At 39.8% G+C, this 57671-nt stretch carries 50 protein-coding genes (2 of these 50 only partly in view); 25 read left to right on the top strand and 25 right to left on the bottom strand.

The genetic code is table 11. From position 1 onward, the window contains the following. The 4 genes in view from cysE to A6A20_RS07995 are tightly spaced (at most 60 nt apart) and all read right to left on the bottom strand, a layout consistent with a single transcriptional unit that may run on beyond the window. Positions 1-550, bottom strand: the 5' portion of a protein-coding gene (gene cysE, locus A6A20_RS08010; RefSeq protein ID WP_279572935.1) for a serine O-acetyltransferase. It extends 260 nt beyond the left edge of the window; 550 of the gene's 810 nt are visible here — the first part of the coding sequence; it begins with the start codon at positions 548-550; its stop codon lies beyond the left edge, outside the window. A gap of 4 nt (positions 551-554) precedes the next feature. Continuing rightward, positions 555-1571 carry an NAD(P)H-dependent glycerol-3-phosphate dehydrogenase gene (gene gpsA, locus A6A20_RS08005; RefSeq protein ID WP_279572934.1) on the bottom strand — a complete coding sequence of 339 codons (1017 nt, stop codon included), beginning with the start codon at positions 1569-1571 and terminating at the stop codon, positions 555-557. 60 nt (positions 1572-1631) lie between these two features. Continuing rightward, on the bottom strand, positions 1632-2138 hold the full coding sequence (secB, locus tag A6A20_RS08000) for a protein-export chaperone SecB (protein ID WP_279572933.1): 507 nt from the start codon (positions 2136-2138) through the stop codon (positions 1632-1634). Positions 2139-2176: 38 nt separating this feature from the next. Beyond that, positions 2177-2620, bottom strand: coding sequence for a rhodanese-like domain-containing protein (locus A6A20_RS07995; protein ID WP_279572932.1), 444 nt, complete (start codon positions 2618-2620; stop codon positions 2177-2179). A gap of 392 nt (positions 2621-3012) precedes the next feature. Here A6A20_RS07995 and A6A20_RS07990 point away from each other — a divergent pair, with 392 nt between their 5' ends. The 4 genes from A6A20_RS07990 (at position 3013) to A6A20_RS07975 (ending at position 6546) form a co-directional block, all read left to right on the top strand. Next, on the top strand, positions 3013-4422 hold the full coding sequence (locus A6A20_RS07990) for a DHA2 family efflux MFS transporter permease subunit (RefSeq protein WP_279572931.1): 1410 nt from the start codon (positions 3013-3015) through the stop codon (positions 4420-4422). Between the two features lie 9 nt (positions 4423-4431). Next, positions 4432-4887: a MarR family winged helix-turn-helix transcriptional regulator gene (locus A6A20_RS07985; protein ID WP_279572930.1), complete on the top strand. Its 456-nt coding sequence runs from the start codon at positions 4432-4434 to the stop codon at positions 4885-4887. A gap of 171 nt (positions 4888-5058) precedes the next feature. After that, complete coding sequence (locus A6A20_RS07980; protein ID WP_279572929.1) at positions 5059-5739, top strand: ABC transporter ATP-binding protein; 681 nt, start codon at positions 5059-5061, stop codon at positions 5737-5739. A gap of 15 nt (positions 5740-5754) precedes the next feature. Next, positions 5755-6546 carry an ABC transporter permease gene (locus A6A20_RS07975; RefSeq protein WP_279572928.1) on the top strand — a complete coding sequence of 264 codons (792 nt, stop codon included), beginning with the start codon at positions 5755-5757 and terminating at the stop codon, positions 6544-6546. Between the two features lie 59 nt (positions 6547-6605). Here the strand turns inward: A6A20_RS07975 and A6A20_RS07970 are convergent, their stop codons facing one another. Continuing rightward, the gene (locus A6A20_RS07970; protein WP_279572927.1) at positions 6606-6992 is read right to left on the bottom strand and encodes a MerR family DNA-binding protein; all 387 of its coding nucleotides are present in this window, start codon (positions 6990-6992) and stop codon (positions 6606-6608) included. An 80-nt stretch (positions 6993-7072) separates the two neighbouring features. Between A6A20_RS07970 and A6A20_RS07965 the strand changes: the two genes are divergently transcribed. Next, the gene (locus A6A20_RS07965; RefSeq protein WP_279572926.1) at positions 7073-7690 is read left to right on the top strand and encodes a cation efflux transmembrane domain-containing protein; all 618 of its coding nucleotides are present in this window, start codon (positions 7073-7075) and stop codon (positions 7688-7690) included. Positions 7691-7719: 29 nt separating this feature from the next. Here A6A20_RS07965 and A6A20_RS07960 read toward each other — a convergent pair whose 3' ends face one another. Beyond that, the gene (locus A6A20_RS07960) at positions 7720-8139 is read right to left on the bottom strand and encodes a winged helix-turn-helix transcriptional regulator (protein WP_279572925.1); all 420 of its coding nucleotides are present in this window, start codon (positions 8137-8139) and stop codon (positions 7720-7722) included. Between the two features lie 95 nt (positions 8140-8234). Here A6A20_RS07960 and A6A20_RS07955 point away from each other — a divergent pair, with 95 nt between their 5' ends. After that, positions 8235-9470, top strand: a complete 1236-nt coding sequence (locus A6A20_RS07955) for an NADH:flavin oxidoreductase/NADH oxidase family protein (RefSeq protein ID WP_279572924.1) — start codon at positions 8235-8237, stop codon at positions 9468-9470. A 114-nt stretch (positions 9471-9584) separates the two neighbouring features. Here A6A20_RS07955 and A6A20_RS07950 read toward each other — a convergent pair whose 3' ends face one another. The 4 genes from A6A20_RS07950 to A6A20_RS07935 all read right to left on the bottom strand — a co-directional run bounded on the left by A6A20_RS07950 (position 9585) and on the right by A6A20_RS07935 (position 12440). Further along, positions 9585-9968, bottom strand: a complete 384-nt coding sequence (locus A6A20_RS07950; protein ID WP_279572923.1) for a VOC family protein — start codon at positions 9966-9968, stop codon at positions 9585-9587. Between the two features lie 306 nt (positions 9969-10274). Beyond that, positions 10275-11420 (bottom strand): MFS transporter, encoded by a 1146-nt coding sequence (locus A6A20_RS07945; RefSeq protein ID WP_279572922.1) that lies wholly within the window; start codon positions 11418-11420, stop codon positions 10275-10277. A gap of 141 nt (positions 11421-11561) precedes the next feature. Continuing rightward, positions 11562-12044: a LysR substrate-binding domain-containing protein gene (locus tag A6A20_RS07940; RefSeq protein ID WP_279573770.1), complete on the bottom strand. Its 483-nt coding sequence runs from the start codon at positions 12042-12044 to the stop codon at positions 11562-11564. A 45-nt stretch (positions 12045-12089) separates the two neighbouring features. Beyond that, positions 12090-12440, bottom strand: coding sequence for a LysR family transcriptional regulator (locus A6A20_RS07935; RefSeq protein WP_279572921.1), 351 nt, complete (start codon positions 12438-12440; stop codon positions 12090-12092). 113 nt (positions 12441-12553) lie between these two features. Between A6A20_RS07935 and A6A20_RS07930 the strand changes: the two genes are divergently transcribed. From A6A20_RS07930 to mscL, 13 genes are all read left to right on the top strand, one after another. Then, entirely contained in the window at positions 12554-13246 is a 693-nt protein-coding gene (locus tag A6A20_RS07930) for a pirin family protein (RefSeq protein ID WP_279572920.1), read from the top strand. Positions 13247-13450: 204 nt separating this feature from the next. Further along, entirely contained in the window at positions 13451-15289 is a 1839-nt protein-coding gene (locus A6A20_RS07925) for an ABC transporter ATP-binding protein (protein ID WP_279572919.1), read from the top strand. Between the two features lie 9 nt (positions 15290-15298). Beyond that, positions 15299-17485 (top strand): primosomal protein N', encoded by a 2187-nt coding sequence (priA, locus tag A6A20_RS07920; protein WP_279572918.1) that lies wholly within the window; start codon positions 15299-15301, stop codon positions 17483-17485. Between the two features lie 331 nt (positions 17486-17816). Continuing rightward, positions 17817-18947 (top strand): glutamine-hydrolyzing carbamoyl-phosphate synthase small subunit, encoded by a 1131-nt coding sequence (carA, locus tag A6A20_RS07915; protein ID WP_279572917.1) that lies wholly within the window; start codon positions 17817-17819, stop codon positions 18945-18947. A gap of 14 nt (positions 18948-18961) precedes the next feature. After that, on the top strand, positions 18962-22156 hold the full coding sequence (gene carB, locus A6A20_RS07910) for a carbamoyl-phosphate synthase large subunit (RefSeq protein WP_279572916.1): 3195 nt from the start codon (positions 18962-18964) through the stop codon (positions 22154-22156). A 115-nt stretch (positions 22157-22271) separates the two neighbouring features. Further along, entirely contained in the window at positions 22272-23273 is a 1002-nt protein-coding gene (gene argF / locus A6A20_RS07905) for an ornithine carbamoyltransferase (RefSeq protein ID WP_279572915.1), read from the top strand. A gap of 78 nt (positions 23274-23351) precedes the next feature. After that, a complete protein-coding gene (locus tag A6A20_RS07900) occupies positions 23352-24140 on the top strand; it encodes a threonine/serine exporter family protein (RefSeq protein ID WP_279572914.1) in 789 nt (262 codons plus the stop codon). Next, positions 24140-24601, top strand: coding sequence for a threonine/serine exporter family protein (locus tag A6A20_RS07895; RefSeq protein ID WP_279572913.1), 462 nt, complete (start codon positions 24140-24142; stop codon positions 24599-24601). Before A6A20_RS07900 ends, A6A20_RS07895 begins: the two co-directional genes overlap by 1 nt. A 133-nt stretch (positions 24602-24734) precedes the next feature. Further along, entirely contained in the window at positions 24735-25253 is a 519-nt protein-coding gene (locus tag A6A20_RS07890) for a hypothetical protein (protein WP_279572912.1), read from the top strand. A gap of 202 nt (positions 25254-25455) precedes the next feature. Then, a complete protein-coding gene (gene fruB / locus A6A20_RS07885; RefSeq protein WP_279572911.1) occupies positions 25456-26988 on the top strand; it encodes a fused PTS fructose transporter subunit IIA/HPr protein in 1533 nt (510 codons plus the stop codon). A 1-nt stretch (position 26989) separates the two neighbouring features. Further along, positions 26990-27931 carry a 1-phosphofructokinase gene (fruK, locus tag A6A20_RS07880; protein WP_279572910.1) on the top strand — a complete coding sequence of 314 codons (942 nt, stop codon included), beginning with the start codon at positions 26990-26992 and terminating at the stop codon, positions 27929-27931. 6 nt (positions 27932-27937) lie between these two features. Next, positions 27938-29611 (top strand): fructose-specific PTS transporter subunit EIIC, encoded by a 1674-nt coding sequence (locus A6A20_RS07875; protein WP_279572909.1) that lies wholly within the window; start codon positions 27938-27940, stop codon positions 29609-29611. Between the two features lie 633 nt (positions 29612-30244). Further along, on the top strand, positions 30245-30652 hold the full coding sequence (gene mscL, locus A6A20_RS07870; protein WP_279572908.1) for a large-conductance mechanosensitive channel protein MscL: 408 nt from the start codon (positions 30245-30247) through the stop codon (positions 30650-30652). An 83-nt stretch (positions 30653-30735) separates the two neighbouring features. Here mscL and pckA read toward each other — a convergent pair whose 3' ends face one another. Continuing rightward, on the bottom strand, positions 30736-32346 hold the full coding sequence (gene pckA, locus A6A20_RS07865) for a phosphoenolpyruvate carboxykinase (ATP) (protein WP_279572907.1): 1611 nt from the start codon (positions 32344-32346) through the stop codon (positions 30736-30738). A 225-nt stretch (positions 32347-32571) separates the two neighbouring features. Further along, positions 32572-33786 carry an aromatic amino acid transport family protein gene (locus A6A20_RS07860; protein WP_279572906.1) on the bottom strand — a complete coding sequence of 405 codons (1215 nt, stop codon included), beginning with the start codon at positions 33784-33786 and terminating at the stop codon, positions 32572-32574. Positions 33787-34064: 278 nt separating this feature from the next. Between A6A20_RS07860 and A6A20_RS07855 the strand changes: the two genes are divergently transcribed. Continuing rightward, positions 34065-37103, top strand: coding sequence for a glycoside hydrolase family 2 TIM barrel-domain containing protein (locus A6A20_RS07855; protein ID WP_279572905.1), 3039 nt, complete (start codon positions 34065-34067; stop codon positions 37101-37103). Positions 37104-37278: 175 nt separating this feature from the next. On the opposite strand, the gene A6A20_RS07850 is transcribed toward A6A20_RS07855, so the two are convergent. The 5 genes from A6A20_RS07850 to recO form a co-directional block, all read right to left on the bottom strand. Then, a complete protein-coding gene (locus tag A6A20_RS07850; protein WP_279572904.1) occupies positions 37279-37725 on the bottom strand; it encodes a hypothetical protein in 447 nt (148 codons plus the stop codon). 338 nt (positions 37726-38063) lie between these two features. Then, positions 38064-38417: a diacylglycerol kinase gene (locus A6A20_RS07845; RefSeq protein ID WP_279572903.1), complete on the bottom strand. Its 354-nt coding sequence runs from the start codon at positions 38415-38417 to the stop codon at positions 38064-38066. A gap of 8 nt (positions 38418-38425) precedes the next feature. Further along, positions 38426-40651 carry a GTP diphosphokinase gene (relA, locus tag A6A20_RS07840; protein ID WP_279572902.1) on the bottom strand — a complete coding sequence of 742 codons (2226 nt, stop codon included), beginning with the start codon at positions 40649-40651 and terminating at the stop codon, positions 38426-38428. Positions 40652-40660: 9 nt separating this feature from the next. Then, complete coding sequence (gene rlmD / locus A6A20_RS07835) at positions 40661-41971, bottom strand: 23S rRNA (uracil(1939)-C(5))-methyltransferase RlmD (RefSeq protein ID WP_279572901.1); 1311 nt, start codon at positions 41969-41971, stop codon at positions 40661-40663. Positions 41972-41977: 6 nt separating this feature from the next. Then, positions 41978-42688 (bottom strand): DNA repair protein RecO, encoded by a 711-nt coding sequence (recO, locus tag A6A20_RS07830; RefSeq protein WP_279573769.1) that lies wholly within the window; start codon positions 42686-42688, stop codon positions 41978-41980. Between the two features lie 960 nt (positions 42689-43648). On the opposite strand from recO, the gene A6A20_RS07825 reads away from it, so the two are divergent. Next, entirely contained in the window at positions 43649-43978 is a 330-nt protein-coding gene (locus A6A20_RS07825; protein ID WP_279572900.1) for a DMT family transporter, read from the top strand. 109 nt (positions 43979-44087) lie between these two features. Beyond that, positions 44088-44849: a cell division protein FtsN gene (ftsN, locus tag A6A20_RS07820; protein ID WP_279572899.1), complete on the top strand. Its 762-nt coding sequence runs from the start codon at positions 44088-44090 to the stop codon at positions 44847-44849. Positions 44850-44959: 110 nt separating this feature from the next. Here ftsN and A6A20_RS07815 read toward each other — a convergent pair whose 3' ends face one another. Continuing rightward, positions 44960-46201, bottom strand: a complete 1242-nt coding sequence (locus tag A6A20_RS07815) for an NRAMP family divalent metal transporter (protein WP_279572898.1) — start codon at positions 46199-46201, stop codon at positions 44960-44962. Between the two features lie 450 nt (positions 46202-46651). On the opposite strand from A6A20_RS07815, the gene corA reads away from it, so the two are divergent. Then, a complete protein-coding gene (gene corA / locus A6A20_RS07810) occupies positions 46652-47599 on the top strand; it encodes a magnesium/cobalt transporter CorA (RefSeq protein ID WP_279572897.1) in 948 nt (315 codons plus the stop codon). Between the two features lie 100 nt (positions 47600-47699). On the opposite strand, the gene A6A20_RS07805 is transcribed toward corA, so the two are convergent. Both A6A20_RS07805 and A6A20_RS07800 read right to left on the bottom strand, forming a co-directional pair. Further along, entirely contained in the window at positions 47700-48383 is a 684-nt protein-coding gene (locus A6A20_RS07805) for a 2,3-diphosphoglycerate-dependent phosphoglycerate mutase (protein ID WP_279572896.1), read from the bottom strand. Between the two features lie 145 nt (positions 48384-48528). After that, on the bottom strand, positions 48529-49785 hold the full coding sequence (locus A6A20_RS07800) for a mechanosensitive ion channel family protein (RefSeq protein ID WP_279572895.1): 1257 nt from the start codon (positions 49783-49785) through the stop codon (positions 48529-48531). Between the two features lie 211 nt (positions 49786-49996). Between A6A20_RS07800 and A6A20_RS07795 the strand changes: the two genes are divergently transcribed. After that, entirely contained in the window at positions 49997-50989 is a 993-nt protein-coding gene (locus A6A20_RS07795) for a 2-hydroxyacid dehydrogenase (protein WP_279572894.1), read from the top strand. Positions 50990-51120: 131 nt separating this feature from the next. Here the strand turns inward: A6A20_RS07795 and A6A20_RS07790 are convergent, their stop codons facing one another. Genes A6A20_RS07790 through A6A20_RS07770 form a run of 5 tightly spaced genes read right to left on the bottom strand, consistent with a single transcriptional unit; the run spans position 51121 to position 56591 of the window. Then, on the bottom strand, positions 51121-51957 hold the full coding sequence (locus A6A20_RS07790; protein WP_279572893.1) for a peptide ABC transporter ATP-binding protein: 837 nt from the start codon (positions 51955-51957) through the stop codon (positions 51121-51123). A 39-nt stretch (positions 51958-51996) separates the two neighbouring features. After that, positions 51997-53025 carry a peptide ABC transporter ATP-binding protein gene (locus A6A20_RS07785; RefSeq protein WP_279572892.1) on the bottom strand — a complete coding sequence of 343 codons (1029 nt, stop codon included), beginning with the start codon at positions 53023-53025 and terminating at the stop codon, positions 51997-51999. An 8-nt stretch (positions 53026-53033) separates the two neighbouring features. Beyond that, positions 53034-53921: an ABC transporter permease subunit gene (locus tag A6A20_RS07780; RefSeq protein ID WP_279572891.1), complete on the bottom strand. Its 888-nt coding sequence runs from the start codon at positions 53919-53921 to the stop codon at positions 53034-53036. Further along, positions 53911-54876, bottom strand: coding sequence for an ABC transporter permease (locus tag A6A20_RS07775; RefSeq protein ID WP_279572890.1), 966 nt, complete (start codon positions 54874-54876; stop codon positions 53911-53913). The genes A6A20_RS07780 and A6A20_RS07775 overlap by 11 nt, the downstream gene beginning before the upstream one ends. Continuing rightward, positions 54873-56591, bottom strand: a complete 1719-nt coding sequence (locus tag A6A20_RS07770; protein WP_279572889.1) for an ABC transporter substrate-binding protein — start codon at positions 56589-56591, stop codon at positions 54873-54875. The genes A6A20_RS07775 and A6A20_RS07770 overlap by 4 nt, the downstream gene beginning before the upstream one ends. A 168-nt stretch (positions 56592-56759) precedes the next feature. Between A6A20_RS07770 and A6A20_RS07765 the strand changes: the two genes are divergently transcribed. Beyond that, positions 56760-57671 carry the 5' portion of a YcjX family GTP-binding protein gene (locus tag A6A20_RS07765; protein ID WP_279572888.1) on the top strand. 498 nt of this gene lie beyond the right edge of the window, so only the first 912 of its 1410 coding nucleotides appear in the window; it begins with the start codon at positions 56760-56762; its stop codon lies off the right edge, out of view.

The following is a 57671-nucleotide window of genomic DNA, read 5'->3' as shown; positions in this document are numbered from 1 at the left end:
CGCCGAGAGTAACGCCTTGTAAAATAGACACATCATTTTCAATCACTGAAGTTTCGCCAACCACAATGCCAGTGGCATGATCAAACATAATCCCATGCCCAATTTGTGCCGCGGGGTGAATATCCACATCAAATGCCACGGAAATTTCATTTTGTAAATAAAGGGCAAGGGCTTTACGCCCTTGTTTCCATAAATAATGGGTAACACGATAGCTTTGTAAAGCATGAAAGCCTTTTAAGTAAAGCAAAGGCGTGGACCAAAGTTCAACTGCGGGATCTCGTGAACGCACTGCATTAATATCGTGAGCTGCACTCTCAATAATATTAGGCTCAGCTAAATAGGCTTCTTCAATAATCTCTTTTAACGCAATCGCAGGCATAATGGCATTGGAAAGTTTATTAGCAAGAATATAGCTTAATGCACCACCTAAACATTGATGCTTTAAAATAGTCGCATGAAAAAAACTGGCTAACATAGGTTCATTTTCAGCCAATATTTTCGCTTCTTGGTGAATATTTTGCCAAACTGTCTCTCGTTGTACAGATTTCATTCACTTACTCTCCCTTTTTCTCTCGTCCTAATAGACTAATTGCCGCCTCTTTTGCATTTTTACCACAAAATAATACTTGGTATATTTGTTCAGTGATGGGCATTTCAACCCCTTGTTGCTGAGCTAACAAATAAGCCTCTTTGGTATTATGATAACCTTCTACTACTTGCCCAATATTTTCCATGGCGGTTTGTGCTGATAGTCCTTGTCCCAACATTAAGCCAAAACGGCGATTACGGGATTGATTATCAGTACAAGTCAAGACTAAATCGCCTAACCCAGACATTCCCATAAAAGTATTGGCATTTGCTCCGAGGGATAATCCCAAACGGCTAATCTCGGCAATACCTCGTGTAATTAAAGCGGTTCTTGCATTTGCCCCAAAACCGATACCGTCAGACATACCTGCCCCAATGGCAATCACATTTTTGATCGCCCCCCCTAATTGCACACCGACCATATCATGATTAAGGTAAACACGAAAATGTTTACTGCAATGAATTCTGGCTTGAAATGCTAAGGCAAATTGTTGATTATTGGAGGCTAAAGTAATTGCCGTAGGCAATCCTTCAGCTAATTCTTTAGCAAAGGTAGGGCCTGAAAGTACCGCAAGGGGATATTGATCGCCCAAATGCTCAAGCACAACATCTTGCAATAATCGCCCTGTATTAGACTCCAACCCCTTGGTTGCCCAGACAATACGATGCTGTGCAGTTAAGTGCGGTTTAATTTTTTGAATAACATCACCAAAAACGTGGCTAGGCACAACTATCAATAAATCACGAGAAAGTTGGATTGCTTTAGCTAAATTCGCTTCAATGTGTAATGCGTTAGGGAATTTAATATGGGGTAAAAATTGGCTATTCTCACGTTGTTTCGCAAGTTGATGACAATGTTCAGGATCATGCCCCCATAAATAAGTAGGGTAACCATTACGCGAAAAAGTAATTGCCAATGCTGTTCCATAAGAACCCGCACCTAAAACTGTAATGGGAGACGTGGTGAGATAAGTGTTTGACATCATTCACCTCTTGAAGAAAGGTAGTCCGTTTTTTGATAAAAACGGACTAGGGATTAAGGATTAATGTACTTCGTTATTATGTTCTTGATTTGCTTGAGCTTGTTCTTGGCGTTGTAAATAATCCACAAAAAGTGCATCAAAATTTACTGGCGAGAGATTAAGTGCTGGGAAAGTACCACGATTCACCAAGCTAGAAACTAACTCTCGAGCATAAGGGAACAACATTTCAGGACATTTTGCGGTTAAACAATGTGCCATTTGCATTTGATCCAATCCGCTAATAGTAAATACGCCCGCTTGTTTTACTTCACAAATAAATGCCACATCTTGAGAATCTTCCAATGTAGTTTCAAGGGAAATATTTAAACAAACCTCGTATAAATCTTCGCTCAATGTATTGGTCTCAGTACTTAAATCAAATTTAAGATGTGGTTTCCATTCTTGTTGAAAGATTTGTGGTAAATTCGGGGCTTCAAAAGAAACATCTTTCACATAAATACGCTGAATTTGCAATACAGGCTGAGCTTGTTCAGTTTCCGCAGCTACATTTTGATTTTCTTCTGTCATTTTTTACTCCTTAAGTTAATTTAGACAGGATAAATTGATTATTTTTCAAGTGGTAAATTTGCACCACGCCACCCTGTAATCCCCTCTTTGAGGACATAAACACGATTAAATCCTTGCTTAATCAATTCTTTAGCAGAAGCAGTCGCGGTAAAACCACTGGTATCAACTAAAACTACAGGAACATCTTTGTGCTGTTCAATTTTACCGATATTGTGTTTTTTAATATCACTTGGTGTGAGTTGTAAGCTATGAATAATATGACCACGTTTAAATTCATCAATTGTGCGTAAATCAACGACAGTTGCATTTTCTTTATTGATTAACATCGTCATTTCTGTATTTGAAATCATCTTAAATTTAGCAGTGGCAGAAGTAAAAAAGGTGTAAATCACCATAAAAAACACCACAAACCAAGCAACAACCATTAAGGTATGATTCTTGGCAAATTCAATAGCCATTGGGATAAATTCTAAATTTTCCATATTTTTCTCAAAGGGTCATGTAATTAAAGTGCTAAGTATAGCTTTAGTTATGTTGTTGAGCAATGTTATATTTTGAGGAAACCCTATGAAAGGTCATAAATAATAGTAACTTTAAATATATTCAGATGAAAAAATAAAAAATAGGACAAAAAAACAATGTAAACTTGGAAAAAATAACATCTTTTCAAAAAGAAAAACACCCTTAATCCTTATAAAACAAAAGGTTAAGACTAGAGTGTTACAACATTACGAAATTAAGAAAGAGAGCTATAATTCAAGATTAACTTCAAGTTCAAATCGTTTAATATATTTACCAGCAATAACATTCGCCCCTTGCAATTAGTCCTAAAAATGACTAAAATAAGCAAATTAGTAATATTTAGGACTATTTTATGCACACAAAAGACATTCATTATTATTCAGATAATCCCAATTTTCCCAGTAAATGGATTATTGGTTCATTGTTTATCGGGGCTTTTCTCGGTTATTTAAACGATACGCTACTTAACGTTGCCCTTACGCCGTTAATGCAGGAATTTTCGGTGGAGAGAACTTTAGTGCAATGGTTGGTAACAGGATTTTTATTGGTGATGGGGGCGTTTACGCCGCTCACTGCCAGCTTGATTCAATGGTTGCCAAGTAAAAAAATGGCGTTGATTACCTTAGCGATTTTTGCTAGCGGTTCGTTAATTTGCGGTTTCGCTCCCTCCTTTGCTTGGTTATTAGTTGGGCGGATTGTGCAAGCCGTTTCAGCGGCGTTTACCGTTCCGCTGTTAATTAATACCATTTTCACCATTTATCCCCCCGGCAAACGTGGCACAGTCATGGGCTTAGTGACGATGATGTTTACCGTTGCCCCTGCCATTGGCCCTACTTTATCAGGCTTTATTGTGGATCATCTTGGTTGGCGTTACCTTTTCCTTGCGCCGTTGCCCTTATTGGGGTTTGCCTTTATGGCAGTGAGCAAATATTTTAATATTGATGTGGTGGAAATTAATCGCCCGAAAATTGATTTATTATCCAGCTTTTTTTCCATATTGGGCGTGGGTGGTATGATTTATGCCATTAGCAATTATGCCCATTTTTCTTTATTGCGTTTTGCTACCATTTTGCTGATTTCTCTGTTGTGTATTGCTTACTTTGTTTATCGTCAAGGCAAATTAGCCACGCCTATGTTAAATCTTCGCGTATTAACGTATCGCCAATTCCGCTACATTATTATGATTTTATTTCTGGCTTATTTTATTTTTATGGGATTGGAATTATTAATGCCAATGTATAGCCAACAAGTTTTATTATTGAGCGCAACGGCGTCAGGTTTGGTGCTATTCCCAGCCAGTGTCTTACAAGCGCTTGCCTCGCCATTACTCGGTGTGATATTGGATAAAAAAGGCGGACGTTATGTCATGTTGCCCGCCGCCCTATTTATGCTCACAGGGTTAATCTTATTGTTGGTGTATATGGATACACACAGCAACCCCATCATCATTGCCGCTTGTTTTGCCTTGTTTGCTTTATCCATTAGTTGCGCGATTACAGGGGAAACCCACGGCTTAAATAGCCTACCGAAATCGCTTTATCCGCATGGTACAGCCCTGATTTCCACCCTTAACCCCATTGCAGGGGCATTAGGGGCAGCGATTTTTGTGGAAATCAGTGCGGTAGTAGAGCATCAAGTCTCAACCTCGCCAGCCATCGCCCAACTTATCGGCATCAAAACGGCGATAGCTTGCGGTCTGGTTTTAGCCCTATTCGTAGCGTATTTTGCCACGAAAGTAGAGCCTCATCTCACAAATAAATAAGGAAAGAAAATGCACGCACTTGATCGAGAAATTGATAGACTTGGGCAATTAATTGCCCAAGGCGAACAGATTTTTATGCAATGGGCAAAACAAAAAGGCATCAATTACAATCAATTTGCCATTCTTGATGCCCTATATCGTTATCAGTCTTGCACCCAAAAACAAATCTGCGAACAATGGGCATTACCCAAACAAACGGTCTCAACGCTATGCAGGCAATTACAGCAACAAGGGGACATTGTGTTACAAGATAGCCTTGAGGATAAACGCGAAAAACAAATGTCATTAACAGCACAAGGGAAAGATAAAATTCAGGCACTAAGCGAAGATTTCAGCCAAATGCAACACCAAGCCTTTGCCCGTTTAGGAACAGAAAAAACCGAACAAACCATTGCCAATATGCGTTTATTAAATCAATATTTCCTTGAGTATATTCAACAACAGAATAGCGAACCAAGTGATTGAAGCACAAGGAAATGAAAACGCAGTTGAATAAAGTGCGGTGGGTTTTGGGATTATTTTTTAGCCCACCGACTTCATCAACAAATTTCGTCCAATGGAGAAAATGCCTCAATAAACCGAAATTTGCAAAAATTGCCGTATAATAGCAACACTCTTAATCATTATGGAAACATTATGCACAATACCAGCTTACTTTTTACCCAAAACCTAAGCTATCAAGCCAGCGATGGACACATTTTATTACAGTCTACAAATCTTCATCTCCAACAAGGAGATCGCATTGGTTTGCATGGTTTATCAGGCAGTGGCAAAAGTGTTTTATTGCGTACTCTTGCGTTACTAAATTGTCCTTCCAGTGGTGAAATTTATTGGCAAGGACAACCCATTTCAAAACTTAGTGGCAAAGCGGTACAACAATATCGTACCCAAGTCGCTTATGTTCAACAGCAAGCTAATTTGGTCAATGGTACGGTAGAAGACAATTTACGTTTGCCCTACCAATTAGCCGCACATTCTCAACAACAAGCTGATCCACAGCAATGGCGACAAATGTTGCAACATATTGAACGCAAAGAAGATTTTTTACGCAAAGATAGTGAAAACCTCTCTGGTGGCGAACGCCAATTAGTTTGTCTAATGCGGATATTGCAACTCGCTCCGCAGGTTTTATTGTTAGATGAACCCACCTCAGCGTTAGATCCTGAATCTACCCAACAAGTGGAACAGCTTATTCGCCATTGGTTACAAAATAACCCTCAACGAGCCTATATTTGGATTTCACATAGTCCAGAACAATTACAACGCATCGCCAGTCAGCAGTGGAAAATGCAAGCTGGTGAACTTAGCTTTGAGTAATCATAAGGAAAAATTATGCATAATATCAGTGCTTGGGATTTAGCTATTGCCTCTATTTTGGTTTTTATCAGTATTGTTATTTCAACTCTATTACGCCTTGGATTAACCAAACAAATTGTTATCGCCGCACTACGCACAGTGATTCAGCTTAGTGCTATCGGTATGATTTTAAAGTATATTTTTGCTACCGATGACCCTCAGTGGATTATCGTCATTGTGCTTATTATGACCTTAGTGGCAGGTTTTTCCGCTGGCGGAAGAAGTGCTTATCATTATCAAGGCTTGCGTTACGATGCCTTATTTGCCGTTTGGCTAACCTCTTGGCTAGTTGCCTGCATTGGTTTGTATCTTGTATTACGCATTCAACCTTGGCATTCACCTCAATTTGTTATCCCTATTTTGGGTATGATTTTGGGCAATACGCTCAATGCTGTCGCACTCACGTTTAATCGCATTACACAAGCCTTAGCCGATCAACGCAGTCAAATTGAAATGTATTTATCCTTAGGGGCAACCCCTTGGGAAGCCTTTCGCCATCTTGCTCGTCAATCAATTAGTGCCGGAATGTTGCCGACAATCAACAGTATGACAGTTGTCGGTATTGTCAGCCTACCGGGTATGATGACAGGGCAAATCCTTGCAGGCGGTGATCCAGAACAAGCCGTACGTTACCAAATTATCGTTATGTTCTTTTTATGTGCCGCTGCCGCTTTAGGCAGTATGCTCGCAGTATGGTTTACCTTTAAACGCTTTTTTGATAAACAAAGCTGTTTTTTATATCAACGTTTAATCCAGAAACAGCATTAATCAAAAAACACGCTCAAAGTGCGGTCTGTTTTAAAAAATTTTTCAAAAACAGACCGCACTTACCCCTGCTGTAATCCCTGCAACACTTTACAATCAGCCACTTTCTCACTTTGACAGCGGTTCAAACGGCTTAATTGAGCGTGGATTTGTTGTAGTTGTGCGATTTTCTGTTCAATTTGTTGTAAATGTTGTGCTAATAATTGATCGGCATTATGGCATTGGGCGGTAGGGGTTTGGCATAACTGTTGTAATTGACGAATGTCAGTTAGGCTAAAACCCAACGTGCGACAATGTTTAATAAACATTAATTGTTCAACCGCTTGCGGACTAAAGTTGCGATAACCATTGGCATCTCTTGGCGCAGAGGGGATTAACCCCATTTTTTCGTAATAACGAATGGTATCAAGCGGTATGTTGGTTTGTTGACTAAGTTGTTGTATTTTCATGGTTAAAATCACTTGACCTTAGAGTTGCTCCAGAGTTTATCCTAATTTTGTTGATAAATCAGTAAATTTAGGAGGTAAAAATGTCCTGTTGTCAACCATCTTGTGTTACCCCTAGCCCTACCTACGCTAAGGTATTATGGGCGGTGTTAGCGATTAATTTTGTCATGTTTCTAGTGGAAATATTAGGTGGTTTACTCTCTGGTTCAACCGCATTATTGGCGGACGCATTGGATTTTTTCGGCGATGCGTTTAATTATGGGCTAAGTTTATGGGTATTAAATCGTGCATTATCGCTACGAGCCAAAGCTTCTTTATTGAAAGGGTATAGTTTACTGATATTAGCCATATTTATTTTGCTGACTTCGGTTTATCGCTTAGTTTGGGGCGATGTACCTAACCACTTTGAAATGTCGCTGATTGGGGGATTGGCATTATTAGCAAATGTTATCAGTGCGTTATTGTTGTATCGTTATCGGCAGGGCGATAGCAATATGACCAGCGTTTGGTTATGCTCTCGCAATGATGCCATTGGTAACATTTTGGTGGTATTTGCCTCAATGGCAGTATATTACAGCCAATCCAATTTACCTGATTTATTGGTGGCTGGCGTAATGGCATGGTTAGCGTTGCAAGCAGGTATTCGCATTATTGGTCAAGCAACGCAGGAATTGCAAAAGGAAAATGAAACAGGGGATTGAAATTTTTGCAAAACCCACCGCACTTTTCCCTATTCCTCAACTTTAATAATATCTTGCCATTGGATAATTTGCTGGCTAGCCCTATCCATCACTTGTAATTGTAGGGGCTGGTTGCTGGCTTTGTGGTGTAAGGCGAAAGGCGGTTCAATGGCAAGGTGTTGGCTTGCCCATTGTCTTAATAACAATAAAATCGGCAATAAATCTTCCCCTGCGGTGGTGAGTAGGTATTCTTCACGTGGTGGGTGTTCGCTGTATCGCTGTTTGTGCAAGATGCCTTGTTCGGTCAGTTGGTTGAGCCGTTTGGTTAGCATGGTGGGGGCGATGCCAAGTGCTTTGCGAAAGCCGTCAAAACGGGTTACGCCGTTAAAGGCTTCGCGTAAAATCAATAAATTCCAATGATTGCCAAGCAATTCGGCACTGGCAGCAATGGGACAAGTTTGTGTTTTCATAGGGTTACCTAGTTACTACTAAAAAGATATTGACTAAAGAGATGCCTTTATTGTAGCATTGTTACTATCATTTTGATAGTTACTCGGAGAAAAAAATGACCAATCCTTTATTTCAACCTGTTACCTTACCCAATGGCGTGGTGTTGCCAAACCGTCTCGTCAAATCCGCGATGGCGGAAAATATGGCTGGAGCAGGACAATTACCTGATGAAAAAATCTTCCATTTATATCAACGCTTTGCACAAGGCGGCGTGGGCTTGATGATTACGGGGAATGTGATGGTGGACGATAATGGCGTTAGCACCGCAGGCGACGTGGTGTTAATGGCGGATACCCCGCTTGCCCCCTTTGAACAATGGGCGAAAACCGCCCAACAGCAGGGCGGAAAAATCATTATGCAAATCAATCACCCCGGACGCCAAGCCATGGCTGGGCTGGGGAAACACACTTATGCCCCCTCTGCCATTGGCGTGAATTTGGGCAAATACAGCAAGCAATTTGTGCAACCGCAAGCCATGAACGAGCAGGAAATTCAACAAACCATTCAACGCTTTGCCGAAACGGCGAAACGTGCCGAGCAAGCTGGCTTTGACGGCGTGCAAATTCATGCCGCGCATGGTTATTTAATCAGTCAATTTTTATCGCCCCTTGCCAATCAGCGTGAAGATAAATGGGGCGGAAGCCTTGCCAATCGTGCGCGCTTTTTGCTGGAAGTGGTGGACGCGGTGCGCGCGGTGGTGTCGCCACAATTTATCGTGGCAATTAAGCTCAATTCCGCCGATTTCCAACGGGGCGGTTTTAGCCAACAAGATGCGCAACAAGTGATTGCCGCCTTAAATCATAAAGCCATTGATTTTGTGGAATTATCTGGCGGTAATTATGAAAGCCCAAGTTTGCTCGGCGAAAAAAGCCAAGATGAGCATACCTTAGCGCGCGAAGCCTATTTTCTTGAATTTGCCAAAGACATACAAAAAACCGCCCAAATGCCCTTGATGACCACAGGCGGTATCCGCCGTCAAGCAGTGGCAGAACAAGTGCTGGCGGCGGGTATGGCATTGGTGGGTATGGCAACCGCTTTGGCGCTCAACCCCAATCTTCCGCAACAATGGCAACAAGGCAACGCCATTGATGGGGAGCGGATTGAGATTCATTGGCAAGATAAAATGTTACGCAGCACCGCCATCATGATGATTGTTCAACGCCAGCTATTACGCCTTGCCACTGGCAAAAGTGCTGGCAGCAAACTCAATCCCATTTGGACGTTAATCCTAAGCAAATGGCGACAAGAGAAAAAGAAAAAACGCTATCAACAATGGTTAGCAACGCGCTAATCTTGCGTGTTCAGGCTGCCTTTACGCAGCCTGAAAATTTTTAAAAAACTGACCGCACTTTGTTTCTTGGCGTTTTTTAACATTGCAAAGTGAGTATTTAAATAATGAAGTTTATCATTTCTCAATTCCAGTTGTATCGGTTGCACATAAACGAATACGATGACCATCAGGATCTAATGCAACAAATGTATAACCGAACTCAAGCTCTGTTGGGAGTAATGCCATGGGTATATTTTTGGCTTGGAAATCACGATAAATATTATTTACTTCTTCTTTTGATATATCACTCAAACATAACTCAAAACCACCAAATGCTAATTGTGGTTTAGGTTCAATATCGTGTTTTGTTTGAAGTCCTAAAATAAAGCCGTCTTTCAATGAAAAAACAGAAAAACCAGGATAAGTCTCAATAGGTTCTTCACCCAAAAGGCTTTTATAAAATTCTGTGCTAATTTCAACGTTATCAACATATAAAATAATGCTATTTGGTTTAAACATAATACACCTCTTCATTTTAAGTTATATAGGAAAAAGCGAAGTTAATTTAATCCTGCTGATTGAATACTTTTTACACCAAAAACACCCCATAAACAACCCATTATGAAGAAAGCCTATATAAAAGTCGCCTAAAAACTTTCCCCAAACCCACCGCACTTTTGGTGGATATAAAAGAATAAGTAGGCAGATGAGGATTAAGGCTTAAGGTTTTTTTGTGTTCCCAAATATAGTCGTTCCACTTTAAAATGACGGTGTTGGCACGCCTCGCCGTACTATCTGTACTGTCTTCGGCGTGCCGCCTTGTCTTCACAAATTGAAACGACTATAAACCAAAAACCCAATTATAACCGCCACATTCAGCAAATGAATCACCAGCCAGCCTGCTGACCAATATAATAAACCGCCTGCCAACAACGCCGCTAATGTATTTGCCAAATAAGTGGCAGTGGCGTTCACCCCTTGCCATTGTTGCGGATTATCAGGGTAAGCATTGAGCAATAACGTCCCGCCGCTAAACATTAAACTCCAGCCCATACCCACCGCAATTAAGCACACCAGATAGCCCCCATATTCAGGCAGCCCATAAATAGCCAATGAACCCAATAAAAAACAAATTGCCCCCAGTTGAATAAGCGTGGTGATTTTGATTTTTTCTAACAGAAACGGCAAGGCTAACGCAGGGGCATACATGGCAATAAAATGCCATTGTAAAACCCTTGCACTTTGTTGCACATCATAATGATGCTGATGCATCACCAACGGCGTGGCGTTCATCATCAAGGTCATTAACGCAAAACCAATGGCACAGCTGAATGTTGCCAATAACACCGATTGAGGCATCGCCGATAAAGGAGGACGGCGATGGATTGCCACCATTTTTTGTTCATGGGGCAATACAATGGCAAGATGGACAAGCCCCGCTGCAAGAAATAAACAGAGGCTAATCATAAATGCCCCTAAAAACGGATACCCCATGATTAAATCTTGCCCTTTCGCCGCCAGCAAAGGGCCGATGACCCCACCAATAATCCCACTACCAATCAAGAAAGCGGTACAACGCCGCGTTTTGATGGGGTCAGCAAAAATTTCCGCCACAGCAAAACGATAATATTGATTAAACACCGTCGCCAAACCAAACACAAACGCCGCCAACACCAACAGCCAAAAATACCGCCCATATACCGCTAATATCGCCAATAAACTCGCCACCAAGCCCAAGCCACTGCTGAACAGAAAACCACGTCGCCGCCCATATTTCGCCATCACCTTACTGGCATAGCCCACCATTGCCATTGCCCCTAACACACTGGCAGCCAGTGGCAAACTCATCAGCCACGCCACAGGGGCAAGCTGTTTTCCAAGCAAGGGCAAGGTTAAGGTTAACAGCGAGACCACTGAACCGAGCAAACCTTGTCCCAATAATAAGGCGAAAAAGGTAACATTATTTTTCATATCGCCTCCTAAAAATAGAAAAATTTTATTATATGGTTTGATTAAGCAAAGAGAAATCAATTTTCTGAAAACCCACCGCACTTTCACAAGTCAATAAAAATTTCAGGCAGCCTGAAAATGTTTGCCAAACCGACCGCACTTTTACGCTTCTTGAAAACAATCTTTCAATAAACCCAGTACGGCGGATACTTTGGCAGGTAATTGGCGTTGACGGGTTACCGCGTAAAGATTGTAACGTGGTAATGAAATCTCGGGGAGAACGGCAACCAATTCACCGCTTTGCAAATAAGGGGCAATCTCCCCCGCAAGCTGGAGCGTAATGCCCTGCCCCGCAAGGGCGAGGGTACGGCAGGCAAGCAGTAAGGGGCAATGAAGGACGCGATGGCAAGGAATATCGCTGAGGGCGGTATGCTGAAAAAGCGTTTGCCAAACGCTGTCTTTGCTCACAATCCAATCGTGCTGGGCAAGTTCTTGCAGATTGTTGATGGGGTGTTGTTGCAAATAATGGGGGCTGGCACAAAGCACTAATTGCCAACTGGCAAGATAACGCGCAATCAAATGGCTATCCTTTAAAGGGGTGCTGGCGCGAATGGCAATATCAACTGGCTGTTGGCTTAAGTCTATGTGCTAGTCTTCTGGCAACAAATGGAGCTGAATATGGGGCAGTTGTCACTTGATTTGTTTGATTAACTGCTCAATGGGCGGGCTATTGACAAACCCTGACGGCAAGCTAATGCAAACCTCGCCACTGATTTCCGTTGTCAACGCGCGCAGCTGCTGCTCGGTATGCTCAAGCAAAAGTTGGATTTGGGCGGTTTGTTGCAATAATGCCTTGCCCGCTGGCGTGGGACTAAGACTGCGCGTACTGCGGTTGAGCAGTTTAACGCCGTAATGTTGCTCCAATTGGGTGAGTTGCTGGCTGACCGCAGAGGGGCTAATACCTTGTTGCTTGGCAACCGCACTCATACTGCCTTGTTGCAACACCTGATGAAACAGTAACAGTGCTTTGAGGTGTTCCATAAGATTATCTTTAAGTTTAACTTAAAACTGAAAGCGATTTTTCAGGTATTATCAAGAGAATAATCGCCTATTATAATCCGTTTACTTAAAAATAAAAATGATTGGAGAAAACCATGTCCTCATTACGCAAAGCCCATGAACGTGGCAAAAGTGAAACCGCTTGGTTGACAAGCCACCATAGCTTTTCCTTTGCCAATTATTACGATCCAAAATATCTGCATTTTTCCCATTTACGCGTCATCAATGAAGATATGATTGCGCCTAAGAGTGGCTTTCCGCTGCACCCACACCAAAATATGGAAATTTTAACCTATGTGCGACAAGGGCGCGTGGCGCATCAAGACAGCATGGGCAATCAAACCCAAGTGCAAGCAGGGGAATTTCAAATCATGTCCGCAGGAACAGGGATTTATCATGCCGAATTTAACCCAAGCGATAACGAACCCTTGCATCTCTACCAAATTTGGATTTTACCGCAACAAAAAAACATCACGCCACGCTACGAACAAGGGCAATTTGCCGACCAAGTGGGCGGTACGCTGATTTTATCGCCCCAGCCACAAGGACAGGCTTTACAAGTGTATCAAGATATGCAGTTATGGCGTTATCAATACCCAGCTAACCACGCCCCTGTCCGTCTTGAACTCAATGCCAAACGGCGTTATTGGTTGCAAATGATCAAAGGCGAACTACACCACACCGAATTGCGATTAAACGCAGGCGATGGGCTAGCTATTCGCCAACAAAGTCATTTAGCGCTCACGCCATTGAGCGACTGTGAGTTTTTGTTGTTTGATTTGCTCTAAAATATAAAATTATCGCTAACTTTAGCCCAAAGTAGGCTATTAAAAACTGTTACATTTGTAGGTAGCTTCATAAAACACCAAACAAACCACAAGGGATTATTTTTGAATATTCCCTTATTTTCGCCTATAATAACGACAGTTTTCAGGTAGCCAAATTTCCACTGGCTACCTTTCTTATTGCAATGAATTTCAATAGGTTTCAATATGTTTAATAAAATTTTCTCTTGGTTTGAAAATCGTCTTAATGCTTATCCCGATCAACAAGCAAGTACGCCAGAGAAAAAACTATTTGGGTTTATTTGGTCTAGCTTACAAGGTATGAAAGGCTGGATTTTGTTGTTGACGTTAATGACTGTCGGCATTGGCATTATGGAGGCATTACTGTTCCAATTTATGGGGACAGTCGTGAACTGGCTAACGGAATTTAGTCCGCAAACTTTATGGGTGGAGAAAAAATATGCCTTAATGGCAATGCTGGCGCTGTTGTTGCTAAGTATTGCTTGGCGTTTTGTGGCATCGTTAATCCGTTTACAAACCCTGCAAGGGGTTTTCCCTATGCGGTTGCGTTGGAATTTTCATCGTTTAATGCTTGGACAAAGTTTGAGTTTTTACCAAGATGAATTTGCGGGGCGGGTTTCTGCTAAGGTAATGCAGACGGCGTTGGCGGTGCGGGATACGGTGCTAACCATTGCGGATATGATGACCTATGTGGTGGTTTATTTTGTTACTTCTGGCATTGTATTGGTCAATTTAGACGGTTGGCTGGTCTTGCCTTTTATTCTATGGTTAGCAGGATTTGTGGTAATTTTACGTTTATTTATTCCTCGTTTAGCCAAAACCGCCGAGCGACAAGCGGACGCACGCTCCTTGATGACGGGGCGGATTACTGATGCTTATGCCAATATTACCACCGTAAAACTGTTTTCCCATGGCGAGCGAGAGGCGAGCTATGCCAAGCGTTCAATGCAAGAATTTATGGTTACTGTTCATGCACAAATGCGTTTAGCCACTTCATTAGATACGGTGGTGGGGGCGTTAAATGTAATGTTAATTTTAACCACCTCAATATTGGGGATTTGGTTATGGCAGCAACACAGCGTTGATGTGGGGGCGATTGCCACCGCGATTGCTATGGCGTTAAGAGTGGCAAATTTATCGCAATGGGTTATGTGGGAATCCGCTCGTTTATTTGAGAATATTGGTACAGTAAATGACGGTATGAATACCCTGTCTAAACCTCATACCATTGTGGATAAAACCAATGCAGCAGAACTAAAGGTCAATCAGGGGGAAATTCAATTTAACCATGTGAGTTTTGCTTATGATCCCCATAAACCTTTGTTGCAAGACTTTAATTTAACCATTAAGGCTGGGGAAAAAGTGGGCTTAATTGGGCGTTCTGGGGCAGGTAAATCCACTATCGTCAATTTATTGTTACGTTTTTATGAAGCACAAGCAGGGCAAATTACCATTGATGGGCAGGATATTACTCAAGTTAAGCAGGAAAGTTTGCGTAGCCAAATTGGTTTGGTAACGCAGGATACTTCGTTATTACACCGTTCTGTGCGAGAAAATATTATTTATGGTCGTCCACAAGCCAGTGATGAAGAAATGATGTTAGCGGCGAGCAAAGCGGAAGCTACCGATTTTATTCCGCTTTTAACTGATGCTCAGGGGCGAACTGGCTATGATGCGCAAGTGGGCGAGCGTGGGGTAAAATTATCAGGCGGACAGCGACAACGCATTGCCATTGCTCGGGTATTATTAAAAGATGCACCGATTTTATTGCTTGATGAAGCCACCAGTGCCTTAGATTCTGAAGTGGAAATCGCTATTCAGCAAAGTTTAGATAAGATGATGGAAAATAAAACGGTGATTGCGATTGCCCACCGTCTTTCTACCATTGCTTCAATGGATCGTTTGATCGTGTTAGATAAAGGGCAAATTGTTGAGCAAGGTACGCATAATGAATTATTGGCGAAAAATGGCTTGTATGCCAAACTTTGGGCTCATCAAAGTGGCGGTTTTCTTAGTGAGGATTAGCGAGGATTAATGAAACTGATTCGTGTCGCCTTAGCTGTCCCTTTAATGCGTTGTTTTGATTATTTGCTTGATGAACAACAGACCTTAGCCATTGGTAGCCGAGTATTAGTGCCTTTTGGGACACAAAAAAAAGTGGCGGTGGTGGTGGATTTTCCTCCTCAATCAGATTTGCCAAGGGAACAATTAAAGCAGGTCATTGAGGTTTTGGATCAGCAAAGCCTGTTTCAGCCCACATTGTGGCAATTACTTCACTGGGCAGCCAATTATTATCAAGCCCCCTTGGGCGAGGTGTTATTGCAAGCCTTGCCTGTTAAATTACGGCAAGGGGAAAGTGCGGTGCCAAAAGCAAAAATTTTGTTAAAACTCACCGCACTTGGTGAGCAAGCCTTGCATAATGATATGCTGAAACGTGCGCCAAAACAGCGACAAGCCTTGCAACAATTAAGCCTTTCCCAGCAGGATCATTCTTCCATTAGCCGAACCATTTTGCACCCTTTAATCCAAAAAGGCTTGGTTATTGAGCAACAACAGTTTGAGAAAGAACAATCTTGGCAACAACAATTAGCGGATAAACCGCTGGTCAATCAGGATAACCGTTTAACCCTAAATAAACAGCAAGCCCTAGCCATGAGCCAATTAGTGTTTCAACAAGGCTTTGCCGCTTTTTTGTTGCAGGGGGTAACGGGTTCAGGCAAAACCGAAATTTATTTGCAGTTGATTGAGGAAATCCTAAAAAAAGGGCAACAGGTGTTAGTGTTAGTGCCGGAAATTGGCTTGACCCCACAAACCGTACAACGCTTTCAAGCAAGGTTTAATGTGGCGATTGAGGTGCTACATTCCCATTTAAACGACAATCAACGTTTGCAGGCTTGGCAACGCGTGAGAACAGGGCAAACGGCGATTGTAATAGGCACACGTTCGGCGTTGTTTAGTCAATTTGTCAATTTAGGCTTGATTATTATTGATGAAGAACACGACAGTTCTTTTAAGCAACAAGAGGGTTGGCGTTATCATGCCCGAGATTTGGCGGTGCTTTATGCTAAATTTTGTGATATTCCCATTGTGATGGGTTCGGCAACCCCAAGCCTTGAAAGCCTAAATAATGTACAAAATGGCAAATACAAGGCAATTCAACTGACTCAACGAGCAGGGCAAAGCACAGCGGTTCAACAACAGATCATTGATTTGAAAAAGCAAGCGGTGCAACAAGGGCTTTCCCACCAATTATTAGCCCGTATGCAAGATCATTTGCAAAAAGGCAATCAAGTCTTGTTGTTTCTTAATCGGCGTGGTTTTGCCCCTGTGTTGTTATGCCACGAATGTGGTTGGATTTGCCAATGTCGCCATTGTGAAAAGCCCTATACTTATCATCAACAGCAACAAGTTTTGCGTTGTCATTATTGCCACGCTCAACGCACAATTCCTCATCAATGCGAATCTTGCGGCTCAACCCATTTAATTACCACAGGCTTAGGCACAGAACAACTTGAGCAAGCCTTACAACAGCGTTTTCCACAATATCATATTACTCGCATAGACCGAGATAGTACCGCGCGCAAGGGCAAATTAGAAGCGCATTTAAAGGATATTCAACAGGGCAAAAGCCAAATTCTTATTGGAACGCAAATGTTAGCCAAAGGGCATCATTTTCCCAATGTTACCCTAGTGGCGATTGTCAATGTGGATAGTGCGTTATTTTCCCTTGATTTTCGTGCGGAAGAACGTTTGGCACAGCTTTATGTGCAAGTGGCTGGGCGTGCAGGGCGAGCGGAAAAACAAGGCGAGGTCTTGTTGCAAACCCATTACCCTGACCACCCTTTATTACAAGCCTTATTAACAGGCGGTTATCCTGCCTTTGCCGAGCAAGCCTTGCATTTACGCCATAGTATGGGGTTACCACCATTTTCAGCACAAGCCTTATTTAAAGCTCAAAGTCGTGATAATCATTTGGCAGAACAAGCCTTGCAACAGGTGGCGGATTATTTTCAGCAACAACAGCTTACAGGTTTACAAATTCTTGGGGCTATGCCTGCCCCTCATAGCAAAAAAGCAGGACAATATCGCTGGCAATTATTGTTACAATATCCTTCTCGTCAAGGGTTACAACAGATTTTACAGCAATTTCATCAGCAATCCTTTGAGTTGCTTAATAAAGTACGTTGGTCACTAGATATTGATCCGCAAGAATTTGCATAATTATCTTGCATTAATTAAATAATTATTCATAATAAGTGAATAATTAGTCATTAAGTGAATTTGCTTGAAACAACTTGCTTGCTCATTTAAAATGGACAAGTTTAGCACAGCTAAATTTTCAGACACGATTTGGTAATTGATAAAAGTGCGGTGGGTTTTCCCACAATTTTTTATGCGTAGTCGTTTCAATTTAAAATTAAGACAAGGCGGTATGGCGAGGCGTGCCAACACAATATTATTTTAAAGTGGAACGGCTATAAAATTACTAAGTTGTGGTTAATGAGCATTCGTAAGTGTTCAACCAAACAAACAATATTTTTAGGAGTAATCCATGTCTGAACCTGCAATTTTAGTGTTGGCTGATGGCTCGGTCTTTTACGGCTCATCAATTGGCATTAACGGTCATTCTGTCGGCGAAGTGGTGTTTAATACCTCTATGACAGGCTACCAAGAAATTCTTACCGATCCCTCTTATTATCAACAATTAGTTACTTTAACCTATCCCCATATTGGCAATACAGGTACCAACAGCGAAGATGTTGAATCAGATCGCATTTATGCCTCGGGCTTAATTATTCGTGATCTGCCATTGCTACATAGCAATTTTAGAGCCAATGCCAGTTTAAAAGAGTATTTAATCGCTAATCAAGTGGTGGCGATTGCGGATATTGATACTCGCCGTTTAACCCGTTTATTGCGTGAAAAAGGGGCACAAGCGGGCTGTATTATGGCAGGCAATATTGATGAACAACAGGCATTAGCATTGGCTCAACAATTTGGATCAATGGCAGGGAAAGATTTGGCACAACAGGTTACCCATTCTGAACCCTATGTTTGGCAACAGGGCGAATGGCAATTAGGGCAAGGTTTTAGCCAAGCTGATAACGCCGAATATCATATTGTGGCTTATGACTTTGGGGTAAAACATAATATTTTGCGTATGCTCGCTCAACGTGGTTGTAAAATTACGGTTGTGCCAGCCAAAACCTCAGCGGAAGAAGTATTAGCCTATAATCCTGACGGCATTTTTCTTTCTAATGGCCCCGGTGATCCAGAACCTTGCGACTACGCAATTAACGCCATTAAAACCTTATTAGCCAGTAAAAAGCCGATTTTTGGTATTTGTTTAGGGCATCAATTATTAGGTTTAGCGGTTGGGGCAAAAACCAAGAAAATGGCATTTGGTCATCATGGGGCAAATCACCCAGTGCAAGACCTTGCTAGCCAAAAGGTATTTATCACTAGCCAAAATCATGGCTTTGAGGTTGATGAAGACAGTTTACCGAGCAATGTTAAGGTTACCCACCGTTCCTTATTTGACCATTCAGTACAAGGGATTGAATTAGTGGATCAACCAGCCTTTTCGTTCCAAGGACACCCAGAAGCAAGCCCCGGCCCACAAGATGTAGCTTATTTATTTGATAAATTTATTGGTTATTTAAAGCAAACGAAAGCCTGTTAAGAGAAAAAGAAATTATGCCAAAACGTACTGATATAAACAAAATACTGATTATTGGGGCAGGGCCTATTGTGATTGGGCAAGCCTGTGAGTTTGATTATTCTGGCGCTCAAGCCTGTAAAGCCTTACGTGAAGAAGGTTATCAAGTTATCTTAGTTAATTCCAACCCCGCCACCATTATGACCGATCCGAATATGGCGGACGTAACCTATATTGAGCCTATCCAATGGCAAACCCTCGCCAAGATTATTGAGAAAGAACGCCCTGATGCCATTTTGCCAACAATGGGCGGACAAACTGCATTAAATTGTGCCTTAGACTTAGCCAAACATGGCGTGTTGGCAAAATACCAAGTGGAACTGATTGGGGCAAGCGAAGATGCCATTGATAAAGCGGAAGATCGTGGGCGTTTTAAACAAGCCATGACAAAAATCGGCTTGAATACACCAAAATCTTTTGTTTGCCATAGCTTTGATGAGGCTTGGGCGGCACAAGCGGAAGTGGGCTTTCCTACCCTTATTCGTCCCTCTTTCACTATGGGCGGTTCTGGCGGTGGTATTGCCTATAATCGTGATGAATTTCAAGCCATTTGCGAGCGTGGTTTTGATGCCTCGCCTACCCACGAACTGTTAATAGAACAATCGGTGCTAGGTTGGAAAGAATATGAAATGGAAGTGGTACGCGATAAAGCGGATAATTGCATTATTGTTTGTTCCATTGAAAACTTTGATCCTATGGGCGTGCATACTGGCGACTCTATTACCGTTGCCCCTGCACAAACCTTAACGGATAAAGAATATCAAATTATGCGTAATGCCTCTTTAGCGGTATTGCGAGAAATTGGGGTGGATACAGGCGGTGCGAATGTTCAGTTTGCCATAAATCCTGCCAACGGCGAAATGATTGTGATTGAAATGAATCCAAGGGTAAGCCGTTCTTCCGCCCTCGCCTCAAAAGCCACAGGTTTTCCAATCGCTAAAGTGGCGGCGAAATTGGCAGTGGGTTATACCCTCAATGAATTGCGTAATGATATTACAGGCGGATTAATCCCTGCCTCTTTTGAACCCTCTATTGATTATGTAGTTACTAAAGTGCCACGTTTTGCCTTTGAAAAATTCCCACAAGCGGACGATCGCTTAACCACCCAAATGAAATCGGTGGGCGAAGTTATGGCAATGGGACGTACCTTCCAAGAGTCTTTACAAAAAGCCCTGCGTGGCTTAGAAACAGGGATTTGTGGCTTTAATTTAATGTCTGAACAACCTGAAAAAATCCGCCAAGAATTAGCTAACCCTGGACCGATTCGGATTTTATATGTGGCTGATGCCTTTGGAGCAGGCTTTAGCCTAGAAGAAGTTCATCATTACAGCAAAATTGATCCTTGGTTCTTAGTGCAAATTCAGGATTTGGTGCAAGAAGAATTAGCCTTAGAACAACGCCAATTAGCAGATTTAGATTATCACGAGCTACGCCGTTTAAAACGCAAAGGTTTTGCTGATAAACGCATTGCTCAACTTACTCAATCTAGCGAGGCAGAAGTGCGAGCCAAACGTCATAGCCTCAATTTACACCCTGTGTATAAACGTGTAGATACCTGTGCAGGCGAGTTTTCCTCTGATACCGCTTATTTATATTCTAGCTATGAGCAAGAATGTGAAGCTCGCCCTAGTCAACGTAAAAAAATTATGATTTTAGGCGGCGGTCCAAACCGTATTGGGCAAGGGATTGAGTTTGATTATTGCTGTGTACACGCCGCCCTTGCTTTACGTGAAAGTGGTTTTGAAACCATTATGGTAAACTGCAACCCTGAAACCGTCTCTACGGATTTTGACACGTCGGATCGCTTATATTTTGAACCATTGACCTTAGAAGATGTATTGGAAATTATCCATGTTGAGCAACCTTATGGCGTAATTGTGCATTATGGCGGACAAACCCCATTAAAATTAGCCAATGCTTTACATGAAAATGGCGTAAATATTATTGGTACTTCAGCGGATAGCATTGATGCCGCAGAAGATCGTGAGCGTTTCCAACAAATTTTACAACAATTACAGCTAAAACAGCCTGAAAACCGTACCGCTCGTAACAGCCAAGAGGCGTTAGTGTTAGCAAATGAAGTAGGCTATCCTTTGGTGGTGCGTCCGTCCTATGTGCTAGGGGGGCGTGCGATGCAAATTGTGTATAACGATGAAGAACTTAATCGCTATATGCAAGAGGCGGTGTCCGTATCAGAAGATAGCCCAATTTTATTGGATCATTTCTTAAATAATGCCATTGAAGTGGACGTTGATTGTATTTGCGATGGCGAACAAGTATTTATTGGTGGCATTATGCAACATATTGAACAAGCTGGTATTCATTCTGGCGATTCCGCTTGTTCCTTACCGCCTTATTCATTAAGTCAAGCTATTCAGCAAGAAATCCGCCGTCAAACCATTGCCATGGCAAAAGCCTTGCTGGTGGTGGGCTTAATGAATGTACAATTTGCGGTACAAAATGAGGTGGTTTATGTCTTAGAAGTCAATCCTCGTGCTTCTCGTACGGTGCCTTTTGTGAGTAAAGCCACAGGTGTACCGTTAGCCAAAATTGCCGCCAGAGTAATGGCGGGCATTTCCTTGCAACAACAGCAGATTTATCAAGAAGTTACCCCGCAATTTTATGCGGTAAAAGAAGCAGTATTCCCTTTTATAAAATTCCCGGGGGTAGATACCATTTTAGGCCCTGAAATGCGTTCAACCGGCGAAGTTATGGGCATTGGCAAAACCTTTGCCGAGGCCTTTATTAAAGCTCAAATGGGGGCTGGCGAGCGTATCCCGAAAACAGGTAAGGTCTTTGTTTCCGTTGATGACAAGGACAAACCTCGCTTATTGGCAGTAGCAAAAGCCTTACAACAACAAGGTTATGGTTTGTGTGCCACCTTAGGCACTGCGCAATATCTGCGTGATAATGGGGTAAGTGTACAAACGGTAAATAAGGTGCGTGAAGGTCGTCCGCATATTGTTGATGCCATTAAAAATGGCGAAATTGCTATGGTTATCAATACGGTAGGCAACTTGCCAGAATCGGTAACAGATAGCCATTCTATTCGCCGTAGTGCCTTGCAACAAAAGATCTTCTACCAAACCACATTGGCTGGGGCAGAGGCATTGGCTGAAAGTGTGCAATGTTTAGATCAGTATGATGTATACGCTATTCAACAGCTACATTAATTGGGATAGCCACTGTTAAGCAGTGGCTATCAAGGTTCTACTTGGTAGAACGATTATATTTGGTAAAATTTTTCAAAAAAAGACCGCACTTTTTATCTAAAATAAGGAACAGACTATGCCGATCAATCTTCGTAACCGTCATTTTTTACGTTTAATGGATTTTACCCCACGTGAAATTCAATATTTATTAGATCTGTCAAGCCAATTAAAACAAGCCAAATATACAGGCACAGAACAACCTCGTTTAACAGGTAAAAATATTGCACTGATTTTTGAGAAAACCTCAACACGCACCCGTTGTGCTTTTGAGGTTGCCGCTTTTGATCAAGGGGCAAAGGTGTCCTATATTGGTCCAAGTGGTTCACAAATTGGGCATAAAGAATCTATGAAAGATACTGCTCGTGTGTTAGGGCGTATGTATGACGGTATTCAATATCGTGGTTATGGGCAAGAATTAGTAGAAATTTTAGCCCAATATTCTGGTGTACCTGTGTGGAATGGGCTAACCGATGAATTTCACCCAACCCAAATTTTAGCGGACTTTTTAACCATGTTAGAGCATGGCGAAGGTAAACGTTTAAACCAAATGAAAATGGCATATTTAGGCGATGCTCGCAATAATATGGGAAATTCGTTAGTTGAGGGGGCGGCATTAATGGGCTTAGATTTGCGTTTAGTTGCCCCTAAAGCCTTTTGGCCAGAACAAAAACTGCTTGATGAAGTGGCGGAAATTGCCCGCAAAACAGGGGCGAAAATTACTTGCACTGAACAAGTTGAGCAAGGTGTCAAAGGGGTAGATTTTCTTTATACGGATATTTGGGTATCCATGGGTGAACCTGAACAGGCTTGGCAAGAGCGGATAAACTTAATGAGGCCTTATCAAGTGAATGCACAATTATTGCAATTAACCGAAAATCCAAAGGTAAAATTTATGCACTGCTTGCCTGCTTTCCACGATGAACATACCACCATAGGTAAGCAAATGGCACAGCGTTATGGAATGAATGGATTAGAAGTTACCGATGAAGTCTTTGAGTCCGATGCCTCTATTGTATTTGATGAGGCGGAAAACCGTATGCACACCATTAAAGCGGTAATGGTTGCTACATTGGGCTAAATTTTTCCTAAAGGGAATAGTCATTAGACTATTTCCTTTGTGTTAATACATTTCTTCTTTATCTTTATGGCGTAAAAAATGGCTAATCTAAATATTTCTTATGAAGTACAACAAGATATTACGCGGGTATGCGCTTACACAGCTTTGCTATTGTTACAACATGGTGCAGAAAGTACCTTGATTGTGCAAATTACCGAACGGCTAGGATTAGCTTTAGGCATAGATTCGGTGGAATGTGCTTTAACCCCCAATGCCATTATTCTAACCACACGCTATCAAGATCGTTGTATTACCACCACCCGCAAAAACCAAGATAAGGGCATTAATATGTATATTGTAACGGAAGTGCAACATATTATGCTGGCGGCTGAACACAAAATCTATGATCTCGCTATGGTAAAAACAAAGCTCAATCAACTTGCACCGCTAAAATATAATCGTTGGCTAGTGATCGTAATGATTGGTTTATCTTGTGCCGCCTTTGCTCGTTTATCTGGTGGCGATATTATTACTTGTGCAATAACCTTTGTCGCTGCAATGTGTGCAATGTTTGTACGCCAAGTACTAGCCATACAACATTATAATCCCATCATTGTTTTTGCCATTACCGCCTTTGTAGCTACATTAATTGCAGGCTTAGGTTTAAAATACGAATTAGGCAATGATCCGCAAATTGCTATTGCTTCAAGTGTCTTATTATTAGTTCCCGGCTTTCCCTTAATTAATGCCCTTGCTGATGTGTTAAAAGGGCATGTTAATATGGGTATTGGACGTTGGGCAATCGCAACGATATTAACCTTGGGGGCTTGTATGGGGATTGTCTCCGCCCTATCCTTGCTGAATATTCATCAATGGGGAGGCTACTAATGCAGTTATTAAGCTTGCTAGAAGACGCACTACTTTCCGCCTTGCCAGCCGTAGGGTTTGCCTTATTATTTAATGTACCTACCACCGCATTAAAATATTGTGCCATATTAGGGGCATTGGGGCATCTTTCACGAACATTATTATTAACTCTTGGCATTAATCTTATACCTGCCACTTTTCTTGCTGCCGCTTTGGTGGGCTTTATTGGCGTAAAACTCTCACAACATTATTTAGCTCACCCCAAGGTATTTACCGTTGCCGCTATTATTCCAATGATTCCCGGCGTATATGCCTACAAAGCTATGATTGCCATTGTGCAAATTAATTATTATGGGTACAACCAAACATTACTCTCACAAGTATTAGAAAATTTTGTAAAAACAGGTTTTATTTTAGGAGCATTAGTCTTTGGCTTAGCTCTACCCGGTTTGTTATTTTATCGCCAGCGTCCTGTTGTTTAGCATTTAGAGTCGTCCCACGTTAAATAGCCTGACTATATCAAAAATTTTTAGCTTAAAAAGAAGCATTTTTATGTTTTTGTGAAAGACTTATGTATAATATACAGTTCATTTTTTAGTAATAAAAAGGAAAGTTATGTTGAAAAAATTCTCTTTATACCTGATTGCCTTATTGCTGTCCGCTTGCTCTGTTTCTTCTTATATTCCCTTTGTCAATAAAGAAAAAGCGGTTATTGCATTAGATAAAACAGCAATCGATCAAAAATCTTATGCTGTGGCGTATGAAACCACTGTGCAAAGTTATAGCGACCGAGTCGGACAGGATTACGATGTGAATTCTTTTACTAGTGGCGTAAATGATTGGTATTTAGGACGAATTTTAGTACCGATTGAACAAATTAAGCAAAATCTCAATCAGGGTATGAATGATAATAATGTATATGCTTATTATAGTGGCGTGGTATTTGCCGCCGATTTGCAAGCGAATTTTAGCCGTTTAAGCGCCACTTGCTGGGATAATATTGATCGTCCAAGTATGACGCAAGGAATTTATGATGCGATGCGTGATTTGCAGAAAAATAAAGTGCGGTCAGAAAATGATGAATTTTTAACGCAAGGTAGCGAACAATTATTACAAGTTTGCCAAGCAAAATAAATTAGGATTGTTAGCAAAGGAGGGTGTTAAAACCGTCCTTTTATTTTTAATAGTCGTTCCACTTTAAAATAATACAATGTTGGCACGTTTCGCTGTACTATTTGTACTGTCTTTGGCGTACCGTCTTATCTTATTCTAAATTGAGACAACTATATCAAGAAAGCTAAAACGTTTTTTCTAAAATCAACAAGAGGAAATTAGAATGTTTAATTTACCCGAAGATAACATTCATTTAGCGGCGAAAGCCGACAATAAACAACAAGCCATTGAGCAGGTGGCACAAGCATTAGAGCAAGCAGGTTATGTAGAGGCTGGCTATTTGCAAGGTATGCTTGCTCGTGAACAACAAACCTCCACCTTTTTGGGGAATGGTATTGCTATCCCTCATGGTACGCTAGACACCCGTAATATGGTGAAAAATACGGGCGTGCAGGTATTTCAATTTCCGCAAGGGATTGAATGGGGCGAGGGCAATTTAGCTTATGTGGTAATTGGGATTGCTGCCAAATCTGATGAACATTTGGCATTGTTACGCCAATTAACCCATGTACTTGGCGATGAAGAAGTCGCCGCCTCTTTGGCTAATCTTGCGGATCGCAAAAAATTTCGTGCTATTTTAATGGGCGAGGGCGAAGCGTTGCAGGTTAAACAGGAAAGCATTAGCCTTGATATTGACAGCGAAAGTTTATTAACCCTGACTGCCATTAATGCGGGCAAATTACAACAACAAGGGGCGGTAAATGAACAATTTGTGGCGGAAGTGATCGCCAATCCTGCCTTGCCTTTGACCGAGGGATTGTGGGTAACCGATAGCTTAACAGGTAATGTAAAAAATGCCCTTGCCTTTAGTCGTGCTAAAAATACTTTTAGTAACAATGGCAAAGCGGTGCGTGGTGTGCTAACCATTGCAGCGGCAGATGATCAAATCAATGAATTATTGGCTCGTTTATTAGAGCCTCAAGTACAGCAGTTATTACTCAATGGCGAGCTTAACCAAATTGTAGCAGGTTTAAATGGCAAAGAAATTCCTGCTCAAGAGCAACGCCAAACCAGTGAAAAGAGCAGTGAAAGCACAACCACTGCCCCAGCTGGTGCGGTAATTGGTACTTTTACTATTCGTAATGAACACGGCTTACACGCTCGCCCAAGTGCGGTTTTAGTCAATACGGTTAAACAATTTAATGCCAAAATTAGCGTACAAAACTTAACACGCAATAGTGCGGAAGTCAGTGCTAAAAGTTTGATGAAAATTGTTGCCTTAGGGGTAACACAAGGGCATCGTTTGCGTTTTGTGGCTGAAGGCGATGACGCACAACAAGCCATTGAAGCCATTGGTAAAGAAATCGCTAATGGTTTAGGCGAAAGCGTTTCTGCTGTACCGCCTGCCGAAGCTGATAGCATTGAAGTAGCCAGCTCAACCGCACCACAAGCGAGCCCAAATACCGCTGCCCCAGCTGGCGATGAAGTAGAAGGCATTTTTACTGTACATAATGAACATGGTTTACACGCACGTCCAAGTGCAGTGTTAGTAAATGAAGTGAAAAAATATAATGCCACAGTGAGCGTACAAAATCTGGATCGCAATTCTGCCTTAGTCAGTGCCAAAAGTTTGATGAAAGTGGTGGCATTAGGGGTAACCAAGGGACAGCGTTTGCGTTTTGTTGCCACTGGCGAACAAGCTCAACAAGCCATTGACGGTATTGGACAAGCTATTGCCAATGGATTGGGGGAATAAAATGAGCAAGATTGCAACCATTACCTTAAATACCGCTTATGATTTGGTGGGACGTTTAAAACGCATTGAACTTGGCGAAGTAAATACGGTAGAAACCCTAGGGCTTTTCCCAGCAGGTAAAGGGATTAATGTGGCGAAAGTGCTAAAAGATTTGGGGCTTGATGTTGCCGTAGGCGGTTTTCTGGGCGAAGACAATCAAGGAGATTTTGTTCAATTATTTCAACAGCTTAACCTTGAAGATAAATTCCAACGAGTGGCAGGGAAAACCCGTATTAACGTAAAAATTACCGAAACGGAAGCGGACGTTACCGATCTTAATTTTCTAGGCTATCAAATCTCGCCACAAGATTGGCAACAATTTACGCAACAATCCTTAGCTTACGCTAAACAATTTGATATTGTGGCGGTGTGTGGCAGTTTGCCTCGTGGGGTAACGCCAGAGCAATTTAGTGCTTGGTTAAAAGCCCTTGCGGAGAATGGAGTAAAAGTGGTGCTAGATAGCAGTAATGCCGCCTTAACCGCCGGCTTAATGGCAAACCCTTGGTTAGTCAAACCAAATCATCGTGAACTTGAAGCGTGGGTTGGGTATAAACTTAATAGCCTGAGCGAAATTGTTGAAGCTGCCAAACAGCTTAAATCTCAAGGCATTGCCAATGTGATTATTTCTATGGGAGCAGAGGGATCATTATGGTTAAGTGATGATGCCATTATTCAAGCCCAACCGCCAAAATGTGAAAATGTGGTAAGCACTGTTGGCGCAGGTGATTCAATGGTGGCAGGCTTGATTTATGGTTTAAGCCAAGGCTTATCGCAACAGCAAACTCTCGCCTTTGCCAGTGCGGTATCGGCATTTGCTGTATCACAAAGTAATGTAGGAATTCCTGATCGCAGTCAGTTAAATCCAATTCTTGCCAAGGTCAATATTAATATCATTGAAGGATAATATGGAATGAAGATTTTTATTACTCAATCTGCCGAACTCGCTTATGCGACGGCTTATTTATTACGTCAGCAATTTAGCCAAATTGCACAACAGCAACAATATCAAGTGGTAAGCCAAGCGGAACAAGCGGACTTCGCTATCGTATTCGGCAAAACATTACCAAAACTGACCGCACTTGTGGGCAAAAAAGTGGCATTAGTGGACGCTGAACAGGCTTTTATTAACCCTGAACAAAGTTTTAACAATGCGTTACAGCAAGCAAGTGATTATGTTGAACCCACAGAAAGTGCGACTCATTTAAGTAGCAAAACCAGCAAAAATATCGTGGCAGTAACCGCTTGTCCAACAGGGGTTGCCCATACTTTTATGTCAGCGGAAGCCATTGAAAATTATGCCAAACAACAAGGTTGGCAAATTAAGGTTGAAACACGTGGGCAAGTGGGAGCAGGCAACCCTATCAGTGCAGAAGAAATTGCAGCCGCTGATTTGGTATTTGTGGCGGCAGATATTGATGTAGATTTAGCGAAATTCGCTGGCAAACCAATGTATCGCACCTCAACTGGTTTAGCCCTTAAAAAAACCGCACAAGAGTTTGATAAAGCCTTTGCTGAAGCAAAAATTTATCAAGCAGATAATGGGGCTAAAGCACAAGCAAACAACACAAACCAAGAGAAAAAAGGCGTCTATAAACACCTAATGACAGGGGTATCCCATATGTTACCACTGGTGGTTGCTGGGGGCTTACTGATTGCTATTTCCTTTATGTTTGGTTTTGATGCTTTCCAAGATCCTGATCTTGCTTGGGGTTTACCAAAAGCCTTAATGGATATTGGTGGTGGAGCGGCATTCCACTTAATGATTGCTGTCTTTGCCGGTTATGTGGCGTTTTCTATTGCGGATCGCCCAGGGTTGGCAGTAGGTTTAACGGCAGGTATGCTAGCGGCAAATAACAATGCAGGGATCTTAGGCGGCATTATCGCCGGTTTCCTCGCTGGTTATGTGGTGAAATGGCTTAACGATAAAATCAAATTACCAACCACCTTTGCCTCGCTTAAACCGATTTTGATTTTGCCATTATTAGGCACATTAATTGTTGGCTTAGCAATGGTTTATGTGGTCAATCCACCTGTGGCAAGCATTATGCAAAGTTTGTCTAACTGGTTAAACAGTATGAGCGGTACTAACGCCATTTTATTAGGCGTAATTATCGGCGGTATGATGTGCGTGGATATGGGCGGTCCAGTAAATAAAGCGGCTTATGCGTTCTCAGTGGGTATGATTGCCTCAAATGTTACTGTACCTATGGCAGCCGCAATGGCGGGCGGTATGGTACCACCGCTAGGTATGGCGATTGCCACTTGGTTAGCGAAAAATAAATTCAACACCAACCAACGTAACGCAGGTAATGCCTCTTTTGTATTAGGCTTATGCTTTATTTCCGAAGGGGCATTGCCATTTGTTGCCGCCGATCCATTGCGTGTCATCGTAAGCAGTGTGTTAGGTGGTGCAACAGCAGGGGCAATTTCCGCCAGCCTTGGCATTACCCTAAATGCCCCACATGGCGGTTTATTTGTGATCCCATTTGTTTCACAGCCATTAATGTACTTATTAGCTATCGCAGTAGGGGCATTAATCACAGGGGTATTATATGCAGTGATTAAACCAAAAAATTTGGCTTAATGCTGGTTAAAGATTAACAAAAAATGCCATAGTGATTACTATGGCATTTTTTTATATCTCAATGTTTGGGATTAAAGTGCGGTGGGTTTTTGTATTTTTTCCCAAAAATATGGATACTTCCGATCATTCCCCCTTAAAAATTCCCTGTGTAAAACTTAGAACCATAGGCACATTTCTGCTGTTTGAGCCTTGCGGAGCAAGGCGAGTTCAGAAATGTGGCGTAATGGTTCAAGTTGAAACACAGGATCAAAATTTTTCTAGGGGGTGCATTTCTTTGCTTACTTTCTTTGTGCAAGCAAAGAAAGTAAGTCGTCTCTTTTGTAAAAAGGGACGAAACCGTTAGCAAAGACGGAGAAATAACAGCAAAAAATAATCCCAAAACTGACCGCACTTTCATTCAAAATAAAAGCAATGTTAAGTTAAAAGTGCGGTACGTTTTAAGATTTTTTGTCTTTCTTTGCTGTACTTATTTTATAAAGGCTCTATAATACCGCCTGATTTAATCATCATTTTAGTCGCCCCACTTTAAAATAATACTGCGTTGGCACGCCTTGCCGTACTATTTGTACTGTCTTCGGCGTACCGCCTTGTCTTATTTTAAATTGAAACGACTATAACATTAGAGGAATTTTTATGAGTTTTATTAAAGAGTTTCGTGAATTTGCCATGCGTGGCAATGTCGTTGATATGGCAGTGGGTGTCATTATCGGTGGTGCATTTGGCAAAATCGTTAGTTCATTAGTATCAGACGTGATTATGCCTGTATTAGGGGTACTTACTGACAACGTTGATTTTAAAGATTTAAAAATTGTGTTGGTGCAAGCGGTAGGTGATACCCCTGAAGTAGCATTAAATTATGGTGCATTTATTCAAACTGTCTTTGATTTTATTATTATCGCCTTTGCTATTTTTATGATGATCAAAGCGTTAAATAAATTAAAACGTGAAACCCCAGCAGAGGAAGAAAAACCCGCTGAACCTTCTAGCGAAGAAAAATTACTGACAGAAATTCGCGATTTATTAAAAGATAATCGTAGTTAAGCCATTAAAGTGAAACGACTATAAAATGAGGGAATAACCAATGTTATTCCCTCTCGTTTTTAAATGACTAAGAGGATTGTCAATTAAATTTTTGGACCGGCATTGATTAATGCTTTGCCTTCATCATTCTCGGTGTATTTTTCAAAGTTTTTCACAAAACGTTGTGCCAGATCTTGAGCTTTTGTTTGCCATTGCGTTGGATCAGAATAGGTATTTCTCGGATCTAAAATAGCAGGGTCAACATTTGGCAATGCTTTTGGAATGGCTAAATCAAAAATTGGTAAACTGCCCATTTCAGCTTGTTCAATAGAGCCGTCTAAAATCGCATCAATAATCGCTCTGGTATCTTTAATTGAAATCCGTTTACCTGTACCGTTCCACCCTGTATTAACCAAATAAGCCTCTGCTCCTGCGGCTTGCATATGTTTAACCAATACTTGTGCATATTGGGTTGGGTGTAAAGTTAAAAATGCCGCCCCAAAACAAGCAGAGAACGTTGGGGTTGGCTCGGTAATTCCTCGTTCAGTGCCGGCTAATTTAGCGGTAAACCCTGAGAGGAAATAATACTTAGTTTGCTCTGCGGTTAATTTTGCCACTGGTGGCAACACGCCAAAGGCATCAGCAGTTAAGAAAATCACTTTTTTAGCATGCCCTGCTTTAGACACAGGTTTCACAATGTTGTTAATGTGATAAATTGGGTAAGATACACGGGTATTTTCGGTTTTTGAACCGTCAGCATAATCTACATCGCCATTTGGCAATACCACCACGTTTTCTAATAAGGCATCACGTTTAATCGCCCCATAAATATCGGGTTCATTTTCTGGCGATAAATTAATGGTTTTGGCATAGCAACCCCCTTCATAGTTGAATACCCCTTCATCGTCCCAACCATGTTCATCATCGCCGATTAATTGACGTTTCGGATCGGTAGAAAGCGTGGTTTTTCCTGTGCCAGATAAACCAAAGAAAATGGCGACATCGCCTTTTTCTCCCACATTTGCCGAACAGTGCATTGAGGCGATGCCTTGTAATGGTAAAAAGTAGTTCATCATAGCAAACATACCTTTTTTCATTTCGCCACCGTACCAAGTACCGCCAATCAGTTGAATACCCTCAGTAATATTAAACGCCACAAAATTTTCTGAATTTAATCCTTGTTCTTGCCAATTCGGATTGGTTACCTTAGAGCCATTCATTACCACAAAATCAGGCTTGAAGTTTACCAATTCTTCCGCTGAGGGGCGAATAAACATATTGGTAACAAAATGGGCTTGCCAAGCAACTTCGGTAATAATTCGCACCGCTAAACGGGTATTTTTATTTGCCCCACAAAAGGCATCAACCACAAATAAACGTTTACCTGATAATTGTTGGGTGACTAAGGATTTTAAACTCTGCCAAGTTTGTTGGTTCATTGGTTTATTATCATTTTTAACCTTATCGCTTGTCCACCATACGGTATTTTCCGTTTTTTTATCTAATACAATATATTTATCTTTTGGTGAACGTCCTGTAAAAATTCCTGTATCAACGGCAACCGCACCTTGATTAGTTAATGTTCCCTTTTCATAGCCTGTTAATTCAGGTTTGGTTTCTTCTTCAAATAAAACCTCATAACTCGGATTACGCACAATTTGTTTTACATTATAAATACCGAGATCTGCCAGCTCGTTAATAATTACATCAGTCATAAATTACCCCTTTTGTTAAAAATTTAAATTTACTGTGATTATTGTATGCGAATTTCTACCTAAAAAATGTTAGATAGATCACTAAACCGAAAAATAAATGAAAAAATAGGGGGATAGTTCGCTGATTATGTGATTTAGATCAAATAGAGTAAGACAAGGAGGCACGACATTAAATGCGTGCCTAAATCTAAAAAATCTTGCCCTTAATATTAAAGGATAATTACCTTACCCTACCACAAACGGCAAATAGCCTGCTTTGATGAAAAATGGAATAGAAGTAATGGCAATGCCTAACAATAACACGATAATCAACATCGGTTTACCGCCAAGCACACGATAAGGCAATCTAGGCTGTTGACGGCGAACTTGCCAAACCAATGCCACAGGCAAGACTATCGCATAAAAAGCAAACATTTGTCCTGCATAACCTAATGCGAGGATAAAGCCTTGCGGATAGAATAAAGCAAATAACATAGGTGGCAAAAAGGTGAGTACGCCAAGGGTAAAACGGCTTGCTTGGTGTTGCCATACCCGTTTTAATAAGTCATCAATGCTTTCAAGTAACCCCAAAGCAACGCCTAAGAAAGAGGTAATCAGGGCTAAAGCAGAAAATATTCTCACAATCCACGCAATCATGGGGCTACCTGTAATTTGTAAGGTGGCATTGACTAAGCCGTTTAAGGTTGGATCAGTTTGTAAGATGCTTAAAAATTCCGTTTGGCTCAACACCCCATGGGTAGAAAGTTGCCATAAAATATAGGCAGTAAGGGTAATTAAACCACCGCAAATAATCGCAAAGCGTAAGGCTTTGATATTGCCACCAAGGTAGTTATTTAAACTTGGAATAGAGCCATGAAAGCCAAATGCCGTGAAGAAAACGGGGCTGGCTGAAATAATTAAGGCGTTATCAATGGGCATTGCCATAAGATTATTGAATTGAATTTTTGGCATTAATAACAATAACACCAAAGCAAACGCCGCTAACATAATAAAAAATAAAATGCGGTTTAAACCGTCAGTGCTTTTTGTTCCCATCACAACCGCACAGCCAAATACAAGAGTAAACATCACAATAGTAAGCTGGCTCGTTAATTCACTATTGCCAATGATTGGCATTACCCCTGCAATTAATCCGCCACCACCCGTTACATAAGCGGATAATAACGCATATAAAAATACCATTAGGACAATGGTAGCAATAATTCTTCCTGTTTTGCCAAAATATTGAGCCGCAAGCGTGCCAATCCCCGCATCAGGTTCTGCGGTTTGGTAAATTTCCACAAAGAGCAAGGCACTAAAGGTCAATAATGCCCATAATGCAATCAGTAACAGCAAAGTAAAGCCAAAACCTATTCCAGCCGAAGTGAGTGGCATTGCCAACATACCACCACCTATCATTGTCCCTGCCACTAATAAGGTTGTACCAAGGGTTTTGTTCATAAATCACCTGTAAATGGGTTGTAATCAAAAGTGTACGAGATTGTAGGGTATTTTTTACAGAATGTATAGCCATTGTCATCGTTATAAACAGGAATATTCAGAAAAATGCACTATATGCCCCATTTTATAGTCGTTCCACTTTAAAATAATGGCAAAAAAGACCGCACTTTTGCCTATTAATGAGAATAAACATTCAATTTGTGATCCTATTCACAATTTTCTTTGTTTATTTTGGTTATAGTAATGAAATGGCATCAGGATATTATTAGGAATAAGCTATGTTACCTCCATATTTTCAAGATCCGCAGATCCTGCATATTAATACTACGCCGCATCACGCTTATTTTATTCCTTATCATAATGTCGCAAGTGCGGTCAAAAATCAGCGAGAATTTTCAGCCTTTTTTAACTTGCTAAATGGGCAATGGGATTTTGCGTATTATCATAGCTATTGGGATTTGCCTGCGGATTTTCTAACGCAATCTTTTTCTCAACAAATTGCCGTACCAGCTAATTGGCAAACGGCAGGTTATGATCAACATCAATACACAAACATTCGCTATCCTTTCCCTTTTGATCCGCCTTTTGTGCCTCAAGATACCCCTTGTGGCTTATATCATCTTGCGTTTGATTTTTCCCCACAAGCACAACAACATTATTTATTGAATTTTGAAGGGGTTGATAGCTGTTTATTTTTATATGTCAATCGCCAATTTGTCGGTTATTCACAAATCAGCCATAGCACTTCTGAATTCGATATTAGCCCTTTTCTACAAGCTGGACAAAATCATTTGCACCTTGTGGTATTAAAATGGTGTGCAGGCAGTTACTTGGAAGATCAAGATAAATTTCGTATGAGCGGGATTTTTCGTGACGTTTATATTCTGCAACGTGAACATAACTACTTACAAGATTTTTTTATTCAAACGGATATTGAACAAAATTGGCAACAAGGAAGATTAAAAGTACAGCTTCAATTCAATCAACAACCCAGAGAGATTGCTTGGCAGTTAAATGATCCACAAGGTAATATTTTGCTTAGTGGGGTTAGCGAAAGCGGCATTGACATTGGCATTAACCAATTACAATTATGGCAAGCAGAAGACCCCAAATTATATGGATTGACTTTCCGCTATGGACAGGAAGTCATCTATCAAAAAGTGGGCTTTCGTAAAATTGAAGTACAAAATGGTGTAGTGTTACTTAACGGTTGCCCCATTAAATTTAAAGGGGTTAATCGCCACGATAGTGATCCTCGCACTGGCTATGTTATTAGTCGGCAACAAGCAATAACCGATTTAGCCTTAATTAAACAACATAATTTTAATGCGATTCGCACCGCACATTACCCCAACGCCCCTTGGTTTGCAGAACTTTGTGATGAATATGGTATTTATCTTATGGCTGAAGCTGACGTGGAAAGCCATGGTTGCAACGCCATTTATGTACCCAGCCCAGAACAAAGCATTTTGCTTGCAGTAGAAACACCGCAAGAACAGGAAAAAATCCGTCAACACATCATTGATAATTACTGCTATTTTGCCCGTTCGCCTCAATGGCAACAAGCCATATTAGATCGTAATATCGCCAATGTACAACGGGATAAAAATCGCCCCTCTATACTGATTTGGTCATTGGGTAATGAATCGGGATATGGCGAAAATTTTGAACAAACGGCAAGCTGGATTAAACATTTTGATCCGAGCCGACTGGTACATTACGAAAATGCTATTTTTCAACATTCAAGCCACCAAAATGATTGCCGTTGCCTTGATCTACATAGCGAAATGTATAAAAGCGTGCAAGATATGGCAAATTATTTTGCCAATACACCACAAGCGAAACCTTATTTACTCTGTGAATATAGCCATGCTATGGGAAATTCCTGTGGTGATGCGGAAGATTATTGGCAAGCCATTTATCAATATGCAGGGGCTTGTGGCGGTTTTGTATGGGAATGGTGCAATCACTCGCCCTATTTAGATGAAGAAAAAATGGGGTATGGTGGCGATTTTGCTGATGAACCTAATGACGGTCATTTTTGTTTAGATGGCTTAGTTACAGCGGATCGGCAAATACAATCTAACTTACTGGAATTAAAAAACGTACAACGCCCAATTCGTGCTAATTTAGTCGGTGGAAAAATTGCATTAACCAATTATTTTGATTTTACCGATTTACAAAACAACGTTGCTATCGCTTACCAACTGAGTGAAAATGGTATAATCGTAGAGCAAGGCTATTGGGAAGATATAAAATTACCAGCCAAACAAACCGCACTTTTACCCCTAACGTTACCCCAAGATAATGGTAGCCTTTGGTTATTAACTTTAAATTATTATCAAACATCTAAAACCCCGTTGTTACCCCCTCACCACGAGCTGGGTTTTGATCAAATTTCCTTATTTCCACAAAATAAATTACCCTTATTTTATCCAATGATAAAGGAGCAATATCAACTGGAAATTCGAGAAACTTCACAATATATTGAAGTATTTACCCCACAAATCCATTATCTTTTTGCGAAAAAAACAGGGTTAATTGAGCATTTAACTTATCAACAGCAAAAGATTATTCAACAACCTATTGCCATAAATATTTGGCGAGCCCCATTAGATAATGACAGCTTAATCAAACAACATTGGCAACAAGCAGGCTATGATCAGGCTTACACCCAAGCAAATCACGTACATTATCAACGAAATGGCAAACAAGTGGTAATACAAGCAGATTGTGCTTTAGTCGCTACGGGGCAAGCCCGTATTCTCAGCTTACAACTTTGCTATCGCATTGATCCCAATGGGCGATTACAGTTAAAAATTTCAGGCAAAAAAGCACCGCACTTACCGTATTTACCACGCTTTGGTTTATGTTTTCTATTAACAAAACGCTTTCAACATACCCAGTACTTTGGTTATGGCGAAAGCGAAAGTTATTGCGATAAACATCAAGCAACAAAATTGGGCTTTTATCAAACCGATCCGCAAGCCAATCAGCAAAACTATTTAAAACCACAAGAAAATGGTAGTCATTATGGTTGCCAATGGTTAGCAATCCAATCAGACTTTTGTAAACTTTATTTTACATCTGATACTTGTTTTAGCTTTAATCTTTCGCCTTACTTAGCCGAACAATTAAGCGAAAAAACACATTGCTATCAGCTACAACAGGATTTATATACGGTGCTATGTGTGGATTATAAAATGTCAGGTGTAGGATCAAATTCCTGTGGGCCAAGTTTAGCGGAAAAATATCGTATGAATGATACTCAATTTGAATGGCAATTAAATTGGCAATTAGCGAAAAATATTGGCTAATATTACCGTACGTTGATGAGGATTTGTGGATTGATAAAAAATTTTGCCAAACCCCACCGCACTTTTAGCCACGCAATACTTTTCCTTGAATTAAGCAAAATTGATAGCCTTATAAAAAATAAGCATTACCATAAAGGTAATGCTTATTGACTAACTTAATTCACAATAACAAGGCTTAACTTAACGCTTTCGCCAGTTGTTGTGCTTGAGCGAATTGATTGTCTTGGCTCACTTGTTCAATTTGGTCTAAAGATTTAATGATTTTACTTAAACGGTATTGTTTATAAAACACATCATCTTCTAAACGGCGGTTGTCGCTACTGTCGCCCATATCCACCAATAAATCATTGCTGTATGATTTTGCTTGTTGTGCTAGTTCACGACTTTGTTGTAATAGCCCATCAAATTGTGCTTTGTCCGTAGTTTGGGCTAATTGCTCTAATTTTTGCTCAAGCAATTTTCGGGTTTCTGTGTAACGTTCAGTCGGCTTTGTTACAGGGCTGGCTGGTAACTGGCTAATTGAGCGTTCAATTTCAATACTGGTTTTATCATCTGCCATCGCATTGAATGTTGAAAAACCTAAAGTTAACACTAACATTGTTTTGATTAAATAACGTTTCATTTTGCTTTCCTTTTTTCTAAATAAACATTTAACATTACTAAAACCCTTAACGGGTAACTGGTGCTTATGATAATGATTTTATCCTTGTTAAAAAATAGCCTTTTTGCGAAAACAGTTATAACCACAAGTTAATAATCTAGGATAAAAATTTTTTAAAAACCCACCGCACTTTTAGCCACACAATACTTTTCCTTGAGTTAAGCAAAATTGATAGCATTATAAAAAAATAAGCATCACCCTATGGTAATGCTTATTTACAAGATGATTTATAGTAGTCCCACTTTAATATACGCTTTGTATTAGTTTAAATTGAAACAACTATACAATAAGGATATTTGTTACTTAAGCAAAATAATCGCCCAGACTACCACACAAATTAGCATACAAACCAACACTGAGGCAGAGCCGAGATCTTTGGCTCGTCCAGCTAAAGGGTGGTAATGGGGGCTGACTAAGTCCACCACGCTTTCAATGGCACTGTTTAATAATTCTGCCACCAAAATAAGCAATAATGAACCTATCATTAATGCCATTTCAATCGGGCTATCCGCCAGCCAACAGGCGAGGGGAATACCGATCAGGCAAAGCAATAATTCGTGGCGAAAAGCGGTTTCGGTTAATGCCCATTTTAGCCCTTGTAATGAATAGCCTGTGGCTTTTATGATATGGGTTAATCCTCGATATTTTTGCATAATGATCCTTAGCTGGCTAAGCGTTTTGCTTCAATGACGTCATCTAATTTTGCTAATCGTGCAAGAATTTTACTTAGCATTTGTACGTTATTTAAGCTGATTTCCATATCAATGGTAGCCAGTTGGCGTTTTTGATCGGTGCGGCTTGCAATACCAGCTACACTAACTTTTTCATTGGCTAATACTGTTGTAATATCTCGCAATAAGCCATGGCGATCACTCGCCATAATACGAATGGTTAAGTGGAAAAATTCACTCTTGGAATTATCGCCCCAGCAGGATTCCACAATACGTTCTGGATTTTCTCGCTGTAAATCCGCCAGACGTTCACAATCACTGCGATGAATGGAAATGCCTCGCCCTCGGGTAATATAACCCACAATGGCATCGCCGGGGATTGGCTGGCAACAGCGTGCAATATGGTGCATAAGATTACCTACGCCGTCCACCACCACATAACCTTGTTTTTCGCTTTTTTGCTGTGCATGATTGGCACTTTTATGGCTAACGTGGCGTAAAATTTCTTCGTCCGTTTCTTGGGCAGAGGGTTTTATCAGTTTACTTTGTAAAAAATGAACGAGATGATTAAGGCGAATATCGCCACTGCCAATGCCAGCAAAAAGATCATCAGTATGTTTAAGGTTATAGCGAGGGAGGGCATAGGGTTCAATTTGCTTTAAGGTTAGCCCAATTCTTGCCAGTTCGTCTTCTAATAATTCTTTGCCAATGGGAATATTTTTATCTCGGTCTAATTTTTTAAACCAAGCGTGAATTTTGGCTCTGGCTTTGGCGGTATGGGTAAAACCAAGATTAGGATTGAGCCAATCTCGGCTCGGATTAGGATTTTTTTGCGTGATGACTTCAATTTGATCGCCCATTTGCAGTTGGTAAGTAAAAGGCACAATGCGTCCTGACACTTTTGCTCCAATGCAACGATGCCCGATTTCACTATGAATTGCATAGGCAAAATCAAGTGGCGTTGAGCCTGTGGGTAAATCAATCACTTCGCCTTTTGGCGTAAACACATACACACGATCATCAAACACTTGGCTGCGTAATTCCGCCATCACTTCGCCTGAATCAGTAATATCATCTTGCCAAGCTAATAATTTGCGTAACCAAGTGATTTTTTCTTCATAGCCAGAACGCCCACCTGTGCTACCCTCTTTATATTTCCAATGGGCAGCAACCCCTAATTCGGCATCATCGTGCATTTGTTGGGTACGAATTTGCACTTCAATGGGCTTGCCCCCTTGACCAAGTACCACAGTATGAATAGATTGATAGCCATTCGGTTTTGGATTGGCAACATAATCATCAAATTCTTTGGGTAAATGTTTAAAATGGGTATGTACCACGCCAAGTGCGGTGTAACAATCCTGTAATTTTTGCACGATAATGCGTACCGCTCGGACATCATAAAGATCGGTAAATTGCAGGTGTTTTTTCTGCATTTTTCGCCAAATGCTATAAATATGTTTTGGACGACCATAGACTTCCACTTGCTCAAGATTTTGGTTTAAATAACCACTTAACTCTTGCACAAAATCCGCAATATATTGTTCTCGATCTAAACGGCGTTCATGTAATAAATTGGCAATATTGCGATATTGCTCAGGGTGTAAATAACGAAAACAATAATCTTCAAGCTCCCATTTTAATTGCCCAATGCCTAAACGATTGGCTAAGGGAGCATAAATATTGGCACATTCCTTCGCAGCAAGCACTCGCTCTTCTTCGCTACAATATTTTTCTGCACCACGCAAAAAGGTGATACGTTCTGCCAGTTTAATAATTACACAACGAAAATCATCAACCATAGCTAATAACATTCGCCGTACATTATCCACCTGCAATGCACTCGCAGATTGGCTAACATTGAGTTGGCGGATATTATCCATTTCCGCCACGCCTTTGATTAATTTACTGATATTATTGCCACAATGTTCTTTAATTTCATCAAGATCAAGCAATTTACGTTCATACAATGGAAATAACATGGCAGTAATTAAGGTATCAGCGTCCATATTTAAGCCATGCAAAATCTCTAGCATTTCAATGCGATTACGCAAAGATAACATCGGCGAGTTTGTGGCTTGTAACTTCTGTTCGGAATAATGCCAAGTGGCAAGGAGTTTATTAGCAATATCAGGGCTTAAATGTAGGGCTTGACACCAATTTTCAAAAATAAAATCATTGGGATTGATTAAATGTGAACCTCGTATTGCAACCATATTAATCTCCTATTGTCGTTCAAATAAACTGATACTTTCCAAATGTCCTGTATGAGGAAACATATCAATCATTGCCAATTTACCGAGTTGATAGCCTTTCTCCAATAAAATTTTTGCATCTCGTACTAAACTGGCAGGATTACAAGATACATAAAGGATTTTTTCTGCTTGCAACTCACACAAAGCATTAAGAGCAAAATCTGCCCCAGCTCTTGGTGGATCAAGTAAAATTTTATTAAATGCTTGTTTTGCCCAAGGTTGATCCACAAAGGGTTTGGCTAAATCCGTTTGATAAAAGCGAACATTATGGCATTGATTTTGCTCAGCATTATAGCGAGCTTTGGCTACCATTGCTTGCACGCCCTCAATGCCTACCACGCTTGCTACATACTTGCTTAATGGTAAGGTAAAATTTCCCATACCACAAAATAAGTCTAACACATGATCCTCAGCTTGCAATTCCAACCAGTGCAACGCCGTATCCACCATTTGCTGATTAAGGGGAGCATTGACTTGAATAAAATCCTGCATATCAAATTGGAGCTTGAGATCATTAATCCGATACATAGGCATTTTGCCATACCAACACTTCACTTCATCATCAGATTGGACAAATAAATTCAGTTGTTGTTGCTCAGCAAAATGTTGCAATAAGGCCTTATCACGACTATCAACATCGCCAAGATGACGCAATAACATACTTACGCCGTTATCGCCAGCTACCAACTCAATATGCCCCAACTGTTGTGGCTGTTGCCATTGGCTAAAAAGTGCGGTCAGTTTTGCAATAATTTTATTTAAACAAGGTTCAACAACCTCACAATGCTCAATAGCTACAATATGCTGACTTTGCTTTTGCCGAAAACCGACTTCAAGCTGTTTGTTTTTCGGGTTCACACGCAAAGATAAACGAATACGGCGGCGATATTGCCAAGGATCACCCGTTATCATTGGCATAAGTTCAATATGTTTATGCCATTGTGATAATTGACGCAATAAGGCTTGCTGTTTGGCTTGGCGTTGCATTGCAATAGGAATATGCTGACTCTGACAACCGCCACAGCGAGCATAATAATCACATTTTGGCTTTTGTCGTTGTGGGTGGGCTTTCAACCATTTTCTGGCAATCCCTCGCCCATATTGCCGTTTATTCTCCACCACAGAAAAACTCACTACCTCTTGTGGCAGAGCATTTTCAATAAACCAGGTTTTTCCCGCAATTTTGGCAACCCCTAACCCCTGATAATCAAGCTCAATAATTTCAGCTTGTTGTTGTGGGATAGGTTGCCGAGGTTTAGTGGGGGAATAAAATAATGCCATAATAATTTATTGATTAGTTTGTCTTTGTTGTAAAAAAAGTTCACGACTTTTCAATGGCTTACCACCTAAATAAGGTTTTAACGCCATGCGAGTAAAACGTTTTGCCGCTTTCAATACATCTATATCATAAAATTGTCGTTGCTCAAAAGCGAGTAACTCACGCCCATAAAAGGTCAAATTATCTTTAATTAACGAAGCAATAAAGCCCTTTTCTTCCCGATAACGGTAAGTCATATTTTCATCAACAGGCTCGCCACTGCCTGCACAATGCACAAAATCTACCCCATAGCCCAAGGTTTGTAACAACTGAAATTCAAAATGACGCAACATCGGTTCTACCTGTTTAGGCGAGCTTGCCAACCCCATAAGACATTGCAAATAATCTTGAAAAAGGTGCGGATAAGGGGTTTCTTTTTCCAGCACGCGTGTAATTAATTCATTAATATAAAAACCACTAAAAAGTGCAATTTGCTCTAACGGAAGGCTAATTGAAGCAGGTTCAGCTTTGGTCAGAATTTTTAACTCACCTTTGCCTGTCCAACGTAATAACAACGGCGTAAACGGCTGTAATACCCCCTTTAAGGGCGAGCGTTTAGTTCTTGCCCCTTTGGCAAGCACAGTTAATCTACCGCTATGCTCCGTAAAAAGCTCCAGTAATAAACTGGTTTCACTATAATTTTTACGGTGTAACACAAAACCACGTTGCCAGTTTTCTATAACCCATTCCTTAATTACAAATTCAAATGGGGGTTATTTTAGCAGAAATTTACTTATTTGGTCGGAAGAATAGCGGAGTTTTCACGTTTTTCCTCGGTTTTATGTTCAAAATATAAAGGACGGAATAATTAGGCTAAATACTGAGAACTAATGCAATCATTAGCGGGCTTAAAGTGCGGTGGGTTTTCAAATTATTTTTTTACGGTTATTTCTCCGACTTCACTAACGGTTTTCGCCGTTGAGACCTACTTTCTTTACTCGTGTAAAGAAAGTAGGCAAAGAAACACTCCCCCTAGAAAAAATCTTATCCAGCCTTTCACTAAGAACGATAGAATAATTTTGGAACTCGCTACGCTCAAACAGCCAAAATTATTCTATCGTTCTAAGCTCAGGCTGGGATTTTTTAAGGGGGTAAAGGAGCGTTATTATTTTTTCGGTAATTTATTGATAATAAAAATATTATTTTAAAAACTTTGATTTAAAGTGCGGTCAGTTTTTTGATTTTTTCCCCAAAAATATAGATACTTCCGCTCATTCCCCCTTAAAAATTCCCTGTGTAAAACTTAGAACCATAGGCACATTTCTGCTGTCTGAGCCTTGCGGAGCAAGGCGAGTTCAGAAATGTGGCGTGATGGTTCAAGTTGAAACACAGGATCAGAATTTTTCTAGGGGGTGCATTTCTTTGCTTACTTTCTTTGTGCAAGCAAAGAAAGTAAGTCGTCCCATTTGTAAAAGGGGGCGAAACCCGTTAGCCAAAACAGAGAAATAGCAGTAAAAATAATCCGAAAACTCACCGCACTTTAACCCCAATTATCATCATTTTATAAGACAAAACCGCACGCCAAAGGCAGTACGAATCGTACAACAAGACTTGCCAACACTGTGTTATTTTAAAAATCCTATTCAATATTGATTGTTAGGTTATAATAACCCTATTTTTATTTTATGGAGTAACCAAAAATGACTTGGTTGTTACTAAGTTTATCCATTATCATTGAAGTCTGTGCCACCAGTTTACTCAATGCCAGTGCTGGCTTTAGTAAACCCTTACCCACTTTGGGCGCATTAGTTTTATATGCTCTGTCTTTTTATCTCGCGGCTAAAGTAATGACAGTATTACCTGTGGGAATTGTATATGCCATTTGGTCAGGTATGGGCATTGTGTTGATTTCCGCAGTGGGTATGGTGCTATTTAAACAACGTCTTGATATGGCAGCAATATTAGGTATTGGCTTAATTATCAGTGGCGTGTTAGTTATCAATTTATTTTCTAAAACCACTTTACATTAATTATCAACGCTGAAAAATTCCATACTATTGATAATTTCTAGCCTTATGAATAAATTTTCAGTAAAATTGCCAACCATAGCTATTATTTATCAATTTGTTAGGACTTATTGTGGCTCAGCGTGATTATGTATCCCGTCGTAATGGCTCACGACAAAAGAAAAAATCAACAGGAATAAATAAAACCTTACTTATCCTTATTGGCTTATTTATCCTATTAAGTTTTATTTTTGGACTTTTTTGGTTAAAACAAAAAGCTCCTGAAGTAGAAATACCAACTCGCCCAGTGGAAATACAACAACCTAAAAGTGTTTTACCAAGTCGTCCTGAAGAAGTTTGGAGTTATATCCAAGATTTGGAAACAAGAGAAATTCCCATTGATAATAGCCCAAGCTCGTTAGAGAAAAATGCCCAACTCACCGCAGAACAAAAGAAAATTTTGGCTTTGCTAGAGCAAGATCAGCAAAATGCACAAAAAGCAAAAGCGTCTGAATCGGTTAAATCAGTAGATACGCCAACGACTGTGGTTCGTCAACAAAATAAGGAAGTCAATGTGGTAGAAGCAAAACCAGAAGCCGTTAAACCAGTTACGCAACCACAACCCTCTCAACCTCAGGCGGTTCCTGAAACAAAGGTGGTGAATAATAATACAGAAAGCAAAAAAGGCTTTGGCTTGCAATGTGGTGCATTTAAGAATAAGCAACAAGCAGAAAATCTACAAGCTCGCCTTGCTATGGCTGGATTTAATAGTCGGGTAAGCGCAAGTGCCGACTGGAATCGGGTGTTTGTTGGCCCTGTTGGTGATAGAAATGCAGCAATTGAGGCACAGGCTCGTGCTAAGAGTATTACAAATTGTGTGGTAATTAATATGTAATAAACAAGATTAAGACCGAAATCTCAAATTAAAGCGTGATAAATGTTATCACGCTTTTTTATATCAATATTATCATAGCTGTTCAACTTTAAAATGAAGCAACTATAAATTTAAAGTGTCAGCCAACCAAATTGATAAACAATAAAAAATAGACTAAATAATACTAAGTAAATCATTCCTATAATAGAAAGCCATAATAACCAACCTCTTACTTTATGCTTTCCTTTGAGTACTAATAATAAATTGAGTAAGGCAAAAAATGGCGCTAGTACAAATGATCCAATCATAGCAAAGGTCAACATTGCCCCTAATGAATTATTAAATACAAAGATCATCGCTCCAGCACCAATAAACGAGAGTAACAAGGCTAAATTAATATAAACGGGTTTGCGTTGTTGTTTATTCAATAATAAACGTAAACTTTCAATATTAGTACGGGCGTAGCCATCAGCAATGGTTAAAGTCGTCCCAAAGATACACATAAAAGCGATGATGGCAATTAAACCTTTTGACCATTCGCCAATAGTAGAGGAATACATATTGATTAACTGAGAAACATATTGTCCACCACCCATTTGAATCGGCACATTTTGCCCATACTGTACTAGTACACCTAAAGCCAAAAAGATAACAGCCAAGACCGCTGTGCTAATATAACCAACATTAAAATCAAAAATACCATCTCGATAAGAAACTGGGGTATTACGTCTTTTAGCAATGACCCACATTGAACTCATGGCTGAAATTTCAATTGGGGCAGGCATCCAGCCCATTAATGCCACCAAAAAAGCCAATTCTGATAATTGCCATGGGCTTGGAGCAACATAATCTGCAGCAGTAGGATTACCTTTAAATAAAGCAATAACCACAGCAACCACTGTTGTAATACTAATGGTAATCATCATTAATTTAGAAAGTGAATCCAATAAACGGTATTTGCCTAATAATAAAATAGCAAAACTAAGTAATAACACTGTCCAAGTTAAAATCGGCATAGGAATCGGTAAGACAAAAGAAACGATAGCCGCTGATAAAATCACCACTGCTGCTACACAAATGACCGTTGAAAATACATTTAAAATAAAAAATATCCATAAATAAAACCGCCCTTTTTCTAAATAACCTTCTAATAAGGTTTTATTACTATCAAGAGTATAGTGCATACCAAAGCGGATAAAGGGATATTTTAATAAATTCACCACAATAACCAGTAACACCAGCTGCCAACCATATAATGCCCCTGCTTGCGTAGAAGAAATTAAATGCGAGCCACCAACTGCAGCGGAAGCCATTAAAATGCCCGGGCCTAATGCGGATAAATTAAAGGGTTTGTTTTGTCGTTGATTGTTCATTGTTTTTCCTTAAGTAATTCTTAGTAGTTCATTTGTTATTATGTTGAGATCCCTCAAGGGATAACGGATATACACTACTTTATTTGCTGTACTATTACAATAGTAAAATTTAATTTGAAAAATGATAAATAAGATTTCCCTTTATCCTCTTGACTAATGACGCTTTCAGGCGTAACATTCGCCACAATTTAGCAATATGAGGACATACACTTTGGACAGTCATAGTCGATACCGATTTAAGTTTTTTGCCTAACTATTACCTCATTCCCTATTATCGGTGATAGTTATCGCTGATAATCCATTATCTAGCCACTTATCGGCATCTCTTTTAAATGTTTTAATAACATTCTTGTTTAATGTTTAAATACATTTAAAAATAACTCAAAAATAGACCGCACTTGTTGGTTTTGTTCATTGCGTTGTTCATAAACCCAATGGGAACGATGAAAAATGATAAATGTATTCGCACTAGAAGATGCTCGCCTTAGCCGTATTGATGAAAGCAGTGATGAACTTAACACTGCCATTTGGATCGATTTGCTTGAACCTACTACCGAAGAGCGAAATATTGTCCAAGAAGGGCTAGGGCAAAGCCTTGCTTCTTATCTTGAATTAGAAGATATTGAGGCCTCTGCTCGTTTTTTTGAAGATGATGATGGTTTACACTTACATTCCTTTTTTTATTGTGAAGATGAAGACGATTATGCCGATATTGCTACTGTAGCATTTACGTTACGAGATGGCCGTTTATTTACGCTAAGGGATCGTGAGTTACCCGCATTCCGTTTATACCGTATGCGTTCTCGCAATCAACGACTCATTGAATGTAATGCCTATGAGTTATTATTGGATTTATTTGAAACCAAAATTGAGCAATTAGCGGACGTGATTGAAACTATCTATGCCGACTTAGAAAAATTAAGTCGTGTGATTTTAGAGGGCAAACAAGGCGAAGCGTTTGATGAAGCCCTCGCAACCCTAACCGAACAAGAAGATGCTAGCTCAAAAGTAAGACTGTGTTTAATGGATACCCAACGAGCATTGAGCTTTTTAGTGCGTAAAACTCGTTTACCTGCAAGCCAATTAGAACAAGCTCGTGAGGTATTACGTGATATTGAATCCTTGCAACCACATAATGAATCTATTTTCCAAAAGGTAAACTTCTTGATGCAAGCTGCCATGGGCTTTATTAATATTGAGCAAAACCGTATTATTAAAATCTTCTCGGTAGTGTCTGTGATTTTCCTACCACCAACATTAGTCGCCTCTAATTACGGTATGAACTTTAAGGATATGCCCGAATTAGGTTTTCATTATGGTTATCCTATGGCATTAGGCTTAATGGGATTAGCGGCATTTATGCCTTATTGGTATTTTAAACGCAAAGGTTGGTTATAAAACTTACTATAGTCGTCCCACTTTAAAATGAGACAAGGTAGGACGACGATAAAAATACCCGCTAACTAGCGGGTATTTTTCATTATGTATATTCAATACATTATAAATAAAACTTCTCTACAACTTTTAAGTTATCATCAAGTTTATAAACTAATGGCTGACCAGTTGGGATTTCAAGATCCATAATATCCGCATCAGAAATACCTTCAATATGTTTGGCTAACGCACGCAATGAATTACCATGTGCTGTAACTAATACACGTTTGCCAGATAATAATGCTGGAGCAATTTGATCTTCCCAGAATGGTAATACACGTTCTAGTGTAACTTTAAGATTCTCGCCATCAGGAATCACATCAGCAGGTAAATGAGCATAACGGCGGTCATTATGTGCTGAGTTAGGATCTTTTGGATCAAGTAATGGCGGTAATGTATCATAAGAACGACGCCAAATATGCACTTGTTCATCACCATATTTTTCTGCGGTAGCTTTTTTATCTAAACCTTGCAATTCGCCATAATGACGCTCATTTAAACGCCAGTTCTTCACTTGTGGAATCCAAAGTTGATTAGATTCTTCCAATACGATATTACAAGTTTTAATCGCACGCGTTAATACAGAAGTAAAAGCAATATCAAATTCATAGCCAGCTTCAAGTAATTTTTTACCTGCTGATTTTGCTTCTTCTACCCCACGTTCTGTTAAATTAACATCACGCCAGCCAGTAAACAAATTTTTAGCATTCCATTCACTAAAACCATGACGAATAAACACTAATTCCATACAATTTCTCCTATGAGTTAAAAATAAAAAATTCTGGGCTCTTTATAACAAAAATTATCAAACTTTAAAAGCAAAATATGGTGGAACAAAATGAGAGTGAAGCCCAATTCAGCTCCCTTTTGTTCAAACCACCACCGCCATTATGTTAATCTTTTGATTGACGTAAATTGGTAATGACATTACGCAAATCATAACCACTTGGTGCTTGATAAATATGCAACCCAAATTGAGCAACTACTGCAAAAATATGATCAAAAATATCCGCTTGAATGGCTTCATATTCTCCCCATAATACAGTATTGGTAAAGCAATAAACCTCCAAGGGAATACCCTGCTCATTAGGATCTAATTGACGTACCATTAAGGTCATATCCTTGCGAATATGGGGATTATTTTCTAAATAACGCTGTAAATAAGCACGAAACGTTCCTAAATTGGTTAAATGCCGTCCGTTTAATGGGCTATTTCCCTGAATATTATGCTGACGATTAAATTCTGCAATTTCATGAGAACGCGTGGTTAAATAATCAGTCAATAATTGACTTTCACTGAGTTTTTGAACTTCTTCTGGGCTTAAAAACTTCACACTACTTGAGTCAATATACACCGCACGTTTAATACGTCGCCCACCAGATTCGCTCATTGCTCGCCAGTTCTTGAAAGAATCAGAAATCAACGCATAAGTAGGAATGGTCGTTACCGTATTATCCCAGTTTTGCACTTTTACAGTGGTTAACCCAATATCAATTACCGAGCCATCAGCATTATATTTCCCCATTTCCAACCAATCCCCTACATTTAACATACGGTTAGCGGATAATTGAATTCCTGCCACTAAGCCAAGAATAGGATCTTTAAACACTAACATAAGCACAGCGGTCATTGCACCCAAACCACTTAATAAAATCACAGGTGATTTACCAAGCAAGATAGACACTAATAAGATACCAATGCCAATAGAGGCAATAAGTTTCACCGTTTGCACCAAACCTTTTACGGGGAAATGTTGAGCGAGATTACGTCTAAACAGGTAATTATTGATCGTATCTAATAATGCAAATACCGCTAATAACGCAAAAATTAATGACCAAATTTCAGTCAGAGTAATCAACAATTCTTGCCAACTGGTTTCAGGTAACCAAATACGCAACTGTATGCCCAAGACAATACCTTGTATGGTATAACCAATATTGGTAAATAAACGCTGTTCGGCAAGTACGTTAAACAAAATACTTTTTGAATTTTTAAACTGCTTTCCTAGCCAGCGAAACAACAGCATATGCAATACAACGTGTATAATCAGTGCTGTGACTAAAATGAAACCGATCATAATTAATGTTACTAACCAGTCTTGATTATGCAAACTATGATTTTGTAACCACGTTTGTAAGGTCTGAAACATAATTGTTTTCCTTTTTTAATTAATTTAGTGAATTAAACATAAATTGTTTATGCCAAAGGGCAAGTGTTTATACTAACATATTGACTTTAATAGTGAAAAAACTCTGGGACAAAACGTTTAACAATTAAACAAATTTAATAGATTTTCTCGTTTGGTTTGCTAGAATATTTTTATCTAATTTTATTTACCCGGTAATTATTGAGGTATTTTTATGAAAATCGCACTATATAGCACCAAAAGCTATGATCGCAAATATTTTGATCTTGCTAATCAAAAATTTAATGATGAATTAGAATTTTTTGATTTTCCTTTAAGTGAGCGTACAGCCAAAATGGCAGAAGGGCATGATGCCGTATGTATTTTTGTCAATGATGATGCCAGTGAAAAAGTTTTGCAAAAACTGGCCGCACTTGGTATCAAAATTGTCGCTTTACGCTGTGCTGGGTTTAATAATGTAGATTTAGCTGCCGCCAAGGTGTTGGGAATTCAAGTCGTTAGAGTGCCAGCCTATTCACCAGAATCTGTGGCAGAACATACTGTGGGCTTAATGCTTACCTTAAATCGCCGTATTCATCGTGCTTATCAGCGTACACGAGAAGCTAATTTTTCCTTAGAAGGGCTAATTGGCTTTAATATGCATGGACGAACTGTGGGGGTTATTGGGACAGGTAAAATTGGTATTGCCACAATGCGAATTTTAAAAGGTTTTGGTATGAATATATTAGCCTATGATCCTTTTAAAAATCCATTAGCGGAGGAATTAGGCGCAACTTATGTGGAACTTGACGAACTTTATCATCGTTCTAAAATTATCACGTTGCATTGCCCTGCCACGCCCGAAAATTACCATTTGTTAAATAAAACGGCCTTTGACAAAATGCAAGATGGTGTGATGATTATTAACACCAGTCGTGGCACATTAATTGATACCCAAGCTGCTATTGAAGCCTTAAAACAAGGTAAAATTGGAGCATTGGGTATGGACGTATATGAAAATGAACGTGAGCTATTCTTTGAAGATAAATCCAATGAAGTGATTCAAGATGACGTATTCCGCCGTCTTTCTGCTTGCCATAATGTGTTATTAACAGGGCATCAAGCCTTTTTAACAGAAGAAGCTCTAACCAGTATTGCCAATGTTACCTTGGCCAATATTCAAGAATTGAAAGAAAAAGGACAAAGTGCGAATCAAGTTACAATTTAAATATAGTCGTTTCAATTTAAAATGAGACAAGGCAGCACGTCAAAGACAGTACAATAGAATACAGCGAAGCGTGCCAGCACTGTATTATTTTAAAGTGAAACGACTATAATATGGCATTAACTTGCCTTATCTTATGTCAAATTAAGACCGAATTGTTTTTCTCCTTCATTCCCTTGCCAAGCAGAATTATCTAGCATTTTGCCAAAATAACTTTCCACCAAACGGCGGGTAATTTCAGTATTGGGATTGGTAAAAAGCTGTTGTGGTGTGCCAAACTCAACCATTTTCCCCTCGTCCATAACCAAAACTTGGTCAGAAATATGTTTAATCAAGCCGAGATTTTGCCCCACATAAATATAGGCAATACCTAAGCGTTGTTGTAAATCTAACATAAGATTAACGAGTTGAGTTTTTACAGAGGCATCTAAGGCACTGATTGAATCATCAATAATAATAATTTCTGGTTCTAAAATGACCGCTCTTGCTAAGGCGATACGTTGCTTTTGGCTTAATGAAGTCGCACTAATGCGGATATTGGCGTGATCAGGATAAAGCCCAACCATTCTCAGCGTTTGTCCGATCTTTTCGTTACGTTGTTGTTCATCTAATGAAGTAGCAAGACGTAAAGGAGCATCTAAAATTTGCCCCACATTGGAACGAGGGTTAAAGGAACTATTGGTATCTTGGAATAACATACGAATATGTTTAGCACGAAAGGCATAATCCCCATAGGCTAGCGGTTTACCTTTGAATAATATGTTGCCCGATGAAGGGGGTATCATACCGCCAATCATTTTTACTAAGGTTGATTTTCCTGAACCATTACGTCCAATAATGGATAGCGTTTGCTTTGCTGCTAAACCAAAGTTAATTTGTGCCACCGCTTGGAAATAACGAGAGCCAAATAACCTAAAGGTTTCATCACGAAAAGATTTGCTTAAATTTTCTACTTGTAATAATACTGACATTGATGATTTTCCGTTTAGGTTATTCAAAATTCTTTGTTTCTATAAAGGAATATTTTCATTGTTCTCTAGTTTACTTGCTTTTTCACGCAAATTTAACGGAAAATGGCAAGCAAATTCATGTTGTTTTATCCGCCTTGATGCTGGTTTATGGATACATTTACGTTGTGCAAAAGAGCAACGAGGCCCTAATCGACAACCTATAGGCATTTGAGCAAGCATAGGTACTGTGCCAGCAAGGGTATTGAGCTGGCTTTTTAATGCCAAAGGTTGGCTAAAATCTGGAATGGCATGTAATAATGCCATTGTGTAAGGGTGATGCGGATTGGCTAAAATGCTTTCTGTTGGTCCTGCTTCAGCATTTTGCCCACAATATAATACAGAAAAACTGTTACACCATTCACTGACACTAATAATATCGTTACTGACTAATAATACCGTCATACCATGATTTTGGTTCATACTAGACAATAAACGGAAAATTTGCAGTTGAGTAATAGACTCTACCGAATTAGTGGGTTCATCAGCGATTAACAAACGAGGTTGATTAGCGATAGCAATAGCAATCATCACTTTCTGTCCCTCGCCCTCAGTGATTTCATTAGGGTAACTTTGCATAATATCCCGATGATCACGAATCCCAACACGATGCAACAACTCTATGGCGCGGCGTTTCTTCCAACCAAACCATTGCCACCACTTTCCTTTAAAGGTGCTAAAGGGGATATTGTCAATAATTTGTTTGCCAATTTTTTTACTAGGATCAAGACAAGTAAGCGGATCTTGGAAAATCATTGAAATTTCTTTTCCCACTAATTTACGCCGTTTATGGGGACTGAGTTTGAGTAACTCAATATCATTAAAGCGAAAACGATCAGCTCGGATAATCCAATTATCTTTTATTGAATTACAAATTACCTTAGCAATTAAACTTTTGCCTGACCCACTTTCGCCGACAAGTCCATAAATATCCCCCTCATTTAGGGTTAAATTCACATTATCCACCACACGTACATTACCTGTAGCGGTTTTAATATCAATACAGAGATTACGAATATCCAATAACGCCATAATATGTCCTATTCATCATACCGATTAATGGCTTTACATAAACCATTACCTAGCATAATAACAACCAGAATACTCACAATAATGGCAATACCCGGGAAAATGATTGTCCAAGGTGCAAGGTAAATTAATTCTAAGGCATCACGTGTCATTACGCCCCATTCTGGAGTAGGGCGTTGTGCTCCAAGGGCAATAAAACTTAATGCACTAATATCAAAAATGGCAATGGTAAAAGAACGAGAAATTTCCCGAATATAAGGGATTGCGATATTAGGCAAAATAGCCTCTTTGAGTAATACCCATTTGGACGCACCATCTAAACGTAACGCAATCACATATTCTTTTTTTAATTCTTTTTGAATGGCTTGTGAAATTTCGTGTACAAAGTGCGGTAACAATGCGAAAAATATTGCTAGCATTGCGTTAATTAAACTCGCTTCCATTAAGGTCGCAATAATAATCGCAATTAATAAAATCGGGACAGATAAAAAGGCGTCAAGAAAATGCCCGAGAATTCTGGATTTTAAACCGCTACTCATACCCGCTAAAATACCTAAGATACCGCCTAAAATTGCTGTCGCAATAATCACTAAGGTTGCCGAACCAAAAGTATAGCGAACCCCTGTGATAATACGGCTAAGTAAATCTCGCCCTAAATCATCAGTACCAAGAAAATACGCCACTTTACCATTATCGTGCCAAGAGGGCGGTAATAATTCTTGCCCAACAAATTGCCAATCCGCCGAATAAGGGGCAAGCCATTGCCCAAATAAGGCAAACACGACTAAACCAATAAACAAGTAAAAGCTAAAAACGGCAATAAAATCTTGACGAAATAAACGCCAAATTGCACGCAAGGTATCACGTTCACGAAATTCTTCAGGTTCTTTATCTTGCATACCAACCTTTCCTATGCAACGGATCGAGCAAAAATACAAAGAAATCAGTAAGCTGATTAATAATTACCACTAACAAGCCTATGGCAATAATACCCGCTGAAATCGCATTATAATCTTGTTGAGCCACCGCACTGATTAACCAACTTCCCACGCCCGGCCAACCAAACACATTTTCCACCAACATACATTGTGCTAATACCAAGGTAAAAATACGGGTAAATTGTGGCATTATCAATGGTAATGTATTGCGTAAAATTAATTTACGCAGGATTTTCAAGGTAGACCAACCTTTGGTGCTACTCACTTTCACATAGTTTTGTTGAAATAAATATTCTGCCCGTTGTTGCACCAAGCGAGTGACTTCCATTGTTGGCGAAATCGCCAAAACTAAAGCAGGTAGCACTAAATGTTGAAAAACATTTTGGATTATTTTTAAACGATAAGGCTGTTCCACAAACCAAACATCAATGGCAGTAAAATGGGTAATTGTTTTAATTTGATAAAGCAAATTATACTGCCCCATTGAAGCAATATCCCAATGATGAATAGCGGAAAGATATAATAATAAAGGGGCAATCCAGAATACAGGTACAGACAAGCCTAATGAAGACAAAGCACTAATGCTTTTACCACATAAATTATGCCGATTAAATGCCGCAATAAGCCCCAATGGTAAACCAAATAATAACGCCAATAACATCGCAAAAAAACATAACTCAATGGTCGGCGGAATAACAGCAAAAAGTAATTGCAATAACGACTCGCCGCCATTATAGCTAATGCCTAAATCTCCTCGCAATAAACCTTGTATATAGCTGAAATAACCTGAATAAAAATAGGGTTCAGCTAATGCCGCATTGAGTGGATCACGCATTAAAATATGATAACTAACTAACGATAAGCAACAAAGGGTAATACAAATAAGAAAAAGACGGCGTGCAAATGAAGCAATCATTGTTGTTGCTCCTTGTGATTTTCTTGTAACCAAAGTTCAGCAAAATTAATGTTAGCAAAATGCCATTTCTCCAATCCTTGTATCCGCTTACTAAACACAAAAACTTGTTTCACATTGGCTAAAGGAATAATGGGTAGCTGACTTGCCACGATTTGCTCTGCTTGTTGATAATCTTGAATACGCTGTTGCTGATCTGAGTGGATTAAAGCCTGATTAATAGCTTGATCAAACAAGGGATAACACCAATTTGCTAAATTAGTAACATCATCTTTACTCGCACAACTTAAAATCGGGCGTAGAAAGGTATCAGGATCGGAAGGGCTTGCTAACCAACCTGTTAAAATCAGATCATAATTTGCCTGTTTATGTTTTAATTGTTGTACCAAATAATTACGGCTCACTTGTTGAATATGCACATTAACACCCACTTGTGCTAAATCAAATTTAATCATCTCTGCCATTTTCATTGGTGCAGGATTATAAACTTGATCTTCATTAATAACCCACAAATTCAACACAATTTGCCGTTCAGCTAACCAAGTGCGGGCGATTTTCGGCGAATATTTGAGATTAAATCCCGTAGCAGAAATATTTGCCCAAGAGATATGTGGGATAATATTTTCAGCTAGTGTTGCTGTGCCATAATAAATATGATCAATAATCCGTTGTCGGTCAATACTTTGGGCAATAGCTCGGCGTAATTTTATATCATTCATCTGCGGTTTATTAAAATTAAACGCCAAAAAAGCTAAATTCATTCCTTCATTTTCTTTGAGATTAAACTGATGACCACGATCAATTTCATTAAATAAGCCTAATTGACTGACTTCAGGAAACGCCACGATTTGACATTCCCCGTTGAGCAATTTGGTTAAACGCCCTGTACGATAAGTGGAAATATCCACCACAATGTTGTCAATTTTCGCTGCCTGTTGCCAATAATCTTGATGACGTTGTAAACGAATGTATTGATTGCGAGCATATTCTTTTACCTTATAAGCCCCTGTACCAATAGGTAACAAATCTAATTGAGCAAGGTTATTATCCGCATTAAGCTGTAAGGCATATTCTCGAGAAAAAATTACCGCATATTGGCTAGCTAAATGGGAAAGAATAGAGGCATCAGGTTCAAATAGACTAATCTGTACTTGATAAGGAGCTGTTGCACGAACATCGGCGATTTTTGCTTTTAAATTAATACTATCAAAATAAGGAAAATGGGCTTTTTTTGCAAGTTCATTAAATATTTGATATTGGCGATTATCAAATACCGCCACATTATCCAAAGTAGGTAAATCATCATTTTTACCCAGTACACGATTTAACGAAAAAACCACATCTTCAGCATTAAAATCTCGTGTTGGCGTAAACCACTCAGTTTGATGAAATTTTACCCCTCTACGCAAATTAATGGTTATTCGCTTACCATCAGGCGAAATATGATAAGATTGTGCTAATTCTGGCGAAATTTGGGCATTATGATTTTTTTGACTAAATAACTTGTTATATATCTGCTCGGTAACCACATTCATACTCACACCTGCCTCAGCAGTTTGTGGATTAAAAGAAAAACCTGAAGCGTAAGTACAATAAATTAAACCATTATCAATTACTTGTGCAGGAATACGCGGTGCAGAGGACAAGCGAGTAGCATATAATGCCCCTAACAAAGCCACGATAAAAAAGGTCTTAAATGATGATTTTATTGATAACATAACAAGCAATTTTCCTGATTTTATCCGAGAATTGTAAAATATATTGGCAAAATATGCTATTTTCTCTGAGGATAAATCACATTTTTTGCTTATGTTTTCATTATATGACACCATCATTATTCTGTTATGTTTAATGATTTTTCTTTTCTATGAAAAGGATAAAGATATATGTTTAATCGATTACAAAAAGAAATCAAAGAGATCGTCAATCGAGGACTCGATCGTTCATTACGCCTAGCGGTAACAGGGTTAAGCCGTAGTGGAAAAACCGCCTTTATTACCAGCTTAATTAACCAATTATTGCATATTAACCGAGAAAACAACGCTCACTTACCCTTGTTTGAACCCGCTCGCCGTCAACAAATTCTAGGGGTAAAACGAATTTCACAACGAGATATGGGGATTCCTCGCTTTGATTATGAACAAAATTTACGTGATTTAAGCCAAATTCCGCCGATTTGGCCGCAATCTACACGAGGTGTGAGCGAAACCCGATTAGCCATTCGTTATTTACATCAAGATAGCCTTGTACGCCATATTAAAAATACCGGCACATTATATTTAGATATTTTTGATTACCCCGGGGAATGGCTACTAGACTTACCTTTATTAAGTTTGAGTTTTCAACAATGGTCACAGCAATTAGCCAAACTTCATCAGGGTAAACGAGCAAGCCTTGCTCAATCTTGGCAACAATCATTACAACAACTTGATTTACAAGCTGATGCGAATGATGAGGTATTAGCTCAAATTGCTCGCCAATATACTGATTATTTGCACCAATGTAAGGAACAGGGTTTACATTTTATCCAACCTGGGCGTTTTGTGCTACCTAGTGAATTGGCAGGTGCTCCTGCTTTGCAATTTTTTCCATTATTACACCTCAATGATAAACAATGGCAAAATCTGAAACAGCAACGCAACCACAAAAGCTATTTCTCCGTATTGCAAAAAAGATATGATTATTATCGCCAGCAAATTGTTAAACCTTTTTATCAAAATTACTTTGCTCACTTTGATCGACAAATTATTTTGGCAGATTGTTTAACACCGCTTAATCATAGTTACCAAGCCTTTCTA

Origin of the sequence: Volucribacter amazonae, from assembly GCF_029783845.1 — a bacterium.
Lineage (GTDB): Bacteria > Pseudomonadota > Gammaproteobacteria > Enterobacterales > Pasteurellaceae > Volucribacter > Volucribacter amazonae.
The sequence above is the reverse complement of the archived record's forward strand: the minus strand, read 5'-3'. Positions and strand labels throughout refer to the sequence as shown.

Excerpts from the sequence above, each read along its gene's own strand:
- carA (WP_279572917.1), top strand. The coding sequence starts at position 17,817 with ATGTCTGAACCTGCAATTTTAGTGTTGGCTGATGGCTCGGTCTTTTAC.
- mscL (WP_279572908.1), top strand. The coding sequence starts at position 30,245 with ATGAGTTTTATTAAAGAGTTTCGTGAATTTGCCATGCGTGGCAATGTC.
- A6A20_RS07930 (WP_279572920.1), top strand. The coding sequence starts at position 12,554 with ATGTCCTCATTACGCAAAGCCCATGAACGTGGCAAAAGTGAAACCGCT.
- priA (WP_279572918.1), top strand. The coding sequence starts at position 15,299 with ATGAAACTGATTCGTGTCGCCTTAGCTGTCCCTTTAATGCGTTGTTTT.
- A6A20_RS07975 (WP_279572928.1), top strand. The coding sequence starts at position 5,755 with ATGCATAATATCAGTGCTTGGGATTTAGCTATTGCCTCTATTTTGGTT.
- A6A20_RS07780 (WP_279572891.1), bottom strand. The coding sequence starts at position 53,921 with ATGCAAGATAAAGAACCTGAAGAATTTCGTGAACGTGATACCTTGCGT.
- relA (WP_279572902.1), bottom strand. The coding sequence starts at position 40,651 with ATGGTTGCAATACGAGGTTCACATTTAATCAATCCCAATGATTTTATT.
- A6A20_RS07845 (WP_279572903.1), bottom strand. The coding sequence starts at position 38,417 with ATGCAAAAATATCGAGGATTAACCCATATCATAAAAGCCACAGGCTAT.
- fruB (WP_279572911.1), top strand. The coding sequence starts at position 25,456 with ATGTTTAATTTACCCGAAGATAACATTCATTTAGCGGCGAAAGCCGAC.
- rlmD (WP_279572901.1), bottom strand. The coding sequence starts at position 41,971 with ATGGCATTATTTTATTCCCCCACTAAACCTCGGCAACCTATCCCACAA.
- argF (WP_279572915.1), top strand. The coding sequence starts at position 22,272 with ATGCCGATCAATCTTCGTAACCGTCATTTTTTACGTTTAATGGATTTT.
- A6A20_RS07980 (WP_279572929.1), top strand. The coding sequence starts at position 5,059 with ATGCACAATACCAGCTTACTTTTTACCCAAAACCTAAGCTATCAAGCC.
- A6A20_RS07995 (WP_279572932.1), bottom strand. The coding sequence starts at position 2,620 with ATGGAAAATTTAGAATTTATCCCAATGGCTATTGAATTTGCCAAGAAT.
- A6A20_RS07925 (WP_279572919.1), top strand. The coding sequence starts at position 13,451 with ATGTTTAATAAAATTTTCTCTTGGTTTGAAAATCGTCTTAATGCTTAT.
- A6A20_RS07875 (WP_279572909.1), top strand. The coding sequence starts at position 27,938 with ATGAAGATTTTTATTACTCAATCTGCCGAACTCGCTTATGCGACGGCT.
- A6A20_RS07790 (WP_279572893.1), bottom strand. The coding sequence starts at position 51,957 with ATGTCAGTATTATTACAAGTAGAAAATTTAAGCAAATCTTTTCGTGAT.
- A6A20_RS07985 (WP_279572930.1), top strand. The coding sequence starts at position 4,432 with ATGCACGCACTTGATCGAGAAATTGATAGACTTGGGCAATTAATTGCC.
- A6A20_RS07825 (WP_279572900.1), top strand. The coding sequence starts at position 43,649 with ATGACTTGGTTGTTACTAAGTTTATCCATTATCATTGAAGTCTGTGCC.
- carB (WP_279572916.1), top strand. The coding sequence starts at position 18,962 with ATGCCAAAACGTACTGATATAAACAAAATACTGATTATTGGGGCAGGG.
- corA (WP_279572897.1), top strand. The coding sequence starts at position 46,652 with ATGATAAATGTATTCGCACTAGAAGATGCTCGCCTTAGCCGTATTGAT.
- A6A20_RS07775 (WP_279572890.1), bottom strand. The coding sequence starts at position 54,876 with ATGATTGCTTCATTTGCACGCCGTCTTTTTCTTATTTGTATTACCCTT.
- fruK (WP_279572910.1), top strand. The coding sequence starts at position 26,990 with ATGAGCAAGATTGCAACCATTACCTTAAATACCGCTTATGATTTGGTG.
- A6A20_RS07965 (WP_279572926.1), top strand. The coding sequence starts at position 7,073 with ATGTCCTGTTGTCAACCATCTTGTGTTACCCCTAGCCCTACCTACGCT.
- A6A20_RS07770 (WP_279572889.1), bottom strand. The coding sequence starts at position 56,591 with ATGTTATCAATAAAATCATCATTTAAGACCTTTTTTATCGTGGCTTTG.
- A6A20_RS07795 (WP_279572894.1), top strand. The coding sequence starts at position 49,997 with ATGAAAATCGCACTATATAGCACCAAAAGCTATGATCGCAAATATTTT.
- A6A20_RS07805 (WP_279572896.1), bottom strand. The coding sequence starts at position 48,383 with ATGGAATTAGTGTTTATTCGTCATGGTTTTAGTGAATGGAATGCTAAA.
- A6A20_RS07800 (WP_279572895.1), bottom strand. The coding sequence starts at position 49,785 with ATGTTTCAGACCTTACAAACGTGGTTACAAAATCATAGTTTGCATAAT.
- A6A20_RS07785 (WP_279572892.1), bottom strand. The coding sequence starts at position 53,025 with ATGGCGTTATTGGATATTCGTAATCTCTGTATTGATATTAAAACCGCT.
- A6A20_RS07850 (WP_279572904.1), bottom strand. The coding sequence starts at position 37,725 with ATGAAACGTTATTTAATCAAAACAATGTTAGTGTTAACTTTAGGTTTT.
- A6A20_RS07890 (WP_279572912.1), top strand. The coding sequence starts at position 24,735 with ATGTTGAAAAAATTCTCTTTATACCTGATTGCCTTATTGCTGTCCGCT.
- A6A20_RS07935 (WP_279572921.1), bottom strand. The coding sequence starts at position 12,440 with ATGGAACACCTCAAAGCACTGTTACTGTTTCATCAGGTGTTGCAACAA.
- A6A20_RS07960 (WP_279572925.1), bottom strand. The coding sequence starts at position 8,139 with ATGAAAACACAAACTTGTCCCATTGCTGCCAGTGCCGAATTGCTTGGC.
- gpsA (WP_279572934.1), bottom strand. The coding sequence starts at position 1,571 with ATGTCAAACACTTATCTCACCACGTCTCCCATTACAGTTTTAGGTGCG.
- A6A20_RS07895 (WP_279572913.1), top strand. The coding sequence starts at position 24,140 with ATGCAGTTATTAAGCTTGCTAGAAGACGCACTACTTTCCGCCTTGCCA.
- A6A20_RS07860 (WP_279572906.1), bottom strand. The coding sequence starts at position 33,786 with ATGAACAAAACCCTTGGTACAACCTTATTAGTGGCAGGGACAATGATA.
- A6A20_RS07955 (WP_279572924.1), top strand. The coding sequence starts at position 8,235 with ATGACCAATCCTTTATTTCAACCTGTTACCTTACCCAATGGCGTGGTG.
- A6A20_RS07970 (WP_279572927.1), bottom strand. The coding sequence starts at position 6,992 with ATGAAAATACAACAACTTAGTCAACAAACCAACATACCGCTTGATACC.
- A6A20_RS07815 (WP_279572898.1), bottom strand. The coding sequence starts at position 46,201 with ATGAACAATCAACGACAAAACAAACCCTTTAATTTATCCGCATTAGGC.
- A6A20_RS07990 (WP_279572931.1), top strand. The coding sequence starts at position 3,013 with ATGCACACAAAAGACATTCATTATTATTCAGATAATCCCAATTTTCCC.
- A6A20_RS07945 (WP_279572922.1), bottom strand. The coding sequence starts at position 11,420 with ATGAAAAATAATGTTACCTTTTTCGCCTTATTATTGGGACAAGGTTTG.
- A6A20_RS07950 (WP_279572923.1), bottom strand. The coding sequence starts at position 9,968 with ATGTTTAAACCAAATAGCATTATTTTATATGTTGATAACGTTGAAATT.
- secB (WP_279572933.1), bottom strand. The coding sequence starts at position 2,138 with ATGACAGAAGAAAATCAAAATGTAGCTGCGGAAACTGAACAAGCTCAG.
- pckA (WP_279572907.1), bottom strand. The coding sequence starts at position 32,346 with ATGACTGATGTAATTATTAACGAGCTGGCAGATCTCGGTATTTATAAT.
- A6A20_RS07900 (WP_279572914.1), top strand. The coding sequence starts at position 23,352 with ATGGCTAATCTAAATATTTCTTATGAAGTACAACAAGATATTACGCGG.
- A6A20_RS07855 (WP_279572905.1), top strand. The coding sequence starts at position 34,065 with ATGTTACCTCCATATTTTCAAGATCCGCAGATCCTGCATATTAATACT.